At 64.2% G+C, this 46,969-nt stretch carries 38 protein-coding genes and 4 pseudogenes; 10 read left to right on the plus strand and 32 right to left on the minus strand.

Features of this window, described 5'->3' with window-relative positions; all coding sequences use genetic code 11:
• The 14 genes and pseudogenes from BN9444_RS11005 to BN9444_RS11070 form a co-directional block, all read right to left on the minus strand.
• On the minus strand, window positions 1-435 hold a 435-nt coding region (locus tag BN9444_RS11005), incomplete at its 3' end, for a cell division protein FtsQ/DivIB (RefSeq protein ID WP_068801917.1).
• Complete coding sequence (gene murC / locus BN9444_RS11010) at window positions 428-1,903, minus strand: UDP-N-acetylmuramate--L-alanine ligase (RefSeq protein WP_066492192.1); 1,476 nt, start codon at window positions 1,901-1,903, stop codon at window positions 428-430. The genes murC and BN9444_RS11005, both read right to left, overlap by 8 nt.
• A gap of 64 nt (window positions 1,904-1,967) precedes the next feature.
• Window positions 1,968-3,068, minus strand: a complete 1,101-nt coding sequence (murG, locus tag BN9444_RS11015; RefSeq protein ID WP_068801918.1) for an undecaprenyldiphospho-muramoylpentapeptide beta-N-acetylglucosaminyltransferase — start codon at window positions 3,066-3,068, stop codon at window positions 1,968-1,970.
• Window positions 3,069-3,210: 142 nt separating this feature from the next.
• Window positions 3,211-4,473: pseudogene (locus tag BN9444_RS13685) on the minus strand (peptidoglycan glycosyltransferase FtsW); the annotation flags it as partial.
• A gap of 150 nt (window positions 4,474-4,623) precedes the next feature.
• A pseudogene (locus tag BN9444_RS11025) lies at window positions 4,624-5,966 on the minus strand (Mur ligase family protein).
• A gap of 41 nt (window positions 5,967-6,007) precedes the next feature.
• The gene (gene mraY / locus BN9444_RS11030) at window positions 6,008-7,114 is read right to left on the minus strand and encodes a phospho-N-acetylmuramoyl-pentapeptide-transferase (protein ID WP_066492060.1); all 1,107 of its coding nucleotides are present in this window, start codon (window positions 7,112-7,114) and stop codon (window positions 6,008-6,010) included.
• A gap of 128 nt (window positions 7,115-7,242) precedes the next feature.
• The gene (locus tag BN9444_RS11035; RefSeq protein ID WP_066492054.1) at window positions 7,243-8,769 is read right to left on the minus strand and encodes a UDP-N-acetylmuramoyl-tripeptide--D-alanyl-D-alanine ligase; all 1,527 of its coding nucleotides are present in this window, start codon (window positions 8,767-8,769) and stop codon (window positions 7,243-7,245) included.
• 108 nt (window positions 8,770-8,877) lie between these two features.
• Window positions 8,878-10,440, minus strand: a complete 1,563-nt coding sequence (locus tag BN9444_RS11040) for a UDP-N-acetylmuramoyl-L-alanyl-D-glutamate--2,6-diaminopimelate ligase (protein ID WP_066492048.1) — start codon at window positions 10,438-10,440, stop codon at window positions 8,878-8,880.
• A 99-nt stretch (window positions 10,441-10,539) separates the two neighbouring features.
• Window positions 10,540-12,408, minus strand: coding sequence for a peptidoglycan D,D-transpeptidase FtsI family protein (locus BN9444_RS11045; protein WP_068801920.1), 1,869 nt, complete (start codon window positions 12,406-12,408; stop codon window positions 10,540-10,542).
• Between the two features lie 345 nt (window positions 12,409-12,753).
• Window positions 12,754-13,638, minus strand: a complete 885-nt coding sequence (gene ftsL / locus BN9444_RS15215) for a cell division protein FtsL (RefSeq protein WP_230384055.1) — start codon at window positions 13,636-13,638, stop codon at window positions 12,754-12,756.
• Window positions 13,635-14,681 carry a 16S rRNA (cytosine(1402)-N(4))-methyltransferase RsmH gene (gene rsmH, locus BN9444_RS11055; RefSeq protein WP_066492044.1) on the minus strand — a complete coding sequence of 349 codons (1,047 nt, stop codon included), beginning with the start codon at window positions 14,679-14,681 and terminating at the stop codon, window positions 13,635-13,637. The genes ftsL and rsmH overlap by 4 nt, the downstream gene beginning before the upstream one ends.
• A 215-nt stretch (window positions 14,682-14,896) precedes the next feature.
• On the minus strand, window positions 14,897-15,331 hold the full coding sequence (mraZ, locus tag BN9444_RS11060; protein WP_066492033.1) for a division/cell wall cluster transcriptional repressor MraZ: 435 nt from the start codon (window positions 15,329-15,331) through the stop codon (window positions 14,897-14,899).
• 537 nt (window positions 15,332-15,868) lie between these two features.
• A complete protein-coding gene (locus BN9444_RS11065) occupies window positions 15,869-16,261 on the minus strand; it encodes a DUF3040 domain-containing protein (RefSeq protein ID WP_066492030.1) in 393 nt (130 codons plus the stop codon).
• Window positions 16,262-16,466: 205 nt separating this feature from the next.
• Window positions 16,467-16,895, minus strand: coding sequence for an SAV_6107 family HEPN domain-containing protein (locus tag BN9444_RS11070; RefSeq protein WP_066492028.1), 429 nt, complete (start codon window positions 16,893-16,895; stop codon window positions 16,467-16,469).
• A 292-nt stretch (window positions 16,896-17,187) separates the two neighbouring features.
• Here BN9444_RS11070 and BN9444_RS11075 point away from each other — a divergent pair, with 292 nt between their 5' ends.
• Genes BN9444_RS11075 through BN9444_RS11085 form a run of 3 tightly spaced genes read left to right on the plus strand, consistent with a single transcriptional unit; the run spans window position 17,188 to window position 20,575 of the window.
• Window positions 17,188-17,808, plus strand: coding sequence for a GNAT family N-acetyltransferase (locus BN9444_RS11075; RefSeq protein ID WP_068801921.1), 621 nt, complete (start codon window positions 17,188-17,190; stop codon window positions 17,806-17,808).
• Window positions 17,809-17,854: 46 nt separating this feature from the next.
• Window positions 17,855-18,994: a polyprenyl synthetase family protein gene (locus BN9444_RS11080; protein WP_068801922.1), complete on the plus strand. Its 1,140-nt coding sequence runs from the start codon at window positions 17,855-17,857 to the stop codon at window positions 18,992-18,994.
• 48 nt (window positions 18,995-19,042) lie between these two features.
• A complete protein-coding gene (locus BN9444_RS11085; RefSeq protein WP_068802201.1) occupies window positions 19,043-20,575 on the plus strand; it encodes an alpha-(1->6)-mannopyranosyltransferase A in 1,533 nt (510 codons plus the stop codon).
• On the opposite strand, the gene BN9444_RS11090 is transcribed toward BN9444_RS11085, so the two are convergent.
• Window positions 20,572-20,985, minus strand: coding sequence for an Rv2175c family DNA-binding protein (locus BN9444_RS11090; protein ID WP_066492020.1), 414 nt, complete (start codon window positions 20,983-20,985; stop codon window positions 20,572-20,574). The genes BN9444_RS11085 and BN9444_RS11090 overlap by 4 nt on opposite strands.
• 17 nt (window positions 20,986-21,002) lie before the next feature.
• Between BN9444_RS11090 and BN9444_RS11095 the strand changes: the two genes are divergently transcribed.
• On the plus strand, window positions 21,003-22,355 hold the full coding sequence (locus BN9444_RS11095) for a protein kinase domain-containing protein (RefSeq protein WP_068801923.1): 1,353 nt from the start codon (window positions 21,003-21,005) through the stop codon (window positions 22,353-22,355).
• An 84-nt stretch (window positions 22,356-22,439) separates the two neighbouring features.
• Here BN9444_RS11095 and BN9444_RS11100 read toward each other — a convergent pair whose 3' ends face one another.
• The 3 genes from BN9444_RS11100 to BN9444_RS11110 form a co-directional block, all read right to left on the minus strand.
• A complete protein-coding gene (locus tag BN9444_RS11100) occupies window positions 22,440-23,228 on the minus strand; it encodes an endonuclease domain-containing protein (RefSeq protein WP_068801924.1) in 789 nt (262 codons plus the stop codon).
• Between the two features lie 197 nt (window positions 23,229-23,425).
• Window positions 23,426-24,817: a class II 3-deoxy-7-phosphoheptulonate synthase gene (locus BN9444_RS11105; RefSeq protein ID WP_066492015.1), complete on the minus strand. Its 1,392-nt coding sequence runs from the start codon at window positions 24,815-24,817 to the stop codon at window positions 23,426-23,428.
• A 57-nt stretch (window positions 24,818-24,874) separates the two neighbouring features.
• Window positions 24,875-25,381, minus strand: coding sequence for a polyadenylate-specific 3'-exoribonuclease AS (locus tag BN9444_RS11110; protein ID WP_066492014.1), 507 nt, complete (start codon window positions 25,379-25,381; stop codon window positions 24,875-24,877).
• A 59-nt stretch (window positions 25,382-25,440) separates the two neighbouring features.
• On the opposite strand from BN9444_RS11110, the gene BN9444_RS13690 reads away from it, so the two are divergent.
• On the plus strand, window positions 25,441-26,628 hold the full coding sequence (locus BN9444_RS13690) for a glycosyltransferase 87 family protein (protein ID WP_077210082.1): 1,188 nt from the start codon (window positions 25,441-25,443) through the stop codon (window positions 26,626-26,628).
• Window positions 26,629-26,646: 18 nt separating this feature from the next.
• On the opposite strand, the pseudogene BN9444_RS15220 reads toward BN9444_RS13690, so the two are convergent.
• The 12 genes and pseudogenes from BN9444_RS15220 to ctaC all read right to left on the minus strand — a co-directional run.
• Window positions 26,647-27,687: pseudogene (locus tag BN9444_RS15220) on the minus strand (acyltransferase family protein); the annotation flags it as partial.
• 53 nt (window positions 27,688-27,740) lie between these two features.
• On the minus strand, window positions 27,741-28,484 hold the full coding sequence (locus BN9444_RS11120) for a lysophospholipid acyltransferase family protein (RefSeq protein WP_066492009.1): 744 nt from the start codon (window positions 28,482-28,484) through the stop codon (window positions 27,741-27,743).
• 26 nt (window positions 28,485-28,510) lie between these two features.
• Window positions 28,511-29,455 carry an ROK family protein gene (locus tag BN9444_RS11125; RefSeq protein WP_068801926.1) on the minus strand — a complete coding sequence of 315 codons (945 nt, stop codon included), beginning with the start codon at window positions 29,453-29,455 and terminating at the stop codon, window positions 28,511-28,513.
• A 50-nt stretch (window positions 29,456-29,505) separates the two neighbouring features.
• Entirely contained in the window at window positions 29,506-30,630 is a 1,125-nt protein-coding gene (locus BN9444_RS11130; RefSeq protein WP_068801927.1) for a glycosyltransferase family 4 protein, read from the minus strand.
• 27 nt (window positions 30,631-30,657) lie between these two features.
• Window positions 30,658-31,722 (minus strand): C40 family peptidase, encoded by a 1,065-nt coding sequence (locus tag BN9444_RS11135; protein WP_068801928.1) that lies wholly within the window; start codon window positions 31,720-31,722, stop codon window positions 30,658-30,660.
• Window positions 31,723-31,861: 139 nt separating this feature from the next.
• Window positions 31,862-32,428 (minus strand): C40 family peptidase, encoded by a 567-nt coding sequence (locus tag BN9444_RS11140; protein ID WP_084759304.1) that lies wholly within the window; start codon window positions 32,426-32,428, stop codon window positions 31,862-31,864.
• A 1,367-nt stretch (window positions 32,429-33,795) separates the two neighbouring features.
• A complete protein-coding gene (qcrB, locus tag BN9444_RS11145) occupies window positions 33,796-35,418 on the minus strand; it encodes a cytochrome bc1 complex cytochrome b subunit (protein WP_066511899.1) in 1,623 nt (540 codons plus the stop codon).
• A complete protein-coding gene (gene qcrA / locus BN9444_RS11150) occupies window positions 35,418-36,638 on the minus strand; it encodes a cytochrome bc1 complex Rieske iron-sulfur subunit (protein WP_066491985.1) in 1,221 nt (406 codons plus the stop codon). Before qcrA ends, qcrB begins: the two co-directional genes overlap by 1 nt.
• Window positions 36,638-37,537: a cytochrome bc1 complex diheme cytochrome c subunit gene (gene qcrC / locus BN9444_RS11155; protein WP_066491982.1), complete on the minus strand. Its 900-nt coding sequence runs from the start codon at window positions 37,535-37,537 to the stop codon at window positions 36,638-36,640. Before qcrC ends, qcrA begins: the two co-directional genes overlap by 1 nt.
• A gap of 69 nt (window positions 37,538-37,606) precedes the next feature.
• Entirely contained in the window at window positions 37,607-38,218 is a 612-nt protein-coding gene (gene ctaE, locus BN9444_RS11160; protein ID WP_448304456.1) for an aa3-type cytochrome oxidase subunit III, read from the minus strand.
• 590 nt (window positions 38,219-38,808) lie between these two features.
• On the minus strand, window positions 38,809-39,240 hold the full coding sequence (gene ctaF, locus BN9444_RS11165; RefSeq protein WP_068801929.1) for an aa3-type cytochrome oxidase subunit IV: 432 nt from the start codon (window positions 39,238-39,240) through the stop codon (window positions 38,809-38,811).
• Window positions 39,241-39,252: 12 nt separating this feature from the next.
• Window positions 39,253-40,338, minus strand: coding sequence for an aa3-type cytochrome oxidase subunit II (gene ctaC, locus BN9444_RS11170; RefSeq protein WP_066491976.1), 1,086 nt, complete (start codon window positions 40,336-40,338; stop codon window positions 39,253-39,255).
• Window positions 40,339-40,777: 439 nt separating this feature from the next.
• Between ctaC and asnB the strand changes: the two genes are divergently transcribed.
• Window positions 40,778-42,700 carry an asparagine synthase (glutamine-hydrolyzing) gene (gene asnB / locus BN9444_RS11175; protein ID WP_066491974.1) on the plus strand — a complete coding sequence of 641 codons (1,923 nt, stop codon included), beginning with the start codon at window positions 40,778-40,780 and terminating at the stop codon, window positions 42,698-42,700.
• Between the two features lie 12 nt (window positions 42,701-42,712).
• Entirely contained in the window at window positions 42,713-43,024 is a 312-nt protein-coding gene (locus tag BN9444_RS11180; protein ID WP_068801930.1) for a hypothetical protein, read from the plus strand.
• A gap of 100 nt (window positions 43,025-43,124) precedes the next feature.
• Here BN9444_RS11180 and BN9444_RS11185 read toward each other — a convergent pair whose 3' ends face one another.
• Window positions 43,125-43,469, minus strand: coding sequence for a HesB/IscA family protein (locus BN9444_RS11185; RefSeq protein ID WP_066491972.1), 345 nt, complete (start codon window positions 43,467-43,469; stop codon window positions 43,125-43,127).
• Window positions 43,470-43,680: 211 nt separating this feature from the next.
• Here BN9444_RS11185 and BN9444_RS11190 point away from each other — a divergent pair, with 211 nt between their 5' ends.
• Window positions 43,681-44,325: a DUF3043 domain-containing protein gene (locus BN9444_RS11190; RefSeq protein WP_233423581.1), complete on the plus strand. Its 645-nt coding sequence runs from the start codon at window positions 43,681-43,683 to the stop codon at window positions 44,323-44,325.
• A 6-nt stretch (window positions 44,326-44,331) separates the two neighbouring features.
• Window positions 44,332-45,330 carry a nicotinate-nucleotide--dimethylbenzimidazole phosphoribosyltransferase gene (locus BN9444_RS11195; RefSeq protein ID WP_068801931.1) on the plus strand — a complete coding sequence of 333 codons (999 nt, stop codon included), beginning with the start codon at window positions 44,332-44,334 and terminating at the stop codon, window positions 45,328-45,330.
• A gap of 132 nt (window positions 45,331-45,462) precedes the next feature.
• On the opposite strand, the gene BN9444_RS11200 is transcribed toward BN9444_RS11195, so the two are convergent.
• A complete protein-coding gene (locus BN9444_RS11200) occupies window positions 45,463-46,563 on the minus strand; it encodes a branched-chain amino acid aminotransferase (RefSeq protein ID WP_066491960.1) in 1,101 nt (366 codons plus the stop codon).
• Between the two features lie 113 nt (window positions 46,564-46,676).
• On the opposite strand from BN9444_RS11200, the pseudogene BN9444_RS14865 reads away from it, so the two are divergent.
• Window positions 46,677-46,969 (plus strand): annotated as a pseudogene (locus tag BN9444_RS14865) (M17 family peptidase N-terminal domain-containing protein); the annotation flags it as partial.

A 46,969-nucleotide genomic window follows, 5' to 3' on the forward strand; every position in this document is an offset into this window, starting at 1 on the left:
GGCGCCCGCCCAGTTGCGCGAGCCGGACTCGCCGCCAGTGATCTTCACGGCCTCCCGCGGCGGCATTTCGATAACGAATTCCTCGCCGTCCTCGTCGATGAGGTGCGGACCGTCGTGCGCGTCGGTGTAGGCGACGGCCTCGCGCTCGACGACGGTGACCTGGAGCGTCGAAGGCAGGTGGCGCGCCACGGTCGCGGACTTCACCCACGGCAGCGCGACGACGCCGGAGGCCGCCGTCTGCGGGTCGACGCGCACGAGGTTCGACTCGAGCGCCACGCCCGTAGCTGCCTCGATGTCTTCGACGCTCGTGTGGTTCTGCCCCTCGACGGCGAACTGCTGCACCTTGAACACCGGTGTGGCGTAGATGACGCCCACGGCGATAGCCAGGATAGCGAGCACGGCGCCGACGGTGACGGCGATGGCCTTCTTACTCACCGGCGCTCTCCCCGGAGCCCGTAATCTCACCGCTCGACGCGCCAGCACCGAGTTCATCGAGGATTTCCGCGGCGAGCATGGTCACTGAGCCCGCACCGACGGTGAGGATGATGTCGCCCGGCTGCGCAAGCTCGACCACAGTGCGCGGGGCCGCCGAGAAATCCGGCTCGAAAACGCCGCGGCCCTCCTCCATCTTCTCGGTGATGATGCGGGAGGTAATGCCCTCCACCGGCTGCTCGCGGGCGCCGTAGATGTCGAGGACCACGGCGGCATCGGCAAGCGAGAGAGCGTCCGCGAATTCCTCCTGGAATTCCATGGTGCGCGAATAAAGGTGCGGCTGGAAGCACGCAATGACGCGCGCGCCATTGCCCTCAGCCTCCGCCTTGGCGCGGGCGGCGGTGAGCACGGCACGGACCTCCGTGGGGTGGTGCGCGTAGTCGTCGTAGACACGCACGGGACTGGTCCCCGGTGCCATGACGCGCGCGCCACGGTACTCGAAGCGGCGGCGCACGCCGGTAAAGTCGCTGAGCCCCTCGGCCAGCTTGGCGGTGTCGCCGCCCACGAGGTGGCCGGCGATGAGCGCGGCGAGCGAGTTGAGCACCATGTGGTGGCCCGGAATCTGGAGGTCGTAGGTGGCCTCAAAGGGCTCCTCCCCCGGCAGCTCGAGACGGGTACGAACGACGGTGTTCTCGCCGGACATGTCCTCGGAGAGAATCTCCGCAGCCTGGGTGATGCCCGGGTAAGTCTCGCCCGCGCCGTGGGAGCCGTAGCCCAACACGGAAATGCCGCGCTCGGCGGCGCGCTGTCCGGTCTGTGCCGCACGTTCGTCGTCGAGGCACACAACGAGATGTCCATCAGCGCCGACGCGGTCGGCGAAGTCGTCGAAGACCTGGTAGTAAGCCTCCGGAGTGTGGAAGAAGTCGAGGTGGTCCGGCTCGATATTGGTAATGACGGCGACCTTAGGCGAGTAGCGCAGCAGCGAGGCGTCGGACTCGTCGGCCTCGGCGACGAAGGCCTGGCCGGTGCCCTGGTGGGCGTTGGTGCCCGCGCGGTTGAGCTGGCCGCCGATGGCAAAGGACGGGTCGAGGCCCGCGGTCTGCAGCGCGGCGACGGTCATGGAGGTCGTGGAGGTCTTGCCATGGGTGCCGGCGAGGAGCACCTGGTCGTAGCCCACCATGAGCTCGGCGAGGAGGTCGGAGCGGCGGATGACGGGGATGCCGTGTTCACGCGCACCGGCGAGCTCCGGGTTGTCCTGCGGGATGGCCGCGAACGAGGTGACGACGACGGTGGGCAGCGAGCCTGCGAGGGTGAGGTTCTCCGCGGCATGGCCGATCGCGATATGTGCACCGAGGGTGCGCAGGACCTCCACGGGCGTGGAGTCCTTCATGTCGGAGCCGGTGACGACGCTGCCGCGCTCGACGAGAATGCGGGCGAGGCCGGACATGCCGGAGCCGCCGATGCCCACCATGTGGACACGGGAGAGATCCGCACCGAGCGGAGCCGCGGAGGAAGTCTGGGAAGTGGTCACGGTCTTATACGTCCTTTTCTGCAGAAGCCTCAGCGGCGGTGATCTGTTCGGCGATGCGGCGAGCGATGGTGCGGGCGACGTCGCCCGCGGAGTTGGAAGCCACGGCGGTGCGCATGGCGTCGAGGCGAATGGGGTCCTCGAGAATCTCGCGCACGTGGTGCACGAGGAGCTCGGGGCTGAGATCCGCGTCCGCGATCTGCACGGCGGCGCCGGCGTCGACGAGGTGGCGCGAGTTGAGTGCCTGCTCGCCGTTGCCGTGTGGGAGCGGAATGTAGATGGCGGGCAGGTGCGCCGCGGAGACCTCCGCGACAGTCATGGCGCCGGAGCGGCAGATGACGAGGTCGGCGACGGCGAGCGCCCCGGCCATGTCTTCGATATACGGCAGTGCGGTGTAGCCGTCGTGCGCGGCGGGCGCGGCGTTCTTCTTGCCGTAGGCGTGAAGCACCTGGAAATCCTGGGGGAGGTCCGCGATGGCGCCCTCAACAGCGGCATTGATAGACGCTGCGCCCTGGGAGCCACCGGTTACGAGGATGACCGGCTTCTCCGCGGTGAGGTTCCACTTCGCGCGGGCAGCAAGGGCCGCGGCGCCTTCGCGGTCGACGGCAAGTGAGGGGCGCACGGGGATGCCGACGACCTCGCCGGGCATGCCGGAGCCGGCGGTCGCGTTGAGGCCGATGCCGCCGAGTTTCACACCCAGCTTGTTGGCGATGCCGGCTAGGGCGTTGGTCTCCAGCACGTAGAAGGGAATGCCGAGTGACTTCGCGGCGAGGTAGGCCGGGGCGGCGACGTAGCCGCCGGTGCCAAAGACAGCGTCCGCGTGGACGTCCTTGAGGACCTTGCGGGTCTGGGCGACGGCCTTGATGATCTTGAAGGGCAGCTTGGCCAAGTCCGCGTTGGGCTTGCGTGGGATAGGCACCGGGGTAATCATGCGCAGATCCACGCCGCGGGCGGGCACGATATCTCGCTCGAGGCCTTTCTCCGTGCCGAGGGCGGTAATGCGGGCGCCGTGCTCGGTGGCGAGCGCCTCGCCGACGGCCAACGCCGGTTCGATGTGACCGGCAGTGCCGCCACCTGCGATAACTACGGAAATGGACTGCGAATTCATGTCCNGGCTCGGGCTCCGGTATCCACAGCAGACGGTCAAAGAGCGGGCGGCCGTAGTTCTGCATAGCGGAGACCTGCGCCGGCTCGTGGCGCGCAATATTGCACAGCAGGCCCATGGAACCGATGGTAATGATGGCGGCCGTACCGCCGGCGGAAATCATGGGCAGCTGGATACCGGTCACCGGCAGCAGACCGATGACATACGAGATATTGAAAAAGGCCTGGGAAACAACGGCCGCGGTGAGCGTGCCGGCGGCAAGGCCTTGGAACTGGTTCTGCGCGCGCATGGCGGTGCGGAAGCCGAAGAAGCCGAGGAAGAAGAACAACGTGATGACGAGGAGACCGCCCCACAGGCCCATCTCTTCGCCGACGATGGCGAAGACAAAGTCGTTGCGTGCCTCCGGCAGGTAGAACCACTTGGCGCGCGACTGGCCCAGTCCCACACCCGTGAGCCCGCCGTCCGCAAGCGAGAGGAAGCCTTGGTAAGTCTGGAAGCCAGTGCCCTGCGTGTCCTGGATATTGCCCACGAGCGCATCGAAGTATGTATGGAAACGGTTCGAGCGATAGCCGCCGCCGGTAAAGAGCACCGCCACGCCGACGATCGCGAGGACGAGGATGAAGACGAACATCGACTTGTGCATGCCCGCGAAGAAGAGCGTGAAAATTGCAACGAGGGCAAAGGACATGCCCATGCCCATATCGCCCTGGGCGATGATGAGGCCGAACATGCCGAGCGCGACGACGGTGTATTGGACGAAGGGATCCTTGAAGTAGTCCCAGATGGTGCGCGGGTGGTACATGCCAAAGCGCTTGTCAGCGAGCAGATTCGCGCCGAAGAGGGCGATGGCGATACGGGCAATTTCCGAAGGCTGGATAGAAATGCCGGCGACGACGATCCACGACTGAGAGCCAACCTCCTCGCGGCCAGTGCCGACGGGGGTCAACACGAGGAGGAGCAGCGCGATGGCGAGCAAGAGCAGCCACACCGTCGCGGAGCGCCACTTGCGCGGCGGGATGCGCAGGCCTAACCAGAAGCAGAAGAGGCCGGCGATGACCATGACCGCCTGGCGCAGGGCCTGCTGCCACACGACGCCGTCTTCGGCCACGGAGGTTGCCATGGACGCGGAGTAGGCCATGAGCATGCCGATGCCCACGAGCGTGAGCACGCAGATGCGCAACATGAGGTAGTCCAGGCCCGGGCGCGCACCCGCGGCGGAAAACCAGCGGCCTATTGCCGCGCGCATGCCGGTGGGCTGCGCCGCGGTGCGAGGCGGCTGCTCGGCGGTGTGGGGACGCTCGGCGGTCCGAGTAGCAGATTGAGTGGCGGCGGGTGTGGCGCTGGCCTGTCCGCCGCGGCGCGTGCCGCGTGCCTGTGCCTTATTCGTCGCGCCCGTTGGTCGGCTCATACCTTGTGCTCCTTCGTCGCAGGTGTCGGCCTCGCGCCCCACGCGCCGCCGCGATGGCGCATTGATGGCGAGTGCGAGGGACACATCGGTGGTGTGCCTGAAGTTCCCGCTGTGATTGTTGTTCCTATTGTGCCCTATGCGCGGCAAAAATCAGGGAAGCGCCAACTCCCGCGCGGCGGCGGCGAACATATCGCCGCGTTGGCCCATGCCTTCATACATATCGAGCGAGGCCGCGGCCGGCGCGAGGAGCACCGTGTCCCCTACTTCCGCGCGAGCAACGGCGGCGGCGACGGCCGCATGCATCGCGGCCTGAGGCTCGGTCTTGTCGATGACGTCGACCGTGACGTGCGGGGCAAGCTCGGCCAGGGCCGCAGCGATCTCGGCGCGGTCGATGCCGAGGAGCACCGCCGCCTTGAGCTGCGCGCCGTGGTCGCGGATGAGCTGGTGGATATCAGCGCCTTTGAGCTGGCCGCCAGCGACCCACACGACGTGATCGAGCCCGGCGAGCGCGGCGTCGGCCGCATGCGGGTTCGTCGCCTTCGAGTTATCGATGAAGTCGATACCACCCGCGGAGTGCACGACGGCNCATCGGCAAGCCCTGCATGACCGGCCGGCTCGATGCCGTCTGCGGTAGCGACGTCGACCTGTGCCCCACCGAGCGTGGAGACGAGGCGGCCATCGAGAATGCCAACCTCCTCGAGCGAGGGCTCGCCTGTGCTAAACGCGAGAACACGCTCGGCGAGGCGGCCCTCGGCACGCAGGCGCTGCGCGTAGTCGAGGACGGTGGCGTCCTCGCGGCCCACGACGCCGATGGGGCCGGTGAGCACCTTGGCTTTGCTCAGCGCGTAATCCTCGAAGCCACCGTGCCAGTCGAGGTGATCATCGGCGAGGTTAAGGAGAACGCCCACGTCCGGGGTGAGTTGGCTCGACCAATGAAGCTGGAAGGAGGAAAGCTCGGCGCAGAGCACGTCCACGCGCTCCTCGTCCGCGAGCGCGTCAAAGACGGAGACTCCGATATTGCCCACGGCGACGGCGCGGTGGCCGGTGCGCGTGGCGTCCGCCGCCATGATGGCAGCGAGCATGCCCGTGGTCGTCGTCTTGCCATTGGTGCCGGTGACGACGAGCCACGTGCGGGCCGGGCCAAAGACCTGCGCATGGTCAAGGCGGTAGGCCAGCTCTACGTCGCCGATGACCTCGCGGCCAGCTGCTGCCGCCGCGACGAGCAGTGGCGAGTCCGGGCGCCAGCCCGGGGAGGTCACCACGATGTCAAAGTCCGCGACAGTCTCCGTGGCCTGCGCGACCGAGACAGATGCCACGCCATCAGGCAGTTGCGCGAGGTGCTCCGCGTTGTCGTCGGCGACCGTGAGCTGGGCGCCCAGAGTGTGAAGCAAGCGCGCGCAGCCCAGGCCGGACACGCCCGCGCCGGCAATGAGGACGCGGCCTTGGAGTTCGGAGGGAAGCATGAAGAAACGACAACCTTTCTGGGGATACATAAAAAGCACCGCGCGAGCGGTGCTTTTCAGTCTAGGAGTAGTTAGAGGCCCATTCCGGCCTTGACAAGCCAATCGCCGTAGAAGATACCGACGCCGGCCATCGCGGCCATGGCGGCGAGCAACCAGAAGCGCACGACCACGGCAGTCTCCGGCCAGCCACCGTTTTCGAAGTGGTGGTGGATAGGCGCCATGCGGAAGAAGCGCTTGCCCGTGGAGTGGAAGACGATGATCTGGATGGCCACGGAGGCGACCTCAATGACGAAAAGGGCACCGATGATGATCATGAGCAGCTCCGTCTTTGAGGTGACGGACAGGCCAGCGACGAGACCGCCGAGGGCCAGCGAGCCGGTGTCCCCCATGAAGATCTTGGCGGGAGCGGCGTTCCACCACAGGAAGCCCAGGCAGCCGCCCAGGCCCGCGGCGGCGAGTACGGCGAGGTCGAGCGGGTCACGGACCTCATAGCAGCCCGCCGTGAAGTTGGCGCTGCAGGAGTTACGGAACTGCCAGAACGTGATGACGGTGTAGGCACCCATGACCAGCGCGGTGGAACCAGCGGCGAGGCCGTCGAGACCATCCGTAAGGTTCACCGCGTTCGACCACGCGGCGATAAGGATGTACATGAACAGCAGGAAGATGATGGTGCCCACGATGACAGGGCCGAAGGCGACGTCGATCGTATCGATGTCGCGGATGAACGACAGGTGCGTCGAGCCCGGGGTGAGGCCGTGGGAATCCGGGAACTGCAGGACCAACAGACCGAAAGCGAGAGCGAGGGCAGCCTGGCCCACGAGCTTGGCTGTCTTATTGAGGCCCAGATTGCGGTGTTGGAAGAGCTTGATGAAGTCATCGGCAAAACCGAGGGCGCCCAGGCCGAGCGTGAGGCCGAGGACGAGCAGGCCCGAGGCCGTGAAACCAGCATGGCCAGTGGCCACACCGTAGGCGCCCGCGGCGAGGTAGCCCAAGACGATGCCCGCGATGATGGCGATGCCGCCCATCGTCGGCGTGCCGCGCTTGCGCAGGTGCGACTTGGGGCCGTCCTCGCGAATTTCTTGTCCCTTGCCCGCATTCGAGAAGTAGCGGATCAGCTGCGGCGTTAGGAAAATCGCCACGAGAAAGCTGACTACTCCCGCGATCATTATCTGAGTCACGTCTTCTGGGGTCCTTCTAGTTGTTCAAACGAATAGCATCGGTGCGAGGGGCACAGCGGCGCAAGCGGACTCGCGCCACGCGGCGAGGGAAACGCCGCGTTTTCCGGAGGATGAGGCGGATCTAGGGGTTAGGCAAGCAGTCCGTCGGCCACGCGCCACAACGCCTGCGCGTTGGAGGCCTTGGCCAAGACCACATCCTTTGCGGTACGGGCCGCCCAGTCCACCGCACCCTGGGGCGCGCGGCGCAGGATGGCGTCGACCACGGTGATCGCCTCATCAATTTCACCGACCACAGTAGTATTTATACCCTGCTCACGCGCGGCGTCCGCCATCGCCCGGCAGTTGGCGCTCTCCCCCACGACCACGAGGTGGTCAATGTGGTACTTGGCCAGATCGCTGACGATGCCCCTGTGTGCGGCCTCGGCTTCTTCCCCCAGCTCGCCCATCTCGCCGAGCACAGCGATGGAACGGGCGTCCGGGCGTGAGGAGGTCGTGTACCCCAGCGCCGCGATGGCGGCGGACATGGAATCCGGATTCGCGTTGTACGCGTCGTCGATGATGGTGACGCCGTCGGCTCGGGTGCGCACGTCCATGCGGTGGGCCGAGGCGTTGCGGTGGCCTTCGAGCGCGCAGGCGATGTCCTCGATCTCCATGCCGGCGGCTTGGGCCGCGGCGACGGCCGCGAGCGCGTTAGAGACCTGGTGGCGGCCGAAGACCTGGAGGGTAATGCGGCGCGGTTCGATACCCGGTGCATGGAGTGTGAAGGTCGGACGCGCGATGTCGTCGAGCACGATATCCGTCGCCACGTAGTCCGCGCCTGGGGCGGGCGGGGTCGCGGCCGAGTAGGTCACGACGCGGGCCTGCGTGCGCGGGGCCATGCCCGCCACGAAGTCATCGTCCGCGTTGAGGACGGCAACGCCCCCGTCGGCTGCCGCAGGCAGGGACTCGACGAGTTCGCCCTTGGCCTTCGCGATATTCTCACGCGAGCCGAACTCGCCCAGGTGCGCGGTGCCCACGTTGAGGACGACGCCGATCTTCGGCGTCGCGATGGTGGCCAGATGCGCGATGTGTCCGATGCCGCGCGCGGACATCTCCGCAACGAGGTACTGCGTCTGTGGATCGCAGCGCAGCGCGGTGTATGGGTGGCCGATCTCATTGTTGAAGGAACCGGGCGGCGCGATGGTGGGGCCATCGGCGCGCAGCACGGTGGCGATGAGGTCCTTCGTGGAGGTCTTGCCAGCAGAGCCGGTAATACCCACGATGGTGAGCCCAGTTTCCGACTGGAGGCGACGCGTCACCGCGCGGGCGAGCGCCGAGAGCGCCTCGACGACGGCGGCCGCGGAGCCGTCCTCGTCATGGGCGTAGATATCGGCGTTCGCGCCGTCGCCCTGCTTGCGGCCATGCGGCTCGACGACGATGGCGGGCACGCCCACGGGACGTGCGCCGAGCACCGCGACGGCGCCTTGGGCAAGGGCTTTCTCGGCAAAGTCATGGCCGTCCACGCGGGCGCCGGGGAAGGCAAGGAAGAGCCCGCCTGGGGCAACCTTGCGCGAGTCGAATTCCACGAAACCAGTGACCTTGGCCTGCGGATCCTCGACGCGGTCAAGCCGTCCGCCCGTAATATCCGCGATCTCCTGCAGTGTTAGTTCAATCATGCTGTCACAGTCCTCGTACTCACTTCTGTCCCTCTTCCTTGACTTTCAAGATCTCACTGCTTCTGCTGTGTGGCTGCTGAATTTCTGCGGTGCCTGCGTCTGCATAGTTTAAGCTCCGAGCGTGCCTGCTTGTTTCTCCTCGAGGGCGCGTGCGAGCTCCTCGCGGTCGTCAAAGTGGTGGGTCTCGGTCCCGATGATCTGGCCGACCTCGTGGCCCTTGCCTACGACGATGACGGCGTCGCCCGGTCCGGCCCACGCAACGGCAACGTCGATAGCTGCGGCACGGGAGCCTTCCTCGCGGACGTCGACCGCGCGCGAGGCAGCATTCGCGCCTTCGCGTGCGCCGTCGAGCACCGCCGCGCGGATGATGGCGGGGTCTTCGGTGCGCGGATTATCGTCCGTGACGACAACGAGGTCCGCGCGCTCAGCGGCGTTGCGGCCCATAATGGGGCGCTTGGCTGAGTCGCGGTCGCCGCCGGCGCCGACCACGACGCCGATGCGGCCGGTCTCGCCCAGCTGCGTGCGCAGCGTGTCGAGCACCGCCGCGATGGCCGCTGGCTTGTGGGCGTAGTCGACGACGGCGATGAAGTCCTGTCCGCGGTCGATGCGTTCCATGCGCCCTGGCACGGCAACCTCGCTCATGCCCTCGACGAACGCCGGAACCTCGACGCCCACCGCAGCAGCAAGCCCCGTGGCCAGCGCCGCGTTGGCGATATTGAACTCGCCCGGCATGGGCAGGCAGAACTCGAGGCTCTCACGGTCGGCGCGCTCGCGCAGCCCCGCTGCGAAGTCGAAACGGACCTGCTGTGCGCCCGTGGGCTCGACGCCAAGCTGGCGCGCGGTGATTTCCGAGGTCTCCTCGCCCGCCTGCTTGGTCGTCACCGTATCCGTGGGCAGACGGTGCGCACGGGCGCGTTCAGCCATGCGCTCACCCCACGAGTCGTCGACGCAGATGACGGCGCGTTCCGCCGCACCTGGGCCGTCGAAGAGGAGCGCCTTCGCGTCGAAGTAGTCCTCCATCGTCGGGTGAAAGTCGAGGTGATCCTGGCTCAGGTTGCTAAAGCCAGCTGCCGCAAAGCGCGTGCCCTGGACGCGGCCCAGGGACAGCGCGTGGGAGGAGACCTCCATGACGACGTGCGTCACGCCCTTGTCGCGCATAAGCGCGAAGAGCTCCTGGAGCTTCGGTGCCTCCGGCGTGGTGAGCTTCGTGGGCACCGACTCGCGATTAATCCGCGTGCCCGTCGTGCCAATGAGCCCTACCGAGTAGCCCGCATGCAGCAGGCCCGTCTCCAGCAGGTAGCTCGTGGTCGTCTTTCCCGAGGTACCCGTAATACCGATGACAGTGAGCTCGTCCGTGGGATGTCCGTAGACCTCCGCAGCAATGGTGCCGAGGACAGCACGGATGTCGTCGACGATGAGCAGCGGACGGGACTCCCCTGCGGCCTGCAGGATGTCGCGACCGGCGGCATCGGAAAGAATGGCGGACGCCTGCGCCTGCGCGGCGTACTGGGCTCCATGGGTGCGGGTGCCCGGCAGCGCGGCGAAGAGACCGCCAGCGGTGACGGCACTCGAGTCGAGGCTCACGGAGTCAATGACGGTCGTGCCGTCGCCTTCCAAGGTGGCCTTCTCCAGGCCTGGCAGCGCCAAAAGCTGCTCTACAGTAACGCTCATAACTCCTACGGTACCTTCTCTTTCTGCCCCATCCGGGGCCCTGCCGCGTGTCGCGTCCAGCGTCAAACGCTGCCGTGCCTGCTGCCTGTAGTACTGCCTTTACTGCTGGCGGAGCACAAGCGGCTTGGCCTCCGGTGACGGCGGGATATTGTCGCGCGCGATGAGCCACTCGGCGATGTCCTTGAACACCGGCGCGGCGGACTGTCCGCCCGAGCCGTTGTCGTTGACGCCCGACTGCGGGCGGTCGAGCATGATGGACACGACGAAGCGCGGCTCATCCGCAGGCGCGATGCCAGCAAACGTAATCCAGTAATTCGAATTGGAGTACGCACCGGTCTCCTCGTCGACCTGCTGGGCCGTGCCCGTCTTGCCGGAGAGCTGGTAGCCCTCAATGTCATTGCCCTGGGCTGTGCCGTTTTGGTAGCCCTGCGGGTCCGACTGGAACACGGCGCGGAACATGTCCACGACGGTCTTGGCGGTCTCCGGGCTCACGACCTGCGTATGCTTCGGCTCGTCTTGCTTGATCTCATCGCCCTCGGCGGTGGTCATCTTCGCCACGATGCGTGGCTCGATGCGCTCGCCGCCGTTCGCGAGGGTCTGGTAGACGCTCGCGAGCTGGAGCGCCGTCCACGACATGCCCTGGCCGATCGGCAGGTTAGCGAAGGTGCCGCCAGACCACTGGGATTGGTCTGGGACGATGCCCGCAGACTCATTAGGCAGCTCGACGCCGGTGACCTGTCCCAGGCCGAAGGCCTCGAGGTACTCGGCGAATTTTTTCTGGCCGAGCTTCTCCGCGAGCATGAGCGTGCCCACGTTGGAGGACTTACCGAAGATGCCCGTCGTGGTGTACGGCTCGACGCCGTGCTGCCACGCGTCGGCAACCGTGACGCCAGCCATGTCGATGCTGCCCGGGACCTGGTGGACTTCCTCCGGGGTCGTGAGGCTTTCCTGGATGGCGGCCGCGGCGGTAATGATCTTGGCTACCGACCCCGGCTCGAAGGGGTAAGAGATGGACTTGTTTTCAAAGTCCTTGCCCTCTTCGAGCTGCTTATCGATGTCCTTATTCGGGTCGATGGTGCCGGTATTCGCCATGGCGAGGACCTCGCCCGTCGCCGAATCCAGGACGACGGCTTGACCGCCCTTCGCCTTGGAGTTGCCCACGGCCTTCTCCAGCTTTTGCTGGACGAAGGTCTGAAGGTCCAGGTCGAGGGTGAGCTCGATGCTCGTGCCATCCTGCGCCTCCGTCTGGTCACGCAGCGTGCCCGGGATGGCCTGGCCGTCCGCGGAGACGTCCTCCGTCGAGCGGCCATCACGTCCGGCTAGCTTGCCGTCGCTCGAAGCCTCCAGACCAAACTGGCCGGTGCCGTCCATGGACACCTTGCCCACCACGTTTTCTGCGATGGAGCCGTTCGGGTACTGACGGATGGCTTGGTGGTCCGCGGCGACGCCGTGGTACGTGTTGGCAATCTCAACGGCAACGTCCGGGTCCACGTTGCGCACGAGGACCTCATACTGCGTATCCGCCTTGAGCTTTTTCAGAATGTCCTTGGCGTCGACGCCCTCAATCTCGCGGCCGGCGTCCTTAATCTTCTGCGGAATGCCGGAGGCCATGTCCTGCAGGCGCGCAGCGACGCGGTCATCGACCTTGTCCTTCAGCGCCTTCTCGTCCAGGCCGTCAGCAGAGCCGTCCTGGTACATGGTGTTTTCTTCTTGCTGAGCAAGCTCCTCACGCAAGCGCGTGGGCGAGACGGTCAACGACCGGGCTTGCATGGTGTACGCGAGCATCTGGCCCTCGTGATCCGTGATGGTGCCACGCCGGGCAGGATCGATGTACACGCGCTGGCGCTGCGCGACTGCCTGATCCGCAAGCGCTGGGCCCCACTTGAGCTGCACCCAGCCCAAGCGTCCACCAATAACCACCGCGGCGAGAATGAGCACGGCCATGACCTGGCGCACGCGGTGGCGCATAAGGGTGGCTTGGTCCTTGCGGACATTCGCTTTCCTCCGCGCCGCATCGCGGCGGGACTGGGCCTGTTGAAACTCGCGACGTCCCTGTGGCACCTGTTGTGGCCTATGCTGTGCCGCACCACCGCGCGAGGTGTGCTGCGCAGACGGGCGTCCACCGCGTGTACGGCGGGACCCGCGGCCCGCGCCGCCGCGGGAATTCGACGAATTCGACGGAGTCACCAGTTTCTTTCGCCACCTGTCTATCACTGAACTGCCATTAACGTCTGTGCCGCGTTGTTCTGCTTGGTAAATACAGAAAACGCGCGGGCATGCACCCGCGCATTAGCGTGCCTTAAGCCAACCGGATTAGTTGGTCCGACGCGCCGCGTAGGGCGCCTGGTAAGCCTGCTGGCCTTGCGGAGCCTGCACGGACTGCGTTCCTTGCGGGACCGCGTTGAGGTTGCCGTTGACATCCTCGGTCTCGTTCGGGTCGCTCGATGCCTGGCCCGGTCGAACCGGCGCACCGTTGACATCGATAATAGAGTCCGTTTCCGGTTCTGCCGGGCGGCGCTCGGCAATGTCGCCGTTTTCTTGGACCTCAACGATTCCCGCCTGGGCCGGAACACCCATGGAATCTTCCGCGGCGCGGCGCGCCACGTCCGCCGAGGAACGCACGTCCTCGAGGTCACGATTGAGGGTCTCAAGTTGATTGTCCAGCGTGTTCTCTTGGACGGAAAGCTGCTGAATCTTGAAGGTCTGCGCTGTGGACAGGCCGGAGAGCCCCATGGCGATAAACACGCCGCCGAGCAGCAGCGCGAGCGCGTAGAACGAGGTCTTCGCAAAGGGGCTGACGCGCTGGACGGTGCCAATGCGGCGGCCGCGGTGCGTGAGCACCTGCTGGGAGCCCACGCGCTGCGGACGGCCCTTGCGCACGCGCGGCGCCGGCGACGTTCGCGAAGGAAGCAGAGCAGTCTTCGCACCGCCATCTTCCGCGGACAAACGCTCGGTGCGTTGCGGCGCAGTGGTCATTCCGCGCTCGAAGCGCAAAGAACGCGCGCGGCCACCACGGCGCCGCGGGGATTCGCTGCGCGTGGAGACGCCACGATCTTCAACCAGGGTCGCGGTCTGACCCCAGCGCTGGTCGTTGGCTGCAGTGTAGTCCCTGCTCGCGCCCATGGTCTGCGGTGCCTTTCTCGTGCTCGTGGTCATGTGGTTGGTCTCGGTGGTGTGCAGTCGGTCTGTCCGGCTCATCGCCGCCCTCCCTCGCGGACGGGTTCCGGCCCGTGGAAGGAAAGTTCGCCGTCGAGGCGTTCCAGCGCCCGCACGCGGACGGAAGCTGCACGGGAGTTCTCAGCAATCTCCGCTTCGCTCGCCTTCTCCGACCCACGTGTGATGACGGTGAAGTGGGCCGCGGTGCCCGGCAGATCCATGGGCAGCCCCGGCGGCGTGGTGGACGTGGACAGCTCCTTGAACGCTGCCTTCACAATCCGGTCCTCGAGGGACTGGTAGCTCATGAAGACCGCACGCCCGCCCACGCGCAGGGCATCCGTCACGACGGGGATAACCTGCTCGATGGCCTCCAGCTCTCGGTTGACCTCCACGCGCAGCGCCTGGAACGTGCGCTTCGCCGGGTGCCCACCGGTGCGACGCGTCGCCGCCGGGATGGTGGCGTAGAGCAGCTCCACCAGGCGCGCGGACGTGGTGAATGGTTCCTTCTCGCGCTCGCGCAGGACCGCCGAGGCAATCTTGCCAGCGAAGCGCTCGTCGCCGTAGGTCTTGAGAATACGCGCCAACTCGCCATGCGAGTACGTGTTGAGCACGTCCGCGGCCGTCACGGGCTGGGACGGATCCATGCGCATGTCCAGCGGTGCGTCCGTACGGTACGCAAAGCCGCGCTCCACCTGGTCGAGCTGCATAGACGAGACGCCCAGATCAAAAAAGCCGGCCGCCAAACCGTGCTCACGCGCCGTCTCAAAGACAGGCCCCTCGCCTGCCGCAATGGCCGCGCCCAAGTCATCGAAGCGGGCATTCACGCCCACGAAACGCTCGCCGAAACCGGCCAGCCGCTCCCGTGCCGCCGCCAAAGAAGCCGAGTCGCGGTCGACGCCCACAACGCGCAGCTGCGGGAACGTCTTCAGGAAATACTCCGTGTGTCCGCCAGCACCCAGGGTGCCGTCGACAAGTACGGCGGTCTCCCCCGCGGCTTCGACAGCCGGCGCGATGAGCTGCGCCATGCGTTCGCGCATGACTGGGACATGGCCGTGATTAGCCAGGATGTCGTAGTTCTCGGTCATTTCGGGCCGTGCCCCCTTTCCTACCGCGTCGTCTCGTGTGACGTGTGGACCGTCAGCCCGCTTAAAAGATTGTGTGAAATTTTTAAGCTGTAGACGTTATAAAGAAAGTGCGTATAGAGCCCTGTCCGAGGCAGGTTTCTGATATCGGGGAAGTACACCAGAGCATCCACCTCGGGCAGAGTCCTTACACGCACTGTGAAGTTCTGCAATCCGCCTTACAACAAGCCAGCAAGGACATCGTCCGCGTCGCCTGCCGAGTAGGCATCTTCAGTTGCGGCCTGATACTCAGCCCACTTGGCTGCGTCCCAGATCTCAAGGAAATCCACGGAGCCAATCACGACGCATTCCTTGGTCAGGCCTGCATAGTCGCGATGTGCCGCCGAAAGGGTGATGCGACCGTTTCCATCGGGACGCTGTTCATCCGCACTCGCAGCGAGATTACGAATGAAGGCACGTGCCTCCGGGTTGGTGCGCGAAACAGCTGCCGCCTTCCGAGCCCGCTGTGCGAACTCTTCCCGCGGATAGACCGCCAAAGAGTGATCCTGCCCCTTCGTCACCATGAGCCCGCCAGCCAAGTCCTCGCGGAACTTCGCCGGGAGCGTGAGCCGCCCTTTGTCATCGAGCTTCGGAGTGTAGGTTCCCAGAAACATCCCGGGCCCACCTTCCTAATTCTCGAGAACTCCGGTTCCTCTCGTGATGGTCCTTCAGGCCGTGTGCGCGACCCTCCGTTCCACCGCTGCGCCCCACTCTACCCCACTTTCCCCCACCATCAACACCGCAAGCCCCGTGTTTCATCGTTGTAATTATAAAAACCCCAGGCAGACGGCAAATTTTTCGGTGGGGCAAATTCCCGTGCCCCACCCACATCGCCCCCACTTCTCTCCCCCACGCCCCATGCACACCACCTTGCCCACTAGCTTCCCGATACCACCCGTCCCCCACTCCACCTGCGCCTTTCCTGTTCTCTCACTACAGCGCCGACGTCTCTACAGCGCACCGCCACATAGAGTTTCCGCCGTGCACGGGCCTAGGTGGAGCAAAGTGGGGAATGGTGGTCACCAGGGGGCGCAGTGGGTGAAAGTGGGGCGTCGTGGCCTCCGCCCCCTGCCCCGACCACAAAACGGCATAAAAAATCCCGGCCCCTCACCAGAAGAGATGGGACCGGGCGAAAAGTCCAGAAGCGGGAACTAGCGCTCGAAGCGGCTGCGGAACTTATCTTCCATGCCGCCAGACTGAGGATTCCGCTTTGGCGCCTTCTGCCATGCGCCGCGCGCCGAGGTCTTTGCTACCGAGCTCACGTTCGCGTCGCCGCGGAGCATCCACACACCCGCACCGAACATGACGAGGAAGCCAACGATAGACAGCGCGACGAACCACAACGACATCTGCGCCAGCGCCACACCGCCAACAAGAAGAACAAGGCCCACTACGACGAGCGCGACGCCACGCAACGTGACGTGGCCCGTCGCCCCTTCGGTAGCGGAGGCCTCCGTGACTGCAGCACTAAACTTTGGATCATCAGCCATCAACGACTGCTCGATTTCACGAAGTGTGCGCATTTCCTGTTCAGACAGAGACACAGCTTCCTCCTGCGGATCAAATTAGGGGCCAAAAGTGGGTTTCTACCTAGTCCAACGCCCAGAGTATCGGGTTAGTTCCCGAAACCCCATTTCCGTTTAGCAGATCACACCCACGCCACAGGATGGAGCGTCAGGCACCGCAATAATACGTGCACCCGACCGCCCGCCACGCAACTCAACAGAGCGTGCAGCAGGCAACACAACCTTAGGCTGCGAACGGCAGCGCGTCGTTTCCATCCACCACGGCGAGGAACTCGCCCACCAGAGCCATAAGCTCCAGCACGACCTCCGGCTCCACCGAGTCATCGAGACCCGAGATGACGCGCGAGCGTGTGCGCGAGTAGGCCTTCAGCTTGTCCGCCCACTCCTGAGCATCCTCGCCCACGAGCGCCAGACGCTCCCACGCGCTCGACGGCAGACGCTTGCGCTTGGCCACGCGCGAACTTGCAACCCACGCGCCAGCGGTACGCAGTGCCGCCTGATAGACGAATTCGAGCGCCTCCTCGTACTTTCCGGCGGAAGCCTCGACACGGGCACGGTCAAGCAAGTCATAGCCCTGGGCCAGGAAGCGCACACGCTTACCAGCCTTTCCAGCATCCGCAAACCTCGTAGCGGCGGAGATGATCTGTGCCATGATACGACTTCCTCTCTTTCTTACGCGCCGTGGATATTTCTGATTATTCGGTTCTCCACATTCGAACCATCCGGGCTTGTATGACGCACACTCTACGAACCGTCCGAACATCTACTCCACATTTTAGTGCACATGTTCGAATGGATCAAGGGTTTCCACTGGCCACTTTCGAATTAGGCTCGCCGATGTTCGAAATTCTGGGGACTCGCGACACCGCCGCGGCAGCGACCGTGCGGACGAACCGCCGCACCCCTTGTTCACTCCGTCGCGGGAAGTTTGATTCCATAGAGACGTGACCTTTACCATCCGCCGTCTGCGTGCCACGGAATTCGCGTTATACGTGCCCGTACTCGTCAATATCCATGTCGAGGCCATGGGCTACCCCGACTCCGTCATGCCCTATCGCATCGATGCGTGGCGGCGCGACTGCATCCAGCCCGGCTTTACCGCCGTCATCGCAGAAGACGAGGACGCTATCGTAGGCCTCGCCTACGGCTTCCTCGGCAACTCGAGCACGTGGTGGGACCGCCAGTTGCGCATGGGGCTGCAAAGCCAGCGTGATCTCACGGACGACGATTGGGACCTCGTGCGCCACTACTTCGAGGTCGCCGAGATCCATGTGCTTCCCGCTGCTCAAGGTCAAGGATTAGGCCGCACGATGCTCAATGAACTCGTCCGCGACGTCTCCGCACGCTACGCGCTGCTGTCCACGCCCGAGGTTCCGGATGAGGCCAACCGCGCGTTCGGGCTCTACCGTGCCGCCGGTTTCTACGACGTCATGCGCAACTTCCACTACCCCGGCGACGACCGTCCCTTTGCCATCCTCGCTGCCCGGCTCCCGCTCGAGGGAGCGCCCGAGACCTACCCCGGGACCAACACAGACGGCCCCGAACCGGACGCGCCCGCCCGCTAGGCCACTATCGCCAATTCGGCCTTGGCCACACGGTAGGGTGTTCACTGTGAATAACGCAGCACATGCCACTCCAGCTTCCCCGCACGGCGCAGGCCGCGGCACGGCCACGCCGTCTTTCGAATCGGTCCCGGATGACGTCCGCGGCGCGCTCGATGCCTTCTTAACCAGTCGCCGTAGCGACATCGCGGCCATCGGCCAGCCGGTCGTCGACGCCGTCTCCTTCCTCGAGTCCTTCGTGCTCGACGGCGGCAAGCGCATTCGCCCGCTCTACGCCTGGGCTGGCTTTGTCGGCGCGGGCGGCCTCGACAAGGCCGAGGAGGATCCTGCCGCCATGCTGCGCGCGGCGAGCTCCCTCGAGTTCATTCAGGCGTGCGCGCTCATCCACGACGACATCGTGGACGCCTCCGATACCCGGCGCGGCAATCGCACCGTCCACCGCTCGCTGGAGAAGCTGCACCGCGACCACAACTGGCGCGGCGACTCCGCGCGCTACGGCGAGTCCGCAGCCATCCTCGCCGGCGACATGGCGCTCGTATGGGCCGAAGACATGTTGACGGACTCTGGCCTTTCCGCCGCGGCCCTCCAGCGCGCCCGCGCCCCGTGGCGCGGCATGCGCACCGAGGTCATCGGTGGCCAGCTCCTCGACATCAACTTGGAGGCCACGAACAGCGAGTCCATCGAGCTTGCCGAAAACGTCAACCGCTTCAAGACGGCGGCGTATACCATCGAGCGCCCGCTCCACCTCGGCGCGGCCATCGCCGGCGCCACAAACAAGCTCATCGCCGCTTTCCGCGGTTACGGCCGCGACATCGGCATCGCGTACCAGCTCCGCGACGACGAGCTCGGCGTCTTTGGTGATCCGAAGGTCACCGGCAAACCCGCCGGCGACGACCTGCGCGAAGGCAAGCGCACCGTCCTCCTCGCGCTCGCGCTCCAGCATGCCGATGCCGCCGATCCCACCGCCGCAGCCACCCTCCGCCGCCTCGTCGGCCAGACCGACGATCCTGACGATATCGCCCGCATGGCCCAGATCATCGCAGACTCCGGCGCACGCGAGCAGCTGGAAGAACACATCACGCGGCTCACGGCTTCCGGCCTTCAGCACCTGCAGTCGGCGAATGTCGCGCCCGAGGTCACCGAGATACTCGAGCGCCTCGCGCACAAGTCCACGGCTCGTAAGAGCTAAGGGCGGTCTCCTCGCATGAGCGTCGCACACGCGTCCGCCGCAGAACCCATGCCTGCGTCCGACGGCGCATCTCAGCCGTGGTGGCGTAATCCTTTGTGGGTTGGCATCGCCGCCACCGTCATCCTGTGGGCCGCGTCCTTCGGCGGCGGTGCCGTGCGCAGTCGCGGCGGCGCGCTCGAGGCCCTCGGCCTGTCGTTTATCGCGTTCGGCCACGGGCGCAACCTTTCGATGCTTCTGTTCTGGGTAGGCATCTTCGCGCTCGTCTACGCCTGGGCCCTTGCCGGGCGGCACCTCGTCGCACCGACCTTGCGCGCCCAGGACCGCCAGCTTGCCGAGCCTGTCGTTCCCCGCGTCCAGCGCCTGCTGTGGTGCTGGGTCATCCCGCTTCTCTTCGCCGGGCCCCTCGCCTCACGCGACGTGTACTCGTATCTCATGCAGGGCGCCATGGTCCGCGACGGCTTCAACCCGTACGAGCAGGGCGCCGCCGCCAACCCCGGCCCGTATTTGCTGGAGGTCTCCCACGACTGGCGCAACACCACCACGCCCTACGGCCCGCTGCACCTGTGGACCGGCGACATCATTACCTCCGTCGTCGGCGACAACGTGGCGGCTGGCGTCATCGCCTACAAGGTCGTCTCCGTCCTCGGCTTCGCGCTCATTGCCTGGGCCGTCCCTCACATCGCCCGCGCACTCGGCGGCAATCCAGCACTCGCCCTGTGGCTGGGTGTGGCCAATCCCGTCATGCTCATCCACCTCATCGGCGGCATGCACAACGAGTCCGTCATGGTGGGCCTCGTGAGCGTCGGCCTCGTCCTCGCGCTGCGCAAGCGCTTCCTCGCGGCCATCGCGCTCGTCGCCGTCGCCACGGCTCTCAAGGTCACGGCGTTCTTCGCCATGCCGTTCATCCTGTGGATCTTCATCCACGCGTTCGCCCCGCGACCCCGTGACAACTGGTTAAAGCCCATCGCGGCAATCCTCGGTGGCGGCGTACTCATCGTCGTCGAGTCCATCGCCGTCGTCGCCGCCATCACGTGGGCCTCCGGTTCCTCATGGGGCTGGCTGTCCGAAATCACCGGCAACTCAAAGGTCATCAACCCGCTCGCCGCCCCCACCCTGGCAACAGACATCCTCGTGCCCATCATGCAGGTCTTCAGCCCCGATGTCACCTACAACGGGGTCCTCGGCGTCGCGCGCACCATCTCCATGGCGCTCATGCTTCTCGGGCTCGTCGTGGTGTGGTGTCTGTCCTACAAGGACCGCCGCGCGGCCGTGCTCGGCATGGCCGCCGCCTACTGCGTGGCCTTCGTCTTCAACTCGGTGACGCTGCCGTGGTATTACGCGTCCGTCATCTCCGTAGCCGGCGTCGCGCGTCCCCCGCGCTGGATGATGAAACTCGCCACGGCCGCCAGCTTCTTCGTCGCCGTGTCCTTCTCCGGCGACGGCAACCACCAGCTCTACAACTGGTGGTGGGTCATCGCTGCCGCCATCGCGGCCTGGTGGTGCGCAGAGTGGATCTTCCAGGACACGCCCCGCGGCGCAGCGCTGACAGCGGCACCGGAACCGGCGGCATCGGCAAGCTAGAACGCCGAGGCCTGCGCGCGGCGAATGACTTCGCGCGCAAGGTGGCCGTGGAGGCCATCGATGGGACGGCCCGGCAGGGACTCGTCCTCGGTGAAGAGGTGGACGAGAATCTCGTCATCCGTGTAGCCACCGTCCGCGAGCACCGTAATGCAGCCCGAAACGTACTTGGATACTGCGTCCTTCTCATTGAAGAAAGCCTCCGGAACCCAGCGCTTGCCTTCGGCGTCGCGGTACGCCAGAAGCTTGTGCGCGTGCAGCAGGTCATGGACGCGCGTGACGGCGATGCCAAGCTTGTCCGCGACCTCGGGCATGGTGAGCAGTTTTTCGTCCGCCAGCAGGGCGGCGAGCTGAGAATTTGCGTCATTAGTCACGCGCTCTACCTTAACGCGTTCGACTGTTCGCAGGGACATCGGCCATACTGGAACGCATGAGTACTTTGGCCGTAGGCGACATTCTGGACGGACGCTATCGCATTGACCGTCCCATCGCGCGCGGCGGCATGTCCACCGTGTACCGCTGCGTCGACCTCCGCCTCGGTCGTGCGGTGGCCGCCAAAGTCATGCACGAGCACCTTGCTGGTGACCCGATTTTCCAGCAGCGTTTCCGCCGTGAGGCCCGCGCGATGGCGCAGCTGTCTCACCCCAACCTCGTGGCGATTCACGACTTCTCCGCGGACGGCGATCCTGTCTTCCTCATCATGGAGCTCATCACCGGCGGTACCTTGCGCGAGCTCCTCGCCGAGCGTGGCCCCATGCCCCCGCACGCTGCCACGGCCGTGCTGCGCGCCGTCCTCACGGGGCTGTCCGCCGTCCATGCGCGCGGGCTCGTCCACCGTGACATCAAGCCTGATAACGTGCTCATTAATGCCGATCACCGCGTAAAACTCGGCGACTTCGGCTTAGTACGTTCCTCCAACGCGCAAGCGACGAACGACCACATCGTGGGCACCGTCTCCTACCTCGCGCCGGAGCAGGTGACGGGCGAAGATATCACGCCAGCCACGGACGTCTACTCCACCGGCATCGTCGCATATGAGCTGCTTACCGGCGACGTTCCTTTCTCCGGCGACACTCCTATCGCGCATGCGACCTCGCGTCTCAACGCGGACGTCCCCGCGCCGTCGTCGCGTATCGACGGCATTCCCCCACTCTTCGATGCCCTCGTCGCCAGCGCCACCGCCCGCGCGCCCGAGGAGCGGTTCACCGACGCTGCAGAGTTCCTCGCCGCACTCGACGATGTCGCCGCGTCCTTGGAGTTGCCGGCCTTTACAGTTCCGGTCCCCCAGAACTCGGCGGCGGCGCGCACGGCGGCGCAGCCCACGGACTTCACGGGCGTGCGCAGCGACGATGTCTTCGAGCCAACCCGCACCCTGCCTGCTGACACGACCGAAGTACTAGGAAATCCAGCCGAGGATCCCACGACGGTCATGGCCCCAGAGCCCCTGCCCGAGGACGAGCACCCGCGCTTGAGCTTCGAGACCAAGCTCGACATGCCCACGCAGCACCCGGTCGCTGCTCCAGTTGAAGCACCGCTACCCCAGCCCACGTTTAACACGCCCGCACCCGCGCCCTCCTATGAGGCGACTGCCCGCCACGAGCCCGAAGAAGTCGCCACCGCCATGGAAGAACCCGCGCCGCAGGTCTACTCGAACCGCTCTGGAGTCGTGTTCGGGTTGTGGCTCGCTGCGGTCGCGCTCGCAGCGCTGGCCGTGGGCGTCGGCGGATGGTGGTTTGGCTCCGGCGACTACGGCACCATCCCCGTGTTCTGGTGGCCGATGTAACGTCTCCTCTGGCTTAGCGGATTTCAGAACAACGAAGCACCCAAAACTGCGCGGTTTTGGGTGCTTCGTTGTTCTGAAATCCAGCTAATCATTCTGAAAATAGCGGTGCCACTTCCACGGGCCGGGGACATAGTTGCGTTTATCTTCGACGATGGCCTTCACTTGATTGACCGCAACGTTTAAGTGGTGTTCGATAGTGGCCGCGGTGAAGTGCAGCGCGCGCCAACCGCGGTGGACCGCGTCGTTGAGCTTCTGTCGGTCGATCTCGAAGCGCTGCACGCCCTCGCCCTTGTGATACTGATAGCCGTCGACTTCGATGGCGATCCTCTCGGCCTCGAGCACGAGATCCCACCGATAGGGGCCGATATCCACGTTGTTGAGGACCTTCAGTCCAGCATCGCGTAGTCCCTGCGTGAGCCGCTTTTCTGGAACGCTATCCGTGCCGATGAACGCGTGGGCAAGGATATCCCGTGTGCGCGCTGGCATGCGGCCAAGGCAGCGCTCCCACATCGCGAGGTTCTCGCGCGCAGAACGTCCGCGGAAAAATCGCTCCACAAAGTCAACGCCATGCTCCACGGGCATAATTTCGAGCGCCTGGAGCGGGTTGCAGGCACGGACGTATCCCAGAGAAAAGGCCGCGTTGGGTCGTGCGCGGCGCGCCTCGTAGTAGGGACTCGCCCCTACCGCGGATGCGCGCATGACTCGCAGCGGAAAAGTCAATGGGCTTCCCAGGTACAGCTGTGCCGTGCTGTAGCCGTCGAGCGCCAGCCTCTCGTCACGGAAGCACAGGAGTTCCGCAAGGTCATAAGGCCTCGGCTCGTCGCGAAGATAAAGCCCGCGCATGACGCGAATGGCCTCTCCCCGGTTGACCATGCCCACGAGTTCTTTCGTGTCATACCCCGATAGTGGCTCCAACATATCTCCCCCATGAGATCCCTCCGAATGATGAAGCCAACGCTATCCCAGCCTGGTGGGGTCGGCAACCGGACCGGATTTCAGAACAACGAAGCACCCAAAACTGGCAGGTTTTGGGTGCTTCGTTGTCGTGAAATCCGGCTCACACAGCGCCGTTACTGGTGGCGGAGCATCTCCGCGACGAGGAAGGCGAGCTCGAGGGACTGCTGCGTGTTCAGGCGCGGGTCCACGAAGGACTGGTAGCGGCCCGGCAGATCGACCTCGGTGATGTCCTCAGCTCCGCCGAGGCACTCGGTGACGTCCTCGCCGGTGAACTCGAGGTGGATGCCGCCCGGGTGGGTGCCCAGCTGGCGGTGGACCTCGAAGAAGCCCTGGACCTCGTCGATGATCTTGTCGAAGTGGCGCGTCTTGTAGCCGTTGGAGGCGGTGAAGGTGTTGCCGTGCATCGGGTCGGACTGCCAGACGACCTTGTGGCCGGATTCTTCGACGGCCTTGACAACGGGCGGCAGGACGGTACGAATCTTGTCGTAGCCCATGCGCACGATCATCGTAAGGCGGCCGGGCTCGCGCAGCGGATCGAGCTTCTCCGCGTAGTCGACGGCCTGCTCCGGGGTAACACCCGGGCCGAGCTTGATGCCGACTGGGTTGCCGATAAGCGCGGCGAAGTTAACGTGGAAGTCGTCGATACCGCGGGTGCGCTCGCCAATCCAAACCTGGTGAGCCGAGAGATCGTAGAGCTTGGTCTGGCCATTGGCGTCCTTGCCCAGGCGCAGCATGGAGCGCTCGTAGTCGCGCAGGAGCGCCTCGTGCGAGCAGTAGATGTCCGCTGCACGCAGGACCGTGTCGTCCACGCCGCAGGCCGTCATGAAGTTAAGGCCGTTTTCAATCTCGTTGGCCAGCTGCTGGTAGCGCGCACCGGCGGAGGAATTGGCGACGAACTCGCGGTTCCACTCGTGCAGGCGGTAGAGATCCGCCGTGCCGGAGGACGTGAGCGCGCGGATGAGGTTCATCGCGGCCGAGGAGTTTGCGTAGGCACGAATCATGCGGGCCGGATCGTGCTTGCGGGCCTCTTCGTTGTTCTCCACGCCGTTGACGATGTCGCCGCGGTAGCTGAGCAGGCCCTCGCCGTCGATGTCCGAGGAACGCGGCTTCGCGTACTGGCCAGCAATACGGCCGAGCTTGACCACCGGGGTCGAGGCGCCGTAGGTGAGCACGACGGCCATCTGCAGCAGGGTCTTGATGTTGCCGCGGATGTGCGGCTCGGTGTTGGACTCGAAAGTCTCGGCGCAGTCGCCGCCCTGGAGCAGGAAGGCCTTGCCCAAGGCGACATCGGCCAATTGCTTCTTCAGGTTTTCGATCTCAGGGGCCACGACGATGGGCGGCACAGACTCAAGGATCTTGCGGACGTTGTCCGCCTGGGCCTGGTCCCAGCTGGGCTGTTGCTTCGCGTCGCGGGAGATGACGTCCTGGAAGGCCTCCTCGATACCATCAGGCAACGGCGGGAGATCTGGCAGGGCTTCTTTAGGGATATCTACTGTCCAACTCACCCCGCCATTATGACACATGGTGCGGAAATAGAAACTATAAACTGGCAGTTACATTCGCTAGAGCACGCGGTTGCCAGGCGACAGCGGCAGCGCCTCCATGCAGGCGTGGAACTTCGCGAGGTTGTGGCGCGCGTCCACGAGTGCGTCGTGGTTGCCGTCCGGTACCGGCGGCAGCGCGGGGCGTCCGGCGAATTCCCAGTACTGCTTGAGCTCGCGGGTATAGCGCGGAATCTCGCGCGGCAGCGCCGCCATATCGCCCCAGAGCTGGGCCACGAGCACGTGGTCGTAGTCGCCCACCCACGCCCACAGCTGCGGCGGGGTGGGCGCGCTGGTGAGGAACTCGAGAACCTCCTCACGGATGCGTGCCGCCGAGCGCCACACCTTGTCCGAGGGGCTGGGCAGCTTGTCCAGCACGTGCTCGCGCACCCACGGGTTAGCGCGCGCCGGATCAAAGTCTGTCGACACCGCGTAGTATTCGCGGCCGTCCTCGGCCACGATGCCGATGGAGACCAACTCGATGGTCTGGCCGTCCTCGATAAACTCGGTGTCGTAGAAGTATCGCACGCTAGCCACTCTAGCCTGCGAATTCGGCCGCGCCCGCGTTGGGGCTAAGATTCCCATTCATGATAGTCCTCGCCTGGCTGGCGCTCGCTGCAGCTCTTCTCTTCGCCACCGTCGACGCCGGGGCGCTGCTGCGCGGCGAGGGCCTCGCGTGGCACCACCACATCGATCTCCTCGTCTACCAGGCAGGCGGGCACGCGGCCCTGAGCGGCGAGACCTACTACGACCAGGTCTTCGCCGTGGACGGCACGCAGCTGCCGTTCACCTATCCCCCATTCGCCGCGCTTGTCTTCACACCCCTCGCGCCGCTGCCGTGGCAGCTCGCCGCGTTGGCGTGGAATGCAGCGACTCTCGCAGCGCTGTGGTGGTGCATTCGTCTCCTCGTCCGCGACCCACGCACCGCTCTCCTGCTCACCGCGGCCGCCGCGTGGACCGAGCCACTCACCGAGAACCTCTCCTTCGCGCAGATCAATGTGTTCCTCGCCGCGCTCGTGCTTTCCGATGCCCTCTTTATCTCCGTCCATCCCTCCCCCAGCGTCGCACGGTGGCGCGGGTGGCTTACCGGCGTGGCGATGGCCATCAAGCTCACTCCGGCGGTCTTCCTCGCCTACTTCTTTGCCAGGCGCGACTGGCGCGGCGTGGCTGGGGGCATCGGAAGCTTCGTGGCGTGCTCGGTGGTGGGACTGCTGCCGCGTCCAGAGAACTCGGTGGAGTATTGGACCGCGACGCTGCGCGACTCGGAAAGGATTGGTGCCTTGGCGTATGCGGGCAATCAGTCCCTGCGGGGATTCGTGGAGCGGCTAGGCCTCGGCGAGGGCTGGTGGCTCATGGGGGTCGCGGTTCTAGGCGTTGTGCTCGCAGTCGCGCTCTTTATCCGGCTGCGCGAGCCAGCGGCGCTCGTTCTCGTCACGTCGCTCGCGGCCCTGCTGGGCTCGCCGGTGTCGTGGTCGCACCACTTCGTGTGGTGTGTACTCCTCGCGGTCTTCTTTACGGCGCGGCAGAACTGGTGGCTCGCGGTGCCAACGTGGATCGTGCTCTTCGCGCGCGGGCACTGGCTCGTGCCGCATGCGCACGACTTCGAATACGGGTGGTCCTGGTGGCAGATGCTGCCGGGCAACGACTATCTAGCGTGGGGTGGCGTGCTCGCACTGTGCGCGGCGCTGGCTCCACAGTTCTTTGAGCGACGGCAGGCGCGGCGGGACCATGGTCCAACGCAGCACCGGGATCTTCTCCACGAGCCACAGCGCTAGGCTGCCCACGGCCGCGGCGGCAAAACAGCCCCAAATCCAAAAGTCGGTGGACTCGAGCGGCCACTCGCCGGCCTTCGTAATGTCCCACTCGAAGTAGGTCTTCGGGAAGCCAAAAAGCGCGATGATGCCGAGGTGGTGGCCTAAGTAGATAGGCAGCGTGTGGCTGCCAATGAACCGGAAGAAGCCGGAGACGAAGGGCACGTGGGCCAGCAGGACTGCGGCCGCGATGCCGGCGGGCAGCTGCAGGGACTGCTCGGCGAAGCGCACCAGGAGCTTCGCTTCTTCAAAGCCAAGGTTCCCTGCGCCCGGCAGTGGCCAGGCAACGTCGATGGGTTCGACGCGCTCGTCGAAACGGCCGCGCAGCGTCACACTCGCCGCATACGTGGCAACGGTGAGCGCCAGGGCCCACCACGTCGCGCGCGTGGGGTGGCGCAGCGAGTCAATGGACTCGGCAAACGTGGTGATTGCGGGGCGTAAGTACACGCCGGCCATGAAGACGGGCAGGAACATGATGGCTTTGCCCACCACGAAGTACTCCTGCGTGTAGCCAAGGAGCAGCAGCGGGCTAAAGCTCGCGGCGAGGCCCGCCCACGGCAGCAGCTTGCGCACGGCCCACAGGAAGATGTTGTAGACCACGAGCGAGTGGAGGAACCAGCCCATGGAGTGGCCGAGCATGACGGTGTGCAGGCTCTCGCGCCAGGTATCGAGTGGCGTGTCGAAGGCATAGTGGAAGTCCCACGTGCTCATGCGCAGCTCGACGAGGGACCATATGAGATACGGAATGAGCAGAAACCACAGGCGCTTGCGGAAGAATTCGCCGAAGCGGAAGTTCAGGACCTTCTGCGAGAAGAAGCCGGAGATGACGAAGAACAGGGGCAATCGCAGCGGGTCGATGAGCTCATTCGCCTGGGCGGCAAGCGAGTGCTCGCCCTCGGGTACGGCGAGACGCACGTGCAGCAGGACGACGCCCAGGATCGACACGCCGCGAGCGACATCCGGCCAGGCGAGACGTTGCTTCTGAGGGGCGGGTACCGAATGCGGGGCAGAGATAGTAAGCACGTCCTTACACGGGAAATAGAGTCTATCCCGCGATTCTAATGCTTGAGCGGGCGCTACTGGGAATTTCCGGGCTGCGCGCCGTCCGGGTAGCCGTGACCAGCGGCGAGCGAGGCCTTGACGTCCGAGGCGTAGACATCAACGTAGGGCTTGCCCGCGAGGCGCGCGAGGGTGTGCATGAAGTCGTCCGTAAAGGCGCGCTGGGTGGCATGCTCGGCGGGGTCGAGACCGCGCTCGGCCGCCCACGCATGGGGATCGATGGGCTCGCCCACGCGCATGCCCACCTTCACTGGGCGCGGAATCCACGTGCCGATGGGGTTGGCGTCGCGTGTGCCCACCATCGCGATGGGGACGACGGGATAGCCGGTCTCCATGGCGACACGCGCCATGCCGGTGCGCCCCTTGTAGATGCGACCGTCCGGCGAGCGCGTGCCCTCGGGATAAATGCCGAAGACATCGCCACGGTCGAGGATTTCCTTCGCCGTGGCTGCCATATCGTCCGCCGCGGACTCCGAGGTGCGCACGACGGGAACCTGCCCCACGGAGCTGAAGAACCACGCCTGCGCGCGTCCCACGGGGCCGGGGGTTGTGAAGTACTCGGACTTCGCCAGGAAAATGATCTGGCGCGGGCACATGAGCGGGAAGAAGAACGAATCCATGACGGCCTGGTGGTTGGACGCCACGATGGCGGGGCCTTCGGCCGGGATATTGTCCATGCCCTCGGACCACGGGCGGTTCCACACACGCAGGGCGGGACCGAAGAAGATGTGCTTAAACGCCCAGTACCACTTGTTGTGCATTGCTATCCTGCCCTCGTCGGAAAATTCTAGGCGCGAGTAAGCGCCTGGCGCGCGATATCGGCCACGCCGATCATACCCGCGGCCGAGCCCAGAGCCGCCGTCGCCACACGGGCCAGCGGGCGGTGCCCCGCGCCGACGATGGACTGCGCCATCGTCTCGCGCGCGGTATCAAGGTAGACGTCCGCGTCGCCCGCTACGCCGCCGCCGAGGACGATGAGCTCCGGGTCGAGGATGTCCGCGACGATGGACAGGCCCTGGCCGAGCCAGCGTGCGAAGTCCTCCATGACCGCAACGCCCAGCGGGTCGCCGTCGCGCGCAGCCTGCGCGATGGCCACGCCGGAGGGGTTGTCCGGGAGCGTGGTCTCGTAGGAGCCACGCAGTTCGCGCACCGTGTCCGGAAGCGCCGTGCCCGAGGCGTAGCGCTCGAGGCAGCCGCGCTTGCCGCAGGAGCACTCGCGTCCGCCCGGCACGACCACGATGTGGCCGAATTCAGGGGCGGTGCCAAACGCGCCGCGGAAGATCTCGTCGCCCGTCATGAGCGTCGCGCCGATGCCCGTGCCCACGGCGAAGAAGACCCAATCGTGGGCGCCGCGGCCAGCGCCAAAGCGCCACTCGCCCCACGCCGCAGAGTTCGCGTCATGCTCGATGACAACGGGGATGTCAAGGTGGGCCTGCAGGCTGGCGCGCACGGCGGCATCACGCCACGGCAGGTGCGGAGCAAAGCGGACCAACTCGCGGTCCGGATCGATGAATCCAGCAATCGCTAGGCCCACAGCCTGCACCGGATACTCTGCGCGCAGCTCGGTGATGAGCGCGAGGATGGCAGCGTCAAGTTCCTCCCCCGTCGCGGGCGTAGGGAGCGAACGCGAGTCGATGATCTCCCCCTCGGCGGTGACGACACCGGCGCGAAGATTGGTGCCGCCGATGTCGAATCCCACGGTGAGATTGTCAGAGGGGGAGAATTTTTGCATGCAAGTAGGATATACCCCTCCCCCGTCCGCGTCACATCATGCGGGCCACGCTAGGCCATAATCGCGCGCAGACGAGCGCCCATAATCTCCCACGTCCAGTTCTCCTCGACATGGCGCCGGCCGGCTCGGCCCATCGCGCACGCGCGCTTCGGGTCATCAAGCAGCGTAAGGATCGCCTGGGCGAGCTCGTCCTGCGAGTTGCCGCGCACGACGATGCCCGTCTCTGGCGTCACCGTCTCCGGCGCGCCGCCCGAGTCGCCCGCAATGACGGGCAAACCTGCGGCCTGGGCCTCGAGGTAGACGATGCCCAGGCCCTCGACGTCGAGGCCGCCGCCGCGCGTGCGGGCGGGCATGGCGAAGATATCCGCGGCGGCCAGCGCCATGGCAATCTCCTCCTCGTCCGCGGCTTCGTGGAAAATCGTCTCCGGCGCGTACATCTCCGCGAGCTGCTCGAGCGCCGCCCGGTAGCGCCCGCGGCCGATGAGCAGCAGGCGCGCCTTAGGATAGCGCTCCCGAATGCGCGGCATGACCCGCAGCAGCTGGTCTTGCCCCTTGCGTGGAACGAAACGAGAGACGCAGACGATGACAGGATCGGCATCTTCGAGCTCATAAAAAATCTCGCCGTGGCGCATAGCCAACTCGCTGTAAGGCTCAAACATGTCCGTGTTGACGCCGCTGGGCAAGTGTACCCACTCGGGGCCGGGGCCGAAGGCGGGGCGCAGGCGGCGCAGCGTATAGGCCGCGATGTAGGTGATGACGTCCGCATGCTTGCCGATGCCCCGCAGCGCCTGGCGCGCGCCCGGCAGCATGGACCAGCCCACCTCGTGGCCATGGGTCGTGGCCACCACTTTCCTGGCGCCGGCGGCCTTGGCGGCGCCGCCCATGAGCGCAAGCGGTGCTGCGGCGCCGAACCAAACGATCTCGATGCCGCGCTCGGCGATGATGCGCTGCATCTCGCGGCGCGTGGCCGGAGTGGGCAACATCATGCGCCGCGGCCACCGGATGACCTCGTAAGGCAGCTGCGCATCAAAGGCGGCTGCGGCTTCGGCGTCCTGGGTTGAGGCGAAGACGAGGACGTCGGCAGGGTCCAGGGTCGCAAGAAAATCGCGCAAATACGACTGAATCCCACCGATGGTCGGCGGGAAATCATTAGTCACAAGCAGAATGCGAGGCATGGCTGTGAGCCTACCGCGTGCGCGCGTCTAGAAGCGGACGGCTCCCTGTACCGGCATGGAGTCGACCGGGACAACCTGGACCGGCACGCCATACGTCGAGGCATGGACGACCTGGCCGTCGCCGATATACATGCCCACGTGGGTCACACCCGGGTAGTAGCCGATGACGTCGCCCGGCTCGAGCTGATCCATGGGCACGGGCGTGCCGCCGGCCAGCTGTGCCTGCGAGGTACGCGGGATGGACTTGCCCTCCTGCGCGTAGGCCCACACCATCAGACCGGAGCAGTCGAAGCGATCCGGGCCGGTCGCGCCCCAGCCATAGGGAGCTCCCTGCTTGGTGAGTGCTGCAGCGACGGCCTTGCCACCGACGCCCGACTCGGCGAGGCGTGCGAGCAGCTCCGGATCGATCTCGCGGGTCACACCACCGAACTGAGCCTCCCACTGCGCGCGCTGCTCCTCGTTGAGTGCGTCGACACGCGCCTCGATGTCGCGCTGCTGCGCCTCGAGGGCCTCCTTCTCCTTGACAACACGAGCACGCTGCTCTTCGAGGCGGGTCTGCTCCGCGCGGGCAGCATCCGCGGTCTCGACGGCCTTCGCATGGGCAGTGTCAGCGTCCTGCGAGGCCTGCGTCATCGTGCTGAGTTCGCGGTGGGCGTCACGCGACAGGGCGCTGAGGTAGCCCAGGCGCTCGATGGCCTCCTGCGGGTTGGCAGACTCAAGCGCGGTCGTCGCGGCGGAACGGTGCGCCCCGCGGTAACGGGACTGTGCCAAGCCGTTGATGGCGGCCTGCTGGGAGCCAACGGCGCCGCGGGCGGCATCGGCAGCCTGGGCGGCGGCCTGGGCTTGGGCAGCGAGGTCATCGGCCTTCGCCTGCTGGGCGGCGAGGTCATCCTCGAGCTGCTTGACTTCCTCGTTCTTCGCGGAGACCTTCTGGGCGACCTCACCGACCTCGTCGACGAGCGCTTGCATATCAGTATTCTCCGGCGCCTGCACCGACTCTTCGGCCGGCAGCTCCTGCGCGATAGCCGGGACGGCGGTGGAAGCGAAAGCAACACTGACCAGCGCCAGGTTGATGCGGTAAGGAAGACGCACGGAAGAACCCCTCAAAAATTGCAAGTGAATACACCTACTATAGAAGAACTTAAGGACAATCTCAGCATCGTCATACGAAAAAGGAAAAACCCCATCTCGACAAGGGTCGAGACGGGGTAAGCCGAGACCGGCGTGCAGACTAGAAACGCACGATGGAGTGGATCGGCATGTAGTTGAGCGGACGCTCGGCCACGGTGGTGCCGGAATTGAGCGAGTCAATCATGACGCCGTTACCGGCGTAGATGGCGACGTGGGATGCGCCACCGTAGTACACAACAATGTCGCCCGGCTGGATGTCCGACATGGACACCTGCTGGCCCTGGGCAGCCTGTGCCTGGGAGGTACGCGGGATGGACTTACCAGCCTGTGCGTAAGCCCAGGAGGTCAGACCAGAGCAGTCGAAGCTGCTCGGGCCGGCGGAGCCCCAGCCGTACGGGGAACCGATGGCGCTGCGGGCAGCGGCGACGACCTTGTCACCGGTGGACTGCTGCGGGGCCGGAGCCGGAGCAGCGGCAGTCTGCGGGACGGTAGCCGTTGCGTTGTAAGTCTTGGCCTGCGCCTGAACCTGGTTGAAGGACGGCACGTACTGGCCGATGTTCGGGACATCCTTGATACCCGGGATGTTCTCGATGCCATTGACGTTCACCGAGTAGTTGGTGTTCGGAATGACAACCTCGGCTGCCTGGGCAACACCCGGAACCGCCACGGTTGCGGTTGCAGCGAGAGCTGCGGTGNGTACTGGCCGATGTTCGGGACATCCTTGATACCCGGGATGTTCTCGATGCCATTGACGTTCACCGAGTAGTTGGTTTTCGGAATGACAACCTCGGCTGCCTGGGCAACCCCCGGAACCGCCACGGTTGCGGTTGCAGCGAGAGCTGCGGTGCCCGCGATACGGCGGGTGGTGTTAGTGCCCTGACGACGGTGCTTAGCCACGAATAAATCTCCAAATCTTCAGTCGCGCCTACCTCCGCGGCGGGCCAAAGCGTTTCTCGTCTTCTACGAGTCCCGTCTTCGGCGGCGTTCCACCCGGCCACCGTGACGGTGGACTGTGATGATGTGGAAGCGTGGAAGCTCTGGCCCAGTGGGGGCCTAACGTTCGTTGGCGCGGGCGTTCCTGTATCCCGCACCTCCGCTCGGCTCACCCTGTCGAGAGTGGGCCAGATACGGCGCTAGTGTTCATTTTTCGATTGAGCACTCATGGGGAGCGCTGCAATGTCTCGATAAGGTTACGAAACCATTACGAGAATTGTCTAGCCGCAACACCACTATCCGCTCGTTACAAGGCCGTTATCGTCCCGTTATCAAACTTCGGTTTCTCAGGGTTTAATCCGAATGTCGAGCGCAATAGCACTCCAAAACAGTTGCACAACCTGCACCATTTCCGAACTTAACAAACTATTAAGTTCTGCATTAAACCCTAAAATCTACGCAAACAAAGTGCTATCGTGACCTTCGTCACATACATGTAACATTGGGCGCATTTACCCCACACAGCACATGGTGCACAGCGTCTGTTACCGGGTTTTGGTCGCATCGTGACCCCGAATGCGGCGCCGCACCCCTCGTTGTGTCAGCACCGTGGGGATTCCGATGCACTCCCCCGTTTGCGTCGGCTCACAGGCGGCAGCCACGCCTGCGTGTAGGCTGCCGCCACGGCTTGTAGCGTTGCCCGTTGCCGCCGGCTCTAAGACGCAGTCATATGGGCGCCTGAAGGTCTCTCAAGACCGGCGCCCTGAGGCACCCCACGAATCCCTGCTGCGAAGCGCAGCGGCCTACCGGCAGACTCAGCTACGGTTGCCGCACGGCTTCACCGTGAGCGTCGCCCACACACCCCATGCACGCACCCCGATTCACGTGCGTAACGGTGACTCTCGAACGCCGAGTGATTCATGTCTGCGGTGGCAGCCCCTGTCCACGTCTCAGGGACCCTCTCCCGCTTCTATTGGCTTCATCTCGCAGTATTCCGCGCTTGGGCGCTTCCTTATATATAGGGAGTGAAAAACTGACGACCCCGCCGCAGCCTGCTCCAGGCTGTGGCGGGTTGGTGACAGTTTCGAAGGAAGGAAGGCGCTAGATGCGGCCGTTTTCTTCGTCGTCGCGGCGATTGGCCTCGTTGAGGGCGCGGTACATGTCCGCCTCCTCGGCGGCGTTCTCTGCGTGGATTTCGTGAACCTTGCGCATCAGGCCCTCGTCGTCCGGGGCAAAGATACCCTGGGTCTCGGAGTCAGCCAGACCAAGGTGGTTGAGCTGCTTCGGGACGTACGCACCGGCGTACTCAAGCGGAACCGGGTGGCCGTGCTCGTCGACCGGGCCGAGCGGCTGGTGAACCTCGATGAAGGCACCGTTCGGCAGCTGCTTCAGAACACCGGTCTCGATACCGTGCTCGAGAACCTCACGGTCGGAGCGCTGGAGACCAACGCAGATCTTGTACGTAAGGAAGTAAGCAATCGGCGGAACCACGATGAGACCGATTCGACCAACCCAGGTCATCGCGTTCAGCGAAATCTGGAAGAAGTGAGCCACGTGGTCGTTACCACCGGAAATGGTAACCAGAACGAAGAAGGAGATAGCCATCGCGCCGAGGCCGGAACGCACCGGCACGTCGCGCGGACGCTGCAGCAGGTTGTGGTGAGCGTCGTCGCCAGTCATCTTCTTCTCGATGAACGGGTAAGCGATAAGCAGGATAACCATGATCATGGCGACCACGACGACCCAGAATGCACCCGGGATGGTGTACTTACCGAGGTAGAGCTCCCACGCCGGCATGACACGGGCGAGACCGTCAGTCCACAGCATGTAGATATCAGGCTGGGAACCAGCGGAGACCTGCGACGGGTTGTACGGGCCCAGCAGCCAGATGGCGTTGATGGTGAGCAGACCCGACATGAGCGCCAGCACGCCAGCGACCATGAGGCCCATGCCGATAGCCTTCGTAGCGAAGACCGGCATAATACGGACGCCGACAACGTTGTTCTCTGCGCGGCCCGGTCCCGGGAACTGCGTGTGCTTCTGGAACCAGACGATGAGAACGTGAGCAGCGATGAGGGCGAGGATGATGCCCGGGATAACCAGCACGTGGAGGATGTAGAAACGATCCAGCATGAGGTCGGACGGGAAGTCACCATCGAAGATGGCCCAGTGCAGCCAGGTACCGATGACCGGGATGGTCAGGATGATGGCCGACATAATACGGAGGCCGACACCGGAGAGCAGGTCATCCGGGAGGGAGTAGCCGAGGAAGCCCTCGACCATGCCCAGGAGGATAAGCGTGCAACCGATGATCCAGTTAGCCTCACGCGGGCGGCGGAACGCACCCGTGAAGAAGATACGCAGCATGTGCGCGACCATGGACATCATGAACAGCAGGGCTGCCCAGTGGTGCATCTGGCGGACAAAGAGGCCACCGCGAACCTCGAAGGAGAGGTCCAGGGCGGATGCGTATGCGGAAGACATCTCGACACCGTTGAGCGGTGCGTAGGTGCCGTCGTAGATGACCTTCGTAATCGACGGGTCGAAGAAGAGGGCCAGGTAGATACCAGTCAGCAGCAGGATGATGAAGCTGTAGAGCGCCATCTCACCGAGCATGAAGGACCAGTGGGTCGGGAAAACCTTGTTCAACTGCGGGCGAACCGCACCGGACAGCGTGAAACGGCTGTCAACGTTGTTGCCAATCTTTGCGAGTTTATTGCTCATTATGACTTACGCTCCCAGTATGCCGGGCCGACAGGCTCAATGAAGTTGCCCTTGGCGACCAGGTAGCCGTCCTCATCAATCGTGACCGGCAGCTGCGGCAGCGCACGGGCGGCCGGGCCGAAGACCGGCTTTCCGTACTGCAGAGCGTCGAACTGCGACTGGTGGCACGGGCAGAGAATACGGTTGGTCTGAGCCTCGTACAGCGAGGTCGGGCAACCAATGTGGGTACAAATCTTAGAGAAGGCGTAGTAATCGCCGTAGTGGAAGTCCTCCTGGCCCTCACGCTCAATGACCTTCTGCGCGTCAGAGTTACGCAGACGGATGAGCATGACCGCGTTGCGGTTGCCGTGGATGGAGTGCATGTGGTTCTCGTAGACATCCTTCTGCGGATCGTAGAGATCGCCGTCGTTGACGTCGGACTCTGCGAGCGGGAAGACAGTCTCCATGCCGCCGGCGGCCAGGTCCTCTGGGCGCACGCGGACGAGGCGAGTAACACCCTGCGTCGTGTAGTGCGTGCCGGACTCGCCTTCGTGCTGCTCGGCGATCGTGCCGGTATCGCGTGCGAGGTAGAGCTTGACGCCCTTCTCATGCAGCGTCCAACCGGAGGTCCACATCGTGCCGTCGCCGGCGTAGTTGAGCTCGTGGCGAACCTTCCACGGGTTCTTGATGGCGCCACCCAGCGGGGCAACGACGGTGAGACCGAAGAGAACGGCGGCACCGCCGAGCAGGCCCTGGAGGGTCTTGCGGCGACCAAGGGTGGAGGTCTTCCACGAGTCGTTGAGGAGCGCGGTCAGCGTGCGGCGATCAATCTCGTCCGACGGACCGTCGTGGCGACGCTGCACGGAAATTTCCTCCGGCAGAATGCGCTTGACGTACTGCACGATGGCGATGCCCAGCGAGAGGATGGACAGGCCAGACGTAAGACCCAGCAGCGGGGTGTACAGGGTGTGCCATGCAAGGCCCTCTTCGCCGAGGGACTTGTAGTGCCACGGCCAGAACAGGTAAATGGCAAGGAATGCCAGACCCATAACGATGGCCAGTGCAGCCCACACGCCGACGTTGACGGCAGCGCGCTTTTCTGCAGGATCGCCAGCGACCGGGAAACGCTCCTTGCGGAACGCCACGGTGACGCCGTCCATCTCAGCACCCAGGGCGGTGAGCTCAGCATCAGACATGTTCTTGAGCTCGGCTTCGGTGTAGTTCTTGTTTACGTTGCTCATTAGTGGCGCGATCCAATCCACATAGCGGCAGCACACAGTGCGGTGATGCCGATGATCCACATTGCAAGGCCTTCAGAGACCGGGCCAAGTCCGCCCAGGTCCCAACCAGCCGGAGACGGGGTCTCCTTCGCGGACTTGATGTAAGCGATGATGTCCTTCTTCTCGTCAGCAGTGAGCTGGCGGTCAGAGAACTTCGGCATGTTCTGCGGGCCGGTGAGCATCGCCTGGTAGATCTCCTGCTCGGAAGCAGGAGCCAGCGGCGGTGCGTACTTACCGGAGGACAGTGCGCCGCCCTGGCCGGTGAAGTTGTGGCACGATGCGCAGTTCATACGGAAGAGCTCGGAGCCCTTCGCGACATCTTCTGCCTGGATGTTGCCGTCGTAGTTGGCGCCGCGGAGCGACTCCTGTGCGACGGAGCCGTCCTCGTTGTACACGATGTCCGGGCCGCCACCGTTGGCAGCGACGAATGCGGCAAGCGCGAGCGTCTGCTGCTCGGTGTAGCGCGGGGTCTTGCGCTCAGCTTGGGCGTCGTTCGACATCATCGGCATGCGGCCAGAGTGCACCTGGAAGTACACGGAGCCGGCACCGATACCCACCAGGGAAGGACCGCGGTCCTGGATGCCCTGGAGGTTCGCACCGTGGCAGGTGATGCAGGCGGTGTCGTAGATGTCCTTGCCTTCTTGCACGAGGGCAGCGTCATCCTTCTGCGCCGTCGCCACCTGAGCGTCGGGAGAGAGGGCGGAGGCCAGGACGCCAGCACCGGTAAGACCGATGGTGAGGGCAAAGGCACCCGCGAGCGTGCGCTTGACCTTGCGGCCGCGACGCGTCTTTGTTGCCGCAGCAGTATCAGGGGTCTCCCCTGCTGCCTGTGCGGCGTTCATTGGATTGGTATCCATCATTTTCCTTTGAGTTACTGGAGTTCGGAAATGAATGGCGGTGGACCGATTGTTGTCTCGGTGTCCTACGGCCTACTGAATGATGTAGATAACGACGAAGACGCCGATCCACACGACGTCAACGAAGTGCCAGTAGTAGGACACTGCCATTGCGGCGGTTGCCTGTGCCGGCGTGAACTTCGACTTAGCCGTACGGAGCAGAATCGCGATGAAGGCCAGAAGGCCTGCCGTCACGTGCGCCGCGTGGAAACCGGTCAGGATGTAGAAGACCGATCCGAAGACGCTGGACTGAATGGTCACGCCGTGGATGATCAGGTGGGTCCACTCATAGGCGAGGATGCCAATGAAGACCACAGCCAGTGCGATCGTCGCCGAGTACCACAGTCGAAGCTTGTATACGTCACCCCTTTCAGCTGCGAAGACGCCGAATTGCGAGGTCACGGAAGACAAGACCAGGACCGCAGTGATGACAAAGCCCATCGGTACGTTGATGTGCTCGGTCCAGTGCGCCCAGTCGCCGTCCTGACCATTAGCTCGCGAAGTAAACCACATCGCAAACAGTCCGGCGAAGAACATTAATTCCTGAGACAGGAACACGATGGTGCCAACGCTGACCATATTCGGTCGGTTCAGCGCAGCAACACGTGGTGCTGTCATACCTTGATTTGAAACTGTGCTCGTCACGCAGTCAATTATGACCTTTTAACAGGCATAAGTCACCCGAGACCCCCCACTTCTTTCCGGCTCGTCCAAGGTTGTAGCCAGGTTTCTTCCAGCCGCTCGCGACTTAAAAACGTCGAAAAATAGTTGGGAACTTTTTCCGCTCCCATACGACGCCGCATCTCTGCAGGTAGAAGCGCCCAAAAAGGAGGTATCCCCCCTACCGCCAGTTTTACTAGCTGGCCGCTGGTTCACATTGAAACGAAATACACGAATATTTCCAGAGTTTCGCTGAGAGATAAATCACTTACATGTCGGCGCGTTTTTCCCAGGGTTGCAACTTTCGGTTGACCCCCGGTTCAAAATGGCCTTCACGTGCAGTTTTCTTTCCAAGCACAGTCGCTGGCGCACGCGAGCAACTCCCCCTAGGCCCGCAAACTATGCGCAAATTTCCCGGCTTCGCAAAAATCATGGAACTCCAGGGAACTATTTTGTGTCAGGTCCGACGATCGCCAAATGCCCCTGTACGTAGCGGGAAGCTACGCACAGGGGCACGAGAAGTGTGGGGCGGGGACAGTCGCGGGCCGTGGCGGCCGGCGGCCATCCGAGGAAGCTTAGTGCTTCTCCTTCGGGATGCCGTACTGCAGCGACAGACGGAAGGTGAAGTACACCAGCATGGCGGCGCCGAGAGCAATCATCCAGAAGTACAGGAAGATGATGCCCAGACCCATAACGGCGATGGACATGGTCATTGCAAACGGGTAGATGGAGCCCGGCGAGAAGAAGCCGAGGATGCCAGCGCCGTCTTCAGTTTCAGCCTCTTCCCAATCGCTCGGAGAAAGGTCCGTGCGGTTATCGGTGAACTGAAGGTAGACGGCGAGCATGATACACATGACGGCCGCGAGAGCCATGGCGACGATACCGATCCACTCCGGACCGTAAAGGTAGCCGTCGTCGCGAGTGAAGTTGACGCCGAAGACGTAGACAATCTCGGAGACGATGAGATATGCCGCGATGGCGTAGAAGACGTTAGAACCTGCGCGCATTGTATTTCTCCTTTAGGCGTTCTCGTCGACGAAGTTGTCGCCGGTCTTGGTGTCGCGAACGCTGTTGAACGGCTGAGTGGTGACCGCGTACGGATCCTCACCGATGGAGGCGAGAGCCTCAGAGTTCGGAGCGTCCGGGTTGTCGTTGCGGAACTTCATGTAGTCCGCGAACTTCTCTGGGGTCACAACGCGCAGCTCGAAGTTCATCATCGAGTGGTAGGTACCGCACATCTCAGCACAGCGACCAACGAACGCGCCTTCCTTGGTGATCTCCTCGATCTGGAAACGACGCTCCTGCTGGTTGTTCTCCGGGTGCGCGTACACGTCGCGCTTAAAGAGGAACTCCGGAACCCAGAAGGCGTGCGAGACGTCACCGGAAGCGAGACGGAACTCAATCGCGGTGTGCGACGGGAGAACCAGAACCGGAACCTCTTCGGTGGTGCCGACGGTCTCGATGTCGTTGTAGTTGAGGTAGGAAAGGTCACCCATGGACTTGCCGTGAATCGGGTTCGGGTTCTTCACACCCTCCGGGTCAACGGAGGATTCCTCGGCGAGCTTGTTGCGCTCCTCGTCGGTGCCGTCATAGTCGGAGCCGGTCGGGGAAAGCTCACCCTTGACGCCGGCATAACCGAACTTCCAGTTCCACTGGTAAGCCGTCACGTCGACCGTTACCTGTGGGTCCTTATCAAGGGCGACAACCTTCTGTTGTGCCTGAACCGTGAAGAAGAACAGGCCCATGATGATGAGGATCGGGACGATGGTAAGCACCATCTCGAGCGGCACGTTGTACTGCAACTGCTTCGGGAACTCGCCCTTGCCTTCCTTCTTGGCGCGCTTTGCGCTCCAACGGAAGATTGCAGTGAGGAACAGGCCCCACATGACGAAACCGATGAACCATGCAACAACCCAGACCCAGATCCAGAAGTTGTACATTCCCTCAGCCTCAGGCGTAATGCCCTTCGGCCAACCAAATCCCAGGAGGTTTTCAACGGCCGAAGGCGCCTGTACATCACAGGCCGCCAGTGCCAAACCGCCCAGGGCAATTGCGCCAGCTAGGCCCGCCTTACGGGCGAAGTTGCGCTGCTTACGCTGTCCCACGTGTGTTCTGCCTTTCTGTCCACACAAAACTTCTCGAATACTCCCAGAGCATTCCTATCAACACAGGATAGTGCATAGACAGGCCCCATCAGCCCTGTTCGAGGCTGACAGGAAACTCGTATATACACATAAGGAGTATGTCCGGAAGGGATATTACAGGTCGACCACGACAATCTCTCCCCACCACCCCCACAGGTCCAGTATGCCGTGTGCCTTAATTCACAAAGCAGCCCGCGCTACACCATCCGAAAGTTTGCACCCTAAAGGGGACGCTGCGCATTCGAAGGTTCTCAGGCGGCCCTCTCCCACCCCTCCGCGACCCGCAGCGACCTGTACACCGGGTCGTTTCCGCGCGTCTGAAACACCGGCTCAGCACGCGGGGCCGTAAGCTGTGGGACAGATATTTTCGTTTTCGCCATATTAAAGGAGCAATCACTACATGTGCGGACTTTTGGCCCTGCTATCGGCCTCGGGAAACGCTGGCGACTACGTCGACGCAGTCGAGCGCGCTCTGCCCTGCATGCATCACCGCGGCCCCGATGCCGCCGGCACCTGGCACGATGACGACGCGGCGTTCGGCTTCAACCGTCTGTCCATCATCGATATTGAGCACTCGCACCAGCCGCTGCGTTGGGGCCCGGAGGGCGAGGAGAACCGCTACGCCCTCACGTTCAACGGCGAGATATACAACTACGTCGAGCTGCGTGCAGAACTCAAGGAACTGGGTTACACCTTTAATACTGAGGGCGACGGCGAGCCCATCGTCGTTGGCTACCACCACTGGGGTGCTGACGTCGTCGAGCACCTGCGCGGCATGTTCGGCTTCGTTATTTGGGACACCAAAACGAAGACCATGTTCGCGGCCCGCGACCAGTTCGGCATCAAGCCGCTCTACTACGCCACCACTCCGGCGGGCACCGTATTTGCCTCCGAGATGAAGTGCATCCTGGAGATGGCCGAGGACCTCGGTCTAGGACTCAGCCTTGATAAGCGCGCCATCGAACACTACGTCGACCTCCAGTACGTCCCGGAGCCGGAGTCCCTGCATGCGAATATCCGCCGCGTCGAGTCGGGCTCTACTGTCACGCTCACTCCCGGCGGCGAGGTCCTCAACACTCGCTACTTCAAGCCCCAGTTCCCGGTGCAGCAGGTGCCGGCTGGCCAAGAGCAGCAGCTCTTCGACCGCATCGCCCGTGCCCTCGAAGATTCCGTGGAAAAGCACATGCGCGCTGACGTCACCGTCGGCTCCTTTCTTTCCGGCGGTATCGACTCCACGGCCATCGCGGCGCTGGCCAAGCGCCACAACCCGAACCTGCTCACTTTCACCACTGGCTTCGAGCGCGAGGGCTACTCCGAGGTTGACGTTGCTGCAGAGTCTGCGGAGGCCATCGGCGTCGAGCACATCGTCAAAATCGTCTCCCCCGAGGAATACGCGGACGCCGTGCCGAAGATCATGTGGTACCTCGACAACCCGGTTGCAGACCCCTCGCTCGTGCCGCTCTACTTCGTGGCACAGGAGGCCCGCAAGCACGTCAAGGTCGTGCTCTCCGGCGAGGGCGCTGACGAGCTCTTCGGCGGCTACACCATTTATAAGGAACCACTCTCCCTAGCCCCGTTCGAGAAGATCCCGGATCCGCTGCGTCGCGGCCTAGGCAAGCTCTCCCAGATCTTGCCCGAGGGCATGAAGGGCAAGTCGCTGCTCAACCGCGGTTCCATGACGATGGAGGAGCGCTACTACGGCAACGCACGCTCCTTTAACTTTGAGCAGATGCAGCGCGTTATCCCGTGGGCCAAGCGCGAGTGGGACCACAAAGAAATCACGGCACCCATCTACGCCCAGTCGCAGGGCTTCGACCCAGTCGCCCGCATGCAGCACCTTGACCTGTTCACGTGGATGCGCGGCGACATCCTGGTCAAGGCTGACAAGATGAATATGGCGAACTCGCTCGAGCTGCGCGTGCCTTTCCTCGATAAGGAGGTCTTCAAGGTCGCGGAAACCATCCCGTATGACATGAAGATTTCACACGGCACCACGAAGTACGCGCTGCGCAAGGCCATGGAGCAGATCGTTCCGGCGCACGTCCTTCACCGCAAGAAGCTCGGCTTCCCGGTGCCCATGCGTCACTGGCTCGCCGGCGATGAACTCTATGGCTGGGCCCAGGATGTCATCAACGAGTCCCAGACCGAGGACATCTTCAATAAGAAGGAAGTCCTCGAGATGCTCAAGGAGCACCGCGATGGCGTCTCCGATCACTCGCGCCGCATCTGGACCGTCGTGGCGTTTATGATCTGGCACGGCATCTTCGTCGAGCACCGCATCGATCCGCAGATCGAGCAGCGCGACTACCCCATCCGGCTCTAGGAGAGCCCCGGCATGTCACTGCAGCGGAAAACGTACGAGCTGAGCGTGGACGGTTACCACTTCCGCGCCACGGTCAGCGCGACCCACCGCAGTGTTGACTGGCTCGACTGCCCCAACGAGTACCTTCCTTCTGGCTACTCGTCCACCGTCTATGTCGCAGCCGAGACAAGCCGAACAGACGGCAACGGAACGCAGACTCCGCCGCTTCCTACTGCCGAAAAGGTACGCGCGGATATCCGCGTATGGCTTTCCACCCTCGACGAGCTTGACGAACTCGAGGACACCGGCGACGCCAGTGACACCGGTGACATCGACGAGTCGTAGAGCGTCTGCGTTACAAGGCAAAGAGAAAACCGCCGCTTTCCCTTGATTTAAAGGGAAAGTGGCGGTTCTTTTGTACGTCTTAAGGGACGCGCGAGAAGCCTTAGTTGAAGGAGTCTCCGCAGGCGCAGGAGCCGCCAGCGTTCGGGTTATCGATGGTGAAGCCCTGGGACTCGATGGTGTCCGCGAAGTCGATCTTGGCGCCGGTGAGGTATGGGACGCTCATCTTGTCAACGACGAGGTTGACGCCGTCGACGTTGTCGACCTTGTCGCCGTCGAGGGTGCGGTCGTCGAAGTAGAGCTGGTAACGCAGGCCAGCGCAGCCACCCGGCTGGACAGCGATGCGCAGCGACAAGTCGGTGCGGCCTTCCTGCTCGAGCAGAGCCTTTGCCTTGGCGGCAGCGGCCTCAGTCAGGATGACGCCAGTTTCGGAAACGGGAGCGGTCATTATCTTCTCCTTGAAAATATGGTCCGTAAAGTGTCCCCCACCTTACTCCGAATTTTTCCGGCCTTAAAGCGCCGGCACGCGTACTCGGAGGATGGGCCAGCGTCCACGAGGAAGCGGCAGACGCTGGAATAAACGGTTCAACGTGCGAGACAGCTGCCTTATTCCCACCACATTTCCCACCTTTCACCCCGGCCTTGTAGTCTTGGATTTCGTGAGTAATAGCAGCGAAAACACCACCGGAGCAGACCAGCCCCGCAAGGGCTACACCCCACCCAAGGGACGCCCCACGCCCAAGCGCAACGAGCAGGAAATCGCGCGCGGCGTGCGACGCGACCCGAACGGGGCATCGGAAGCCCAGCGCTACCAGCACCGCAAGGAGCTGAAGAAGTCCATGTCCAAGGAGGAATGGAAGGACTACAAGCGCAAGGAGCGCGAGGAGCGTAACAAGCGCAACAAGGAGGCGCAGAAGCGCATGGAGGCTGGCGACGAGCGCTACCTCCTGCCGCGCGATAAGGGCGAGGTCCGCCGCTTCGTGCGCAACTGGGTCGATAGCCGCCGCTTCCTCAATGAGTGGGCCATGCCGTTTATGATCGTCCTCCTCGTCATCCTCTTTATCGGCATGTACAACCCGACGTTCGCGAATATCTCCACGCTCATCGCGATGGTCTTCATCGTCATCTTCGCCGTCGAGGGCGTGTGGCTGGCCCGCAAGGTCAATAACGCGGTGCGTCTCAAGTTCCCTGGCACCACCGAGGCCGGCTTCGGCCTGGGCTTTTACGCCTACGGCCGCGCCACCCAGCCGCGCAAGTGGCGCACCCCGCGCCCGCAGGTCGAGCGCGGCGCCGAGGTCAAGTAGGCCCACATGGCGCAGTTCGAGTCCGTTCCGGTCCCTGACGCCCAGGCTGCCGATGCCACCGCGCTCGCCCTCGGCTCCACGCCCCTCGGCGTGTCCTTGGGTACGGTCAATGCTCCCGCTGTATGGCTCTCAGCCTGCCAAGGCGAGGTTCCCGCGCATGCTCCGCGACGTCCGCGCCTTGTGGTTTTCGTCGGCGAGAACGGCATCGCCACTCGCCAGCGCGACGGGGTAGGACTCTCTGCTTTCGCTCCCGAGGCCACCGCGCAACAGGCACAACAGCTCGCTGACGGCCTCTCCCCGGCTGCCGTCCTCGCCGGTCGCCTGGGCGTGGGCCTGCGCACCGTCGACTGCCCACCCGCTGCAGCCATCGACGTCGAGAACGCCTGCACCCCCGAGGGCCTCGAGGAAGCCCTCGCCCTCGGCGCCCGCGCTGCCGACGAAGAAATCGACGCCGGCACTGATTTCCTCATCCCCGGCGACCTGGGCGTGGGTTCCACGACCGTCGCCGCCGTCGTCATGGCGCGCCTCACCGGCACCGAACCCGTCGTCATCGTGGGCCCCGGCTCCGGAATCACGGACGAGGCGTGGAAGACCAAGGTCGCTGTCCTGCGCGACGCGCTCTTCCGGACGCGCAACCTCTCCGACCCACTGGAAATCCTCCAAGTCTCCGGCGGCCCGACCCTCGCCGCGCTCACGGGTTTCATCGGTCGCGCCGCCGCACGCCGCACGCCACTGCTCATCGACTCGCCGCTCCTGACGGTTGCCGCGGTCCTCGCCGAGCGCCTCGCCCCCGGCACCCGGCGCTGGATCTACGCCGCGAATACCTCCCGCGAGCCCGCGCATACGCTCGCGCTCCAAGACTTGGGCCTCACGCCGCTGCTCAACACGCTCACCACGACTGGCCAGGGCCTCGGATCGCTCTTCGCCTACCAGCTCCTCGCGGCCAGCCTCGAGCTCGTCGCCGACGAAGTCGCCGCCGTCCAGGCCGCCGCAGACCCCGCCTAGACCATCCGGATTCCAGGACAACGAAGGCCACACAACCGCCACGTTGTGGGGCCTTCGTTGTCCTGAGATTCCGCACGCAGCCCGTGGAGACAAAATAAAAGGACCCCGAGGGGTCCTTCCTTTACGCGCTCATTACTTCACGAGCGTGTGCAGCCAACCGTGCGTGTCTTCGACCGCACCGTGCTGAATGCCAGTGAGCTGCTCGCGCAGCGCCATGGTGGTCGTGCCAGCCTCGCCGCCGTTGACCTTGAAGTCGATGCCGTCGCCCATGACGTGGCCGACTGGTGTGATGACCGCGGCGGTACCGCAGGCAAAAGCCTCGGTCATCTTGCCGGACTCTGCATCCTCGCGCCACTCGTCGTAGCTCACGCGACGCTCTTCGACCTTGAGCCCCATGTCTTCGGCGACCTGCAGCAGCGAGTCACGCGTAATACCCGGCAGCAGCGAACCGGACAGCGCCGGAGTCACCAGCGTCTGGTTACCTTCCTCGCCGTAGACGAACGCGAGGTTCATGCCGCCCATCTCTTCGATGTACTTGCGGTCGATGGCGTCGAGCCAGACCACCTGGTCGCAGCCCTTCTCCGCTGCCTGCGCCTGTGCGAGCAGCGAGGCAGCGTAGTTGCCCGCGAACTTCGCAGCACCCGTACCACCCGGGGCAGCACGGACGTAGTCGGTAGACAGCCATACGGAGACCGGATTGACGCCACCGGTGAAGTACGCGCCCGCCGGGGACGCAATCACGATGTAACGGTACGTCGCAGCCGGGTGCACGCCCAGGGAAACCTCGGTGGAGATCATGAACGGACGCAGGTACAGCGCAGCCTCGCCGCCCGCGGCTGGGACCCAATCCTTGTCGATCTCGGTGATCTGGCGCAGGGACTCGATGAACTCATCCACCGGCAGCTCCGGCATAGCCATGCGCTTAGCCGAGTTGGCCATGCGGTTGGCGTTAGCCTCCGGACGGAACGTGGCAATGGTGCCATCCGGCTGGCGGTAGGCCTTGATGCCCTCGAAGATGGCCTGGCCGTAGTGGAAAACATTGGAAGCCGGGTCCATGCTAAACGGCGCATACGGGCACACCTGAGCGTCGTGCCAGCCGTCCTTCTCGTTCCAGTCGATGGTGACCATGTGGTCGGTAAAGTGCTTACCAAAGCCCGGGTTCTCGAGAATCTTCGCACGTTCCTCCGGGGAGGTCGGGGTGGGGTTCTTCGTCACGTTGTATTTCAAAGTCATGGCCTCTAACTTACTCTTTTTCTATCGCTCCACAGGCCACCCCCGTCAAATTTTTTCGCCTACAGTAGGCAGACAGTGCACTATTCATCTCGTTTCATTTGGAGGTCTTTCTCGTGACTGATTCTTCCCACGGCCCGCTGCTGGGCGTTTCCCCCACCGTTGAGCTCGCGACCGCCGCGCCCAAAGCTGCCGATGCCCTCCTCATCGCCGCCTTCCGCGGCGACGACGGCCTGGAAGTCCCTGGCTCCGCACTGCTCGATGCTGACGCAGTCCGCGCCACCTTCGACGCGCTGTCTGCTGTGGGTGCCACCGGCAAGTCCGGCGAGGTGACCCGCGTGCCAGCGCCGTCCGCCATCACCGAGGCGACCGGCGCACGCTCCATCGTCGCCGCCGGCCTGGGCGAGTC

The sequence above is a fragment of the Corynebacterium phoceense genome, assembly GCF_900092335.1.
GTDB classification, from domain to species: domain Bacteria; phylum Actinomycetota; class Actinomycetes; order Mycobacteriales; family Mycobacteriaceae; genus Corynebacterium; species Corynebacterium phoceense.

Excerpts from the sequence above, each read along its gene's own strand:
- BN9444_RS11185 (WP_066491972.1), bottom strand. The coding sequence starts at position 43,469 with ATGACCGCTCCCGTTTCCGAAACTGGCGTCATCCTGACTGAGGCCGCT.
- asnB (WP_066491974.1), top strand. The coding sequence starts at position 40,778 with ATGTGCGGACTTTTGGCCCTGCTATCGGCCTCGGGAAACGCTGGCGAC.
- BN9444_RS11120 (WP_066492009.1), bottom strand. The coding sequence starts at position 28,484 with ATGCACAACAAGTGGTACTGGGCGTTTAAGCACATCTTCTTCGGTCCC.
- BN9444_RS11200 (WP_066491960.1), bottom strand. The coding sequence starts at position 46,563 with ATGACTTTGAAATACAACGTGACGAAGAACCCCACCCCGACCTCCCCG.
- qcrB (WP_066511899.1), bottom strand. The coding sequence starts at position 35,418 with ATGAGCAATAAACTCGCAAAGATTGGCAACAACGTTGACAGCCGTTTC.
- BN9444_RS11035 (WP_066492054.1), bottom strand. The coding sequence starts at position 8,769 with ATGATTGAACTAACACTGCAGGAGATCGCGGATATTACGGGCGGACGG.
- BN9444_RS11070 (WP_066492028.1), bottom strand. The coding sequence starts at position 16,895 with ATGGCACAGATCATCTCCGCCGCTACGAGGTTTGCGGATGCTGGAAAG.
- rsmH (WP_066492044.1), bottom strand. The coding sequence starts at position 14,681 with ATGACCGAGAACTACGACATCCTGGCTAATCACGGCCATGTCCCAGTC.
- murC (WP_066492192.1), bottom strand. The coding sequence starts at position 1,903 with ATGGTGGGCATCGGCGGCTCCGGCATGTCCGGCCTCGCCCGCATTCTC.
- BN9444_RS11195 (WP_068801931.1), top strand. The coding sequence starts at position 44,332 with ATGGCGCAGTTCGAGTCCGTTCCGGTCCCTGACGCCCAGGCTGCCGAT.
- ctaF (WP_068801929.1), bottom strand. The coding sequence starts at position 39,240 with ATGCGCGCAGGTTCTAACGTCTTCTACGCCATCGCGGCATATCTCATC.
- BN9444_RS11125 (WP_068801926.1), bottom strand. The coding sequence starts at position 29,455 with ATGCAAAAATTCTCCCCCTCTGACAATCTCACCGTGGGATTCGACATC.
- BN9444_RS11085 (WP_068802201.1), top strand. The coding sequence starts at position 19,043 with ATGCCTGCGTCCGACGGCGCATCTCAGCCGTGGTGGCGTAATCCTTTG.
- qcrC (WP_066491982.1), bottom strand. The coding sequence starts at position 37,537 with ATGATGGATACCAATCCAATGAACGCCGCACAGGCAGCAGGGGAGACC.
- BN9444_RS11040 (WP_066492048.1), bottom strand. The coding sequence starts at position 10,440 with ATGAGCGTTACTGTAGAGCAGCTTTTGGCGCTGCCAGGCCTGGAGAAG.
- BN9444_RS13690 (WP_077210082.1), top strand. The coding sequence starts at position 25,441 with ATGATAGTCCTCGCCTGGCTGGCGCTCGCTGCAGCTCTTCTCTTCGCC.
- murG (WP_068801918.1), bottom strand. The coding sequence starts at position 3,068 with ATGAATTCGCAGTCCATTTCCGTAGTTATCGCAGGTGGCGGCACTGCC.
- BN9444_RS11095 (WP_068801923.1), top strand. The coding sequence starts at position 21,003 with ATGAGTACTTTGGCCGTAGGCGACATTCTGGACGGACGCTATCGCATT.
- BN9444_RS11100 (WP_068801924.1), bottom strand. The coding sequence starts at position 23,228 with ATGGTCAACCGGGGAGAGGCCATTCGCGTCATGCGCGGGCTTTATCTT.
- BN9444_RS11090 (WP_066492020.1), bottom strand. The coding sequence starts at position 20,985 with ATGTCCCTGCGAACAGTCGAACGCGTTAAGGTAGAGCGCGTGACTAAT.
- mraZ (WP_066492033.1), bottom strand. The coding sequence starts at position 15,331 with ATGTTTCTGGGAACCTACACTCCGAAGCTCGATGACAAAGGGCGGCTC.
- ftsL (WP_230384055.1), bottom strand. The coding sequence starts at position 13,638 with ATGAGCCGGACAGACCGACTGCACACCACCGAGACCAACCACATGACC.
- BN9444_RS11130 (WP_068801927.1), bottom strand. The coding sequence starts at position 30,630 with ATGCCTCGCATTCTGCTTGTGACTAATGATTTCCCGCCGACCATCGGT.
- BN9444_RS11045 (WP_068801920.1), bottom strand. The coding sequence starts at position 12,408 with ATGCGCCACCGCGTGCGCCAGGTCATGGCCGTGCTCATTCTCGCCGCG.
- qcrA (WP_066491985.1), bottom strand. The coding sequence starts at position 36,638 with ATGAGCAACGTAAACAAGAACTACACCGAAGCCGAGCTCAAGAACATG.
- BN9444_RS11180 (WP_068801930.1), top strand. The coding sequence starts at position 42,713 with ATGTCACTGCAGCGGAAAACGTACGAGCTGAGCGTGGACGGTTACCAC.